Genomic DNA, 57,671 nt, shown 5'->3' with positions numbered 1-57,671 from the left:
GGCGACGTCGACCGCTCGGGTGGCCGGCGGCAGGTCGAGCGCCTGGGTGGGGACGTCCTCGGGGGCGGTGTCGGGAAGACGACCCGCGCCTCCTGACGGGGTGTCGGTCGTGTCGTCGTCGTCGTCGGCACCGTCGAACTGGGCGGCGAGCCAGTCGCTGGCGTCGTCGCGCCCGGCGTCGTCGCCGTCGTCACCCCTGGGCCGGTCCTCGGTCACGGTGTCAACCCGAGGTCTTCCAGCCCGATCGCGGCGAAGTAGGGGTAGCCGGCTGCCTCGATCACCTCGCGGGCTCCGGTGCTGCGGTCGACGACGACGGCGACGGCGGCGATCTCGGCCCCGACGGCCTCGAGGGCCTTGGCGGCGGCGAGGGGTGAACCACCGGTCGTCGAGGTGTCCTCGAGCACGATGACCCGCTTGCCCTCGAGGTCCGGGCCCTCGACCTGCTTGCCACGGCCGTGGTCCTTGGGCTCCTTGCGGACGACGAAGGCGTCGTAGTCCTTGCCGAGCGCGACGCCCTGGTGCAGCACGGCGGCGGCGATCGGGTCGGCGCCCATCGTCAGGCCACCGACCGCGAACACGTCGGGCACCTCGTCGATCAGGTCGACCATGACCCGGCCGATCAGGGGCGCGACCCGGTGGTCGAGGCTGACCTTGCGGAGGTCGATGTAGTACGTCGCCTTCTTGCCGCTGGTCAGCGTGAAGTCGCCGTGGAAGACGGCCTCGGAGCCGATGTAGTCGATGAGCTGCGTGCGTGCGTCGGTCACGGTGACCCATGGTAGAGCAGGCGGGCTCCGAACGTCGGGGCGGGCGGACACGGCTCGACGCCCCGACGGTGGACGGCGGCGGCCTCGGACCCCGCCGGTGCCGGGCCGGTACCGTGGTCGGCATGCGCGTCGCGACCTACAACGTCAACTCCGTCCGGGCTCGAGTGGGCAGGGTCGTCGACTGGCTCGTCCGTGAGGACGTCGACGTCGCGGGACTGCAAGAGATCAAGTGCAAGCCCGAACAGTTCCCCTACGACGCCTTCCGCGAGGCAGGCTACGAGGTCGAACTGCACGGGCTCAGCCAGTGGAACGGCGTCGCGTTCGTCAGCCGCCTTCCGATGGAGGACGTCGAGATCACCTTCCCGTCGCAGCCGGGCTTCGCCAAGGGCCAGGAAGGCCCCGACCAGCCCAAGGAGGCGCGGGCGATCGGCATCACGGTCGAGGGCGTCCGCCTGTGGAGCCTCTACGTGCCCAACGGCCGCGAGCTGGGCGACCCGCACTACGACTACAAACTCGACTGGCTGGCAGCGCTCGCCGCCGAGACCGAGGCCTGGCTCGCCGAGCGACCCGACCAGCCGTTGGCCCTGATGGGCGACTGGAACGTCGCACCGCTCGACACCGACGTGTGGGACATGTCGGTCTTCGAGGGCCACACCCACGTCAGCCAGCCCGAGCGCGACGCCTTCTTCCGCTTCGAGGAGGTCGGCCTGACCGACGTCGTCCGTTCGCGCCTGCCCGAGGGCTACACCTACTGGGACTACAAGCAGCTGCGCTTCCCCAAGAACGAGGGCATGCGCATCGACTTCATCCTGGGCTCGAAGGCCTTCGACGGCCTCGTGACGTCCGCGGCCATCCACCGCGACGAGCGCAAGGGCGACGCCCCGAGCGACCACGTCCCCGTGGTCGTCGACCTCGACCTCGAGACCGAGCTCGACGACGACCGCCCGATGATCTTCTGAGGCCCACGCGGCCTCACCCGGCCCCTCGACGCCAGGAGGCGCGGGTCAGGCGAGCAACGCCGCCACCAGCACCAGCACGGGAACCGAGAGGATGGTCGTCGCCAAGACCGTGTCGCGGGCGACGACGACCCCGGTCTGGTACCGCTGGGCGTAGTTGAAGACGTTCTGGGCCGACGGCAGACCGGCCAGCACGACCGCCACGAAGAGCTCGTCGCGGTCGAAGTCGAAGACGAACGCCCCGAGCAGCCAGGCCGCGACCGGCATGACGACGAGCTTGAGGACGACGGCCACGACGATGTCGGCGCGCCCTTGCCCGGCCTGGAACGGCTTCGAGCCGTACAACGACATGCCGAACGACAGCAGGACGACCGGCACCGCGGCACCGCCCACCAACTCGAACGGCTCGCGGACGGCCTGGGGGATCTCGAGGCCGGTGACCGCCACGAGCACGCCGAGGGCGGACCCGATCAGCAGGGGGTTCGTGAACGGTCGGGCGATGGTGCGCCCGAGGCTGCTGCCGCGGTTCGTCACGGTGTCCATGACGGCGAGCACGATCGGCGTGAGCACGAGCAGCTGGTAGAGCAGGACGGGGGCGACGAAGGTGGCGCTGCCCAGCACGTAGGTCGCCACGGGCAGGCCGATGTTGTTCGCGTTGACGTAGGCGCCACCCATCGTGCCGATGGCCGTCTGCGCGGCACTGCGTCGGAGGACGAACTTCAGGACGACGACCGAGAGGAGGGCTGCCAGGAGCGAGGCGAGCGCCGAGACCACCAACAGCCGCGAGAACAGCACGTGGACGTCGGCCTGCGAGATGGTGGAGAACAGCAGGCAGGGCGTGAGGACGAAGAAGACGAGGCGCGAGAGCACCCGGTGGCCGGATTCTCCGAGCAGGTCGATGCGACCGACGACGTAGCCGGTCACGATGATCACGCCGATGATCGCGAACCCGATCAGCACTCCACCCATGGGTCCATCCTGTCGCACGCCCCGGGGGCCGGCGGGACGACCGGGTCAGGCCGCGGGCACGCCGTCCCCCACCGGGGCGCCGATGCGTTCGAGCAGATGCGCCGCCTCGTCCTCGGCCTGGGCGTCGACGGCCCAGGCGACGACACCCGCCTCGCACGCGGCGACGGCGAACGCCTCGCCGGTCGGGAGCCCGCTGGCGCGGGCGAGGTCGTCGGCGAAACGCCTCGCCGCCTGAGCGACCGGGCGATCCGACGCGACGACGACGAGGGCGCCGCGACGCAGGCCGTCCGCGAGGCTGTCGACCGCACGGTCGAGCTGCACCGCGGTGGGGGTCGCGGCGTCGACGGCCACCACGGCCCAGTCGAAACCGACGACGTCGTCGATCGGGGTCGCCATCTCACACGAGAGCACGACGACCTCAGCGTCGAGTGCCGCCGCCCGATCGGCGACGGGACGGATCACCGGGTACGGACCGGCGAGGACGAGCTTCGGGGCGTGGGCGAACAGCATGACGGGGCCTCTCGGGGTGGAAGGAGCGCCCGGCGGGTCCGACCGGGCGGGACATCGAGTCGACGATGCGTCACGTACTACTCTACGTGTGACATTTACATTGCACAAGACGTCGCTGCCCGTCACCGTTCCGAACAGGCCCTGCACTCCCCCTGCGCCCCCGCGCCTCCTGACGCCCCGAGCCCCGGCCGTCGGGCAGAATCGACGGGTGACGCGCCTCCACGATCCCTCGGTCCACACGTTCGCCAGCGACAACTACGCCGGAGCCCACCCCGAGGTGCTGCAGGCGATCGTCGACGCCGCCGGCGGCCACGTCGGCTCGTACGGCGCCGACCCGTACACGCAGCGGCTGGCGGAGGTCGTCGTCGAGACGTTCGGCGAGGGGGCGACCATCGACCCCGTGCTGACCGGCACCGGTGCGAACGTCGCGGCCCTGCAGGCCCTCACCCCGCGCTGGGCGGCCGTGATCTGCGCGACGACCGCGCACGTCTACACCGACGAGGGCGGCGCTCCCGAACGCCTGGGCGGCATCAAGCTGCTGACGGTGCCGACCCCCGACGGCAAGCTCACGCCCGAGCTGATCGACCGGCAGGCCTACGGCTGGGGCGACCAGCAGCGCCCTCAGCCCCTCGCGGTCACGATCACGCAGAGCACCGAGCTCGGCACGGTCTACACGCCCGACGAGATCCGGGCCGTGACCGACCACGCGCACACGCTCGGCATGCGGGTGCACCTCGACGGCGCGCGCCTGGCGAACGCCGCCGCCTCCCTCGGCGTCCCGCTCCGCGCGATCACGCGCGACGCCGGCGTCGACTCGGTCTCGTTCGGCGGCACGAAGAACGGCCTGGTGCTGGGTGAGTCTGTCGTGACCTTCTCCGAGGAGGCACGGGCCGGCTTGGTCTACCTGCGCAAGATGGACGCACAGTTGGCCTCGAAGATGCGGTTCGTCTCGGCACAGTTCCTGGCCATGCTCGAGGGCGACCTCTGGCTGCGGTCGGCGACGAGGGCCAACGCGATGGCCGCCCGTCTCGCCGCCGGCTTGGCCACCCTGCCGGGCGTCGCTGTCACCCAGGCGGTCGACGCCAACGCCGTCTTCGTCGTCCTGCCGCCCGAGGCCGTGGAGCCCCTCCGCGCCGCGCACCACTTCTACGACTGGAACCGCGCCACGGGAGAGGTGCGACTCATGTGCTCGTTCGACACCACCGAGGCGCACGTCGACCGGTTCGTCGAGGACGCCCGCACGCTCGTCAGCTGAGGCCGGGTCCGCTCAGGCCGGGTCGGGTCAGGCCAGGTCCGCTCCGGCCGGGTTCGCTCCGGCCGGGTTCGCTCAGGCTCGGGCGGCCTCGACGAACGCACGGATCAGGTCGACGCTCTTCACGCCGCGCGACGACTCGACGCCCGAGCTGACGTCGACCCCGACGGCACCCTGGGGACGGAGTCCGGCCAGCAGCCTGGTGACGTTGTCCGAGGTGAGCCCGCCGGCCAGCAGCCACTCCCGGGCAGGCGGCGCCGACAGCAGCGGCCCGACGTCGAAGGTGGCGCCGGCACCGGGGTCGATCGCGTCGAGGAGCAGGGCGTCCTCTCGGAAGGCGACCCGCGCCTCCTCGGGTTCGGCCGCGTAGGCGGCGGCGCTGACGGCACGGATCACCCGGAAGCCCGCCGCATGGGCGGCGGCGACGTCCGCCGGGGTCTCGTCGCCGTGCAGTTGGACGGTCGACACCGAGGAGGCGCGGGCCGACTCGAGCACCGTCTCGATGCCCTGCCCGCGGAACACGCCGACGGTCTCGACACCCGCCGGCACGCGCGCCGCCAACGCGCGTGCACCCTCGGGATCGATCGTGCGCGGACTGCCGGCCGCGAAGACGAACCCCACGGCGTCGGCCCCGGCCTCGACGGCGGCGTCGACCGTCTCGGGCGTGGACAGGCCGCAGATCTTCACCCAGGTGCGCATGGTTCCAGTCTGCCGGGCTCAGGCGGGCAGGTCGTCCAGGTCGCCGGGCGTGGGCTCACCGACGTCGTGCCGCACGACCGTCAGCCCCTCGCCCCCGTCGGCCACGTCGACCCGCACGGTGTCGCCGTCGGCGATCTCGCCCCCGAGCAGCGCCATCGCGAGCTTGTCGTCGATCTGACGCTGCATGAGGCGGCGCAACGGCCGGGCGCCGTAGATCGGGTCGTAGCCGCGGTCGGCGAGCCAGGCCCGCGCGTCGGGGGTGACGGCGAGCGCGAGGCGGCGATCGGTGAGCCGACGGCCGAGGCGGTCGACGTAGAGCGACACGATCTGGCCGAGGTCGTCGGTGCTGAGGGTCGAGAACACGACGATGTCGTCGAGCCGGTTGACGAACTCGGGCTTGAACGCCTGGCGCACCAGGCCCTGCACCAGCTCTTCTTTCTCGGGGTCGCTGAGACCGGGGTCGGTGATGACCTGCGAGCCGAGGTTGGACGTCAGCACCAGGATCGTGTTGCGGAAGTCCACGGTTCGGCCCTGCCCGTCGGTCAGCCGGCCGTCGTCGAGCACCTGCAGCAGGACGTCGAAGACCTCGGGGTGGGCCTTCTCGACCTCGTCCATCAGCACGACGCTGTACGGGCGTCGACGCACGGCCTCGGTCAGCTGACCACCGGCTTCGTAGCCCACGTACCCGGGAGGCGCGCCCACGAGGCGGGACACGCTGTGCTTCTCGCCGTACTCGCTCATGTCGATGCGGACGAGCGCCTTCTCGTCGTCGAAGAGGAAGTCGGCGAGGGCTTTCGCGAGCTCGGTCTTGCCCACCCCGGTGGGGCCGAGGAAGAAGAACGAACCCGTCGGGCGGTCGGGGTCGCTGATGCCCGCGCGGGTGCGCCGCACCGCCTCGCTGACGGCCTGGACGGCGGCCTTCTGACCGATGAGGCGCCTCCCGAGTTCGCTCTCGAGGTGCAGCAGCTTCTCGGTCTCGCCGCTGAGCAGACGACCGACCGGGATGCCGGTCCAGGCGGCGACGACCTCGGCGATGTCGGCGTCGGTGACCGAGTCGCTGACCAGGCGGTCGCCCGACTTCTCGAACGACTCGGCGTCGGCGAGGCGCTTCTCGATGTCGGGGATGCGCTCGTAGCTGATGCGGGCGGCGTCTTCGTAGCGCCCTTCGCGCAGGGCACGGTCGGCGTCGATGCGGGCCTCGTTGAGGTCGCTGCGCAACGTGCCGACGCCCTGCAGGGCGGCCTTCTCGGCCTGCCAGCGGGCGTCGAGGTCGTCGTAGGCGGCCTGCTGCTGGGCGATGGTCTCGCGCAGGGTGGCGAGACGGGCCTGCGAGGCGTCGTCCGTCTCCTTCTTGAGGGCGAGCTCTTCGATCTGGAGGCGCACCAGGCCCCGGTAGAGCTGGTCCAGCTCGACGGGCGACGAGTCGATCTCCATCTTGAGGCGCGAGCCCGCCTCGTCGACGAGGTCGATCGCCTTGTCGGGCAGCTGGCGGCTGGGGATGTAGCGGTTGGACAAGGAGGCGGCGGCCACCAGGGCGCCGTCGGTGATCGTGACCCCGTGGTGCGCCTCGTACCGCTCTTTGAGCCCGCGGAGGATCGCGACGGTGTCCTCGACGCTGGGCTCGCCGACGTAGACCTGCTGGAAGCGGCGCTCGAGGGCTGCGTCCTTCTCGATGTACTGGCGGTACTCGTCGAGGGTGGTGGCGCCGATGAGGCGCAACTCGCCGCGGGCGAGCATCGGCTTGAGCATGTTCGAGGCGGCGACCGAGCCCTCGCCCCCACCGGCACCCATCAGGGTGTGCAACTCGTCGATGAAGGTGATGACCTGGCCGTCGCTCTTGGTGATCTCTTTCAGCACGTCCTTCAGGCGCTCTTCGAACTCTCCGCGGTACTTGGCCCCGGCGACGAGGGCGGCGAGGTCGAGGCTGATCAGGCGTTTGTCTTTCAGGCTGTCGGCGACGTCCCCCTCGACGATGCGTTGGGCGAGGCCCTCGACGACGGCGGTCTTGCCGACGCCGGGCTCGCCGATCAGGACGGGGTTGTTCTTGGTGCGGCGGGTGAGCACCTGGCTGATCCGCCGGATCTCGGCGTCGCGGCCGATGACGGGGTCGAGCTTGCCGCTGCGGGCGATGGCGGTGAGGTCGACGCCGTACTTCTCGAGCGCCGACTTCTGCTTCTCGTCGGAAGCCGGAGCGCCCTGCATGTTCGCCATGGGTGTGCCTTTCTCGGAACTTGAGTGGAGCTGGCTCAAGTTTACGCCGACACGCCCGGACCGCAAGCCCTTGCACCCGTCATGTTGTGCATGCCTTGTTTTGTGTCTAACATTTCACCATCTGTTCGCCTGGCGGCGCATCGCGTTGCCCAGACATGAAAGAACACCTCTCTCACATGAAGAAAACTCTCAAGCGCACCGGCGCGATCGGGCTGGCCGCAGCCACGATCGTCACCGGCCTCAGCTTCGGCCCCGCGGCCGCCACGGCATCCACATCAGCCACGAGCGCTGTCGAAGACGGGACGACGTTCCCGATCGTCGCCCAGACGTCGACCGGCGCTCACTACGGGATGACGAAGGGTGCATTCCACGTCAGGGCTTACTCGAGTAGAGAGGCTGCGATCAGTGCCTCGTCTTTCGCGGAGGTCGAAGGGACCGGCGACGAATTCAAGCTCCGCGTGAACGGTGACGGTCAATGTCTGGGCGAATCCCAGGGCCTCCTCACCGCCGCCTACTGCACGAGCGTCAGGAGCCTGTGGAAGATCGAGGGCGGCAAGCTCGTGAACGTTTCCTCGGGGAAGGGGGTCAGCAGCCCAGAGCGCGTCCCGGGCGGCTCGATGTACTTCAGGATCTCGGACGAGGACCCGATCGTCTTCGAGGGGATCGACTCGAAGGGATATGAGTCGAACTACAACGCCCAGGACGATACGGTCACCTTGGGCATCTCTGGTGGAGAGAAGAACGCGGACGTGTTCATCGAGGACATGGCCGGCGACAACGGCACCACCGGCCGTACCGATGCCGACGGCGACGCCTCGATCACCCTGTCCTCGCTGCTCAGCGCCGGTGAGACGGTGCGCCTGAAGTACGGCGAGTCGGGCACGTGGGAGACCATCTCCACGGGACGTCTGCCCGCCATCAGCGACCTGCAGGTCGTGCGTGGGGACGACGGCGAGGTAACGGTCAGCGGCAAGGCGTCCGGCATGGCCGGCGCGAACCTCTACGTGGGCCCTGACCGTCTCTCGCCCAATGCGGTACAGATCGAGAAGGCGGCCGCGGACAACACGTTCTCGTTCGTGCTCAACGACGCCGCCGCGGCTCTGAGCACCGGTTACATCTACAGCTACATCCAGGGCGTCCGGACCGAGATCGCCATCAACGGGTTCTCCGGCAAGGTCGACTCGGTCGACATCCCCAACCGGACGGCCGTCATCTCCGGCACCGCCGTCCCCGGGTCCTTCGTGCTGATCGACACTGCCGTCCCCGACCAGGTGCAGGCCGGCACCGACGGGCGCTGGTCGCACACGGTGACCGACCTCACGCTGGGGTCGAACCCGATCCCGCTCGAGCAGTACGAGAACGGCGAGAAGACCGGCGAGACCACCCTCGACGTCGTGCTCGACGTCTCCCCTGTGCGCGGCTCGGTGTCGTTCCCGGCCGACCTCGAGCAGGACGCCGTCCTGTCCGGCACCGCCCACCCCGGCTCCACCGTCGTGATCCGCGACGTCGACGGCGACGAGATCGCCCGCACCGAGGCCCGCCTCGGCTCGGGTGCCTGGTCGACCCCGATCGGCGCCCCCGACGCGGGCGGCGACTACGACGTCCGCATCCACCAAGAGATCGACGGCGAAGCCAACGGTGAGATCATCGTCACCGTCGCCTACGGCGCCGGCGTCGCGATCACCGCTCCCGTCGAGGGCATGGCCCACGACGGCGGACCCGTCACGATCCGCGGCACCGGTGAGGTCGGCGCCCAGGTCGTCGTCCGCGAAGAGGGCCGCAGCACCGTCCTCGGCACCGCCCAGGTACTCGCCAACGGCCAGTTCACCATCCGCACCACCGACGTCGACGACCGCAAGCACGTGCTCGAGGCCAGCCAGACCGGCAAGGGCAACAACACCACCACCACGACGGTGACCCTCAACCCCGAGAACGGCGAACAGCCCCCCGTGATCGTCGCCCCGACGGTCGAGACCCCCGAAGCGGGCTCCACGGTCACGACCAGCCGCCCGGTCTTCTCCGGTCACGGTCAGGACGGCGCCACCGTCACCATCGGCTACGGGCCCAACAGCATCATCGGGACCGGCACCGTCGTCGACGGCGAGTGGACCATCACCCCGAACCGCGGGCTCAGCCTCGGCACGAGCAACCTCCTCGTCACCCAGACGGCAGGGGACGACGTGCAGCAGATCACCCACACCATCAACCGCGTGGCCGCAGAACTGCCCCTGAGCGTCACGAGCCACGTGAACGACCAGTTCTACGAAGCAGGCGTGACCACCTTCCGCGGCACCGCGCCGATCGGCTCGACCGTGACCGCGAAGAACCAGTGGGGCACCCCGATGGGCGCCGCGAACGCCGCCGACGGCACCTGGGCCTTCGACCGCAACCTCGGCCCCACCACCGCCGGGTACCTCATCACCTTCACCGCCACGCCCCAGGTGGGCACCCCCCAGGTCGTGACGCTGAAGCTGAACTACGAGAACGTCGTCGCGTTCCGGGTCACCAGCCCGGCCGACAACAGCACGTACACCGAAGGCACCACCACGTTCCGCGGCACCGCGGCACCCAACGCCGCGATCGCCGCCACGAACCAGTGGGGCACCCCCATGGGCTCCGCGACAGCGAGCCTCCAGGGCGACTGGGCCTTCGACCGCTACCTCGGCCCCACCTCGGCCGGCTACGACATCACCTTCGTCGCCACCAAGGGCAGCAACGTCCAGGAACAGACGATCCACCTCGACTACCGCGAGACGAACGTCCCCGTGTCCGTCACGAGCATCGCCGACGGTGACACCTACCGCCCCGGCATGAACGTCCTCGAGGGCACCGGCACCCCCGGCGCCACCGTCCGGGCCGTCAACGCCACGAACAACTGGAACGTGCCCATGGGCCAGGCCGAGGTCGACTCCGAAGGCAACTGGGCCCTGCCCGAACGCAACTGGGGCCCGGCCAACGACTACGCCATCAAGGTCACCCAGACGAACCCCGACAAGTCGACAACCGAGACCACGGTCAACGTCAAGGCACCCCGGTTCGCCCCCCTCGTCCTGACCAGCCCCGCGGTCGGCGACACCTACGAGAACGGGGTGGCGGCCACCTTCACCGGTACCGCCACGCCGTTCGCCACCGTCACCGTCAGCTCCGCCACGAGTTCCACGATCTACCGCGAGGTCCAGGCCGACGCCCAGGGCAACTGGTCCTTCAGCCGCGCCTGGGGCCCCAGCCACAACTACACGCTGAACATCACCCAGAAGGCCCTCGACGGCCAGACCGGTGACCCGATCAGCGGCTTCGCCTGGCACCCCAGCGGCAACTAGCACCAGACCGCGACACCCGCACCACAGCGACACCGCACCACCCCGCCGGGGAGGCACCGACACGGTGCCTCCCCGGCCCCCTCAGACCATCCGCCGGCCGCATCGCAAGCCGACGCCCCGCACCGTCCCCCCACCTCCCGAAGGGAACCACCATGCGCACCTCCACCCTGCGGACAGCCGCCCTCGGCGTCGCGCTCGTCGCCGTCCTCGCCGGCTGCACCTCGAACGCCACCACGGAGGCCGAGGCCGGGACGACACCCCTCGCCGAGGTCACGCCCGAACCCGCCGTCACCGAGACCTGCGTCGACGGCAACGCCGTCGTCGTCCTCGACGAGGACACGCCCGAGGTCACCTTCACCGAGCCCTGCGACAGCGTCAACGTCGTGGGCAGCGACGGCACCGTCACCCTCGCCGACGTGAGCCACCTCGTGGTCGAGGGCCAGGGCGTCACCGTGACGGCCGGCGCCGTGGGCACGGTCGACTTCGCCGGCGACGGCAACGCCGTCAGCCACACCGGGGCCGCTCCGACCGTCAACGAGAACGGCACCACCGACAACACCGTCACCGCACGCTGATGGTCGGCCTCCTCCGCCGGCGCGGGCCGGCCTCCGCCGCCCTGGTCGCGACCACGATGATCCTCACGCTCGCAGCATGCTCTTCCGCCGAGACCGACGCGACACCGAGCCCGACCGTGAGCAGCACCGCCTCCTTGGACGCCGCCCCCGTCGGCAGCTGCGACGACGGCTTCATGCTGGTCGACCTCGGGGCCACCGACGACGACGCGCCCTCGCTCGACACGAGCAGCTGCGACCTCGTCTCGATCGTCGGCTCGACCGGGACCGTCGTGCTCGACGAAGTCGGCACGCTCGTGGTGGAGGGCTCCGACGTGACCGTCTCGGTGCAGGACGTCGGCACCGTGCAGCTCGCCGGGGACCGCAACACGGTCCACCACGCCGGCGAGGCCCCGGCCGTCGACGACCAGGGCCAGGCCAACACCGTCACCGCCGCGGCCGAACCCGCCGCGGAGTGACCGGGAGGCGGGTCCAGTCCCTGGCTGGACCCGCCCTGTCGTGCTCTGACGCCCCCGAACCGCACCACCCACCCTCCTTCCCCGCCCCGGAGCACCCCATGACGACGACCTCGACCCTGATCAGCCTCGTGACAGCTGTCGCCCTCGGCGCGGGCCTCGCCGGCTGCACGAGCGCCTCCTCGACGAGCGACCCGGGCCCCTCCGCGACCACCACCGCACCGCCACCAGGCGGCCCCTCCACCGCGGGCGGCGACTCGACGGCGACGGATCCCGCCGACGACACCTGCGTCGACGGCTTCGCCTGGATGCAGTTCGGCGACGACGAACCCCGCACGAAGACCCTGCCCGGCGGCTGCGACACCGTCATCGTCAACGGCAGCGACGCCGAGCTGGCCCTCGGTCCGACCCGGGTCGTGGTCGTCATGGGCGACCGCAACACCGTCGACGTGCCCCGCGTCGACCAGGTCGACGCGATGGGCGACGACAACACCATCCGGCTCGACCACGACCTCCAGCCCCTGCTCAACACCGACGGTACGGGCAACGTCGTCATCACTCGCTGACGCGCCGGAACGGACCGCCCCTCCCCCGCACACGCGCATCCGAGCCCGAGCCCGAGCCCGAGCAAGCGGGCGCGAACCCGTGCGGGTCGGCACCCCGGCGCTCCCTCCCACTTCGACGGTGCATCATGGGCCGATGCTCGACCACGCCCTCGCCCGCCGCCTGCGCGACGCCGGACTGCGCTGGCGGCCCCGCGCCGGAGACCGCTTCGTCATCGAGACCCCGGGATTCGACGGCGACGTCTTCACGCTCAGCGACATGACCATCGAGGTCCACGAGTACCCCACGGGCACGGAGCTCGGCTTCAACGGCACCACCGAGTGGGCCCTGGACTCGGTCGCCGCCGACGACAGCCTCTGGCTGCCCCGCGAGGACCAGCTGCGCGAGCTGCTCGGCCCCGTGTTCCGCGGGCTCGCGCGACACGTCGACACCGGCTCCCGCCCCGGCAGCGACAGCGACAGCGACAGCACCGCGAACCCAGGCGGCGACCCCGACATCAGCGGTGACCGAGACGGTGGCGAAACCGTCTACGAGGTGACCACCCGCCCGACGGGGGGCGACACGGACCTCCGGCACCGCGCCTCCGTCGCCGAGGACGCCTACGCGCACGCCCTGCTCGCCTACATCGACGCATCGCTGCGCCTCGACGAGGTCGAGGTCGACGACGAGGTCGAGGCCAAGGCCGAGGCCGAGGCCGAGGCCCGCTGACAGGACCCGACCCGGGCCCCGCCCCGCCCCGGGTCAGCCCCGGCGGACCGACCGCGTCACCGTGAAGCGCCGGTCGCGGGCGACCTGGGTGGTCGGTCCCACGACGCGTTCGAGCACCGGCCGGTGGCCGAGGGGCGAGTTCCACACGCACCAGAGCTCGCCGCCCGGGCGCAGCAGACGGGCGGCCGCCTCGAACAGCTTGTGGGCGATCGCCGTGTGCACCGTCGCCCCGACGTGGAACGGCGGGTTCAGCAGCACGACGTCGGCGGAGGCCTCGGGCAACGACGACCCGGCGTCGTCGCGCGACACGACGACCCGATCGGCCACGCCGGTCGCCGTCATGGTGGCCCGCGCCGACTCGACCGCCGCCCACGACTGGTCGGTGGCGACCACCCGGGCGTGCGGTCGGGCGAGGGCGAAGGAGGCGGCGAGCACTCCGGTGCCGCACCCCAGGTCGACGACGTCCTGGGCCTCGGGAGCCGCGCGGTCGAGGACGGCGAGCAGCGCTCGGGTGCCGACGTCGATCGAGGTGCCCGCGAACGCCGCACCGTGGGCGACGACGACCACGTCGCCGTGACGCGAGGTGCGCGGCCAGCCGAGCGCGCCTCCTGGGGTCGGGGTCGTCGCGGTCAGCACCCGGGACTTCTGGCGTGACAGGCCGGCGGTCACCTCGCCGAAGTGGCGCGCCAGGACGTCGTTCATCGCGAGGGTCATGTGCTTGACGCGTCCCCCGGCGAGGACGCGGACGTCGGGGTGCGCGTACCGGGCGATCGACCCCGCGATCTCGTCGAGCGCGTCGAGCCCTCGGGGCAGCTGCACCAGCACCGTCCGCGCGCCCTCGAGGAGGGCCTCGTCGAGACCGTGGTGCGTCCACGTCGCGGTGACACCGAGACGGCCGGCGTTGGCGTCGAGCGCGCGTTCGCCCGAGAGGGCGTCCTGGTGCACGCGGACGGGGGTGCCGGGCGACAGGGCCGCGACCCCGAGGGTCAACGCGCCGTAGCGGTCGCCGATGACGGTCACGACCTCGGGGTGGGCGGTGAGCGCCTCGTCGGCGGAGTCCAGCAGCAGCCGGTCGGTGGCGTCGTGCGCGACGAGTTCGGGGGCCTCGATGTCGGGCCACCGGCGCAGCTGCTCGAAGTCGATCACCCGCCAACGCTAGTCCGCGCGGCCGACCTGTCACGACCTGCCGCCCACCTCCCGGTGCGCGCTGCAGGTCGTGACCTCTCGGGGTCGCGCGTCAGCGCAGCGGCCGCCAGACGACGACCGAGGTCTGCCGCGACGGACGGGTGCCGTGTCGCAGCGGCACGACGCCGCTCTCGCCCGCGGCGAAGACCCGGGCACCGGGTCGGTTGACCATCTCGTCGGCCAGGGCCCGTTCGAGCTCGCGCACCCGGGACTGCAACGAGGTGACCTGGTTCTCGAGTTCGAGGATGCGCTTGATGCCCTCGAGCGAGATGCCCTCGCCCCCGAGTCGGGCGATCTCGCGCAATTGGACGACGTCCCGCATCGAGTAGCGCCTCGACTTGCCCGCGGTGCGCTGCGGGACGACCAGGCCGAGCCGGTCGTACTGCCGCAGGGTCTGCGCGTGCAGGCCCGAGAGCTCGGCGGCGGTCGCGATCGCGAAGAGGGGCGAGTGCTCGTCCATCGGCCACTGGGTGGGGTCCGGTCGGTCCATCTCGTCTCCTGTCTCGTCGCTCGTGGCCTGCCGCCGAGGAGGCGCGGGTCGGGTCGGTCTCGTCAGGCCCGGGCGCGGGCGATGAGGTCGTCGCGCGGGTTCTCGGCCGGCAGCGCGGCGGCCAGGGCCTCCACGGCCTCGCGCGCCTTGTCGTTGAGGTGCGCCGGCACCGCGACCTGGACGGTGGCGAGCAGGTCGCCGACGCCGTCCTTGGCGTGCACGCCGCGACCCTTGACGCGCAGGACGCGACCCGAAGGCGTGCCCGGCGCGACGCGCAGGCGCACGGGGTCGCCGCCCAGGGTGGGCACCTCGATGGTCGCACCGAGCGTCGCCTCGGCGAAGGTGACCGGCACGTCGAGGCGCAGGTTCTTGCCGTCGAGCTCGAAGACGGGGTGCTTGCGGACGGCGACGGTCAACACCATGTCGCCGGCCTCGCCGCCGTCGGGGCTCTGCTCGCCGCGACCGCGCAGCTTGATCTTCTGGCCGTCGTGCACGCCGGCCGGGATGCGGACCTTCATCGGCTTGCCGTTCGAGGCCTGCAGCGTGATGGTCTCGCCGACGATGGCGGTCTGGAAGTCGAGGGTCGTCGTGGCCGTCATGTCGCGGCCCTTCTGCGGGCCGCCGAAGCCGCGGTAGCCGCCGCTGGTCTGGCCGAATCCACCACCGCCGAACATGCCGCCGAAGATGTCGTCGAAGCCGCCACCACCGCCGCCCTGGCGGAACTGCGTGCGCTGTCCGCCCTGGTTGAACATGCCGCCGAAGACGTCCTCGAAGCCGCCGCCCGCGCCTCCGGGGCCGCCGCTGCCTGCCGCGAAGCGGGCACCGCCGCCCATGGCGCGCACCTGGTCGTACTCGCGACGCTGCTCGGGATCGGAGAGCACCGAGTGGGCCTCGCTGATCTCTTTGAACTTCGCCTCGCTGGCCGCGTCGCCGGGGTTGGAGTCGGGGTGGTACTTGCGCGCGAGCTTGCGGTAGACCTTCTTGAGCTCGGCGGGCGTGACGTCTTTGGAGACACCGAGGACGGCGTAGAAGTCCTTGTCGAACCAGTCCTGACTCGCCATGCGGCACCTCCTTCCTTGACTGGAGGTCGCTGCCTGGCAGCGACCGGAAGAGAACGGGGGAGGCGGTGGGCACCTCGTCGAGGAGCCCACCGCCGATCGCGACTTGCGTCGCAGGGGTGGTGACGGGCAGCCCGGGGGCCGCCCGTCACCGGGGTGCTACTGGGGGGTGTGCACCGCGACCTTGGCGGCCCGGATGACCCGGTCGCCGATCGTGTAGCCCGGCTCGATCACGTCGGCCACGGTGTTGACCGTGACGTCGGCACTCGGCAGCTGGACGAGGGCGTCGTGCTTGCTGGGGTCGAAGACGTCGCCCTTCGCGCCGATCTGCGCCAGGCCGAACTTGTCGAGCCCCCCGCGGATCTTCTGCGCGATGACCGTCATGGGCCCCTCGGCCAGGTCGCCGTGCTGTTCGGCACGGGCCAGGTCGTCGAGCGCCGGCAGCAGCGAACGGACGACCTCGGCCACCACGGCCTCGCGGTTGGCCTCGCGGTCACGCTCGACGCGCCTCCGGAAGTTCACCAGCTCGGCCTGGGCCCGCAGCATGTCCTGTCGCATGTCGGCCACCAGGTCGGCACTGGCCGCGTCGAGGATGGCCTCGTCGTCGGCGCTCAGCGTCTCGGTGCCCTCGGGCGCCTCGGCCATCGACTCGGCGGCGGCCTTGGCCCCGGCCGGGGCCTCGGCGTCGGCCGGGGTCTCGACGTCGGGAGCCTCGGCGTCGACGAGCTCGTCGGGCTCGACCACGTCGGCCGTGCCACCGTCTTCGGACGGGGTCGCGGGACGCGGCTCGTCGTCGGGCGTCTTGTTGTCGTCAGTCATGCCGACCGCCTCTACTTCTTGTCGTTGTCGTCGTCGTCCACGACCTCGGCGTCGACGATGTCCTCGTCGTCGCCCTGGGCCTGGCCATCGGCGGGAGCACCCTCGGCACCGGCCGCACCGGCAGCACCGGCCTGGTCGGCCTGGCTCTGCGAGTAGATCGCCTGGCCGAGCTTCTGCTGGCTCTCGTTGAGCTTGTCGAAGGCGGGCTTGATCGCGGACTCGTCGTCGCCGGCGAGGGCGGACTTGAGCGAGTCGACGTCGGCCTGGACCTCGGACTTGACGTCCGCGGGCAGCTTCTCGTCGTTCTCCTTGATCAGCTTCTCGATCGAGTAGACGAGCTGCTCGGCCGAGTTGCGGGTCTCGTTGGCCTCGCGACGCGCCTTGTCTTCGGCGGCGTTCTCCTCGGCCTCGCGCACCATGCGCTCGATGTCGTCCTTCGACAGCGACGAGCCGCCCGAGATGACCATCGACTGCTCCTTGCCGGTGCCCTTGTCCTTCGCGGACACGTGCACGATGCCGTTGGCGTCGATGTCGAACGTGACCTCGATCTGCGGCACGCCACGGGGGGCCGGCGCGATGCCGGTCAGCTCGAAGGTGCCGAGGTTCTTGTTGTCACGCGTGAACTCGCGCTCGCCCTGGAACACCTGGATCGCGACGGACGGCTGGTTGTCGTCGGCCGTCGTGAAGGTCTCGCTGCGCTTGGTCGGGATGGCGGTGTTGCGCTCGATGAGCTTCGTCATCGCGCCACCCTTGGTCTCGATGCCGAGGCTGAGCGGGGTGACGTCGATGAGCAGGACGTCCTTGCGCTCACCCTTCAGCACGCCGGCCTGGAGGGCGGCACCGACGGCGACGACCTCGTCGGGGTTGACGCCCTTGTTGGGCTCCTGACCACCGGTGAGCTGCTTGACGACCTCGGTGACCGCGGGCATGCGGGTCGAGCCACCGACGAGCACGACGTGGGCGATGTCGCCCACCTTCACGCCCGCCTCTTTGATGACGTCGTTGAACGGCTTCTTGGTGCGGTCGAGCAGGTCGCTCGTCCACTGCTCGAACTGCGAGCGCGAGATCGTCTCGTCGAGGTTGAGCGGGCCGTCGGCGGTCAGCGTGAGGTACGGCAGCTGGATGCTGGTCGAGGTGCTCGACGACAGCTCTTTCTTGGCCTGCTCGGCGGCCTCTTTGAGGCGCTGCTTGGCGATCTTGTCGGTCGACAGGTCGACGCCGTGGGCGTCCTTGAACTTCTTGATGAGGTGCTCGACGATCCGGTTGTCCCAGTCGTCGCCGCCGAGGCGGTTGTCACCCGAGGTGCTGCGCACCTGGATGGTGGAGAAGTCCTCGTCCTTGCCGACTTCGAGCAGCGAGACGTCGAACGTTCCGCCACCGAGGTCGAAGACCAGGATGAGCTCGTCTTCCTTGCCCTTGTCGAGGCCGTAGGCGAGCGCCGCGGCGGTCGGCTCGTTGATGATGCGCAGGACGTTCAGGCCCGCGATCTCGCCGGCCTCTTTCGTGGCCTGGCGCTCGGAGTCGTTGAAGTACGCGGGGACGGTCACGACGGCGTCGGTGACCTCTTCGCCCAGGTACTGCTCGGCGTCGCGCTTGAGCTTGCCCAGGATGCGCGCGCTGATCTCTTGCGGGGTGTACTTCTTGTCGTCGATCTCGACCTTCCAGTCGGTGCCGACGTGGCGCTTGACCGACGCGATGGTGCGGTCGACGTTGGTGACGGCCTGGCGCTTCGCGGTCTCGCCGACCAGCACCTCGCCGTCCTTCGTGAAGGCGACGACCGAGGGGGTCGTGCGCAGACCCTCGGCGTTCGCGATGACGGTGGGCTCGCCACCCTCGAGGACGCTGACGACCGAGTTGGTGGTACCGAGGTCGATTCCTACTGCACGTGCCATGTGCTTTTCTCCTTCGTGGTGCGATGTTGCGGAAACCTGTGGGGGCCGGCCTTGAGTCGGCCAGGCTCAACTTTACTCGCCCTGCCGACGAGGTCAAGCGGCGAACCTGAAAGTTGAGCCAGAATGACTCAACTCTCGTGAGAGGGTCGCCGCGCCCACGCCGGACGAGGAGGCGCGACCCCCCTCGGCCACGGACGCCCACTAGGTTGACCCCCATGACCGCAGCGCAGACGCTCGCCGACGCCGACCCGATCCCCCGCCGCCGGGTGCTCTCGTGGGCCCTCTGGGACTGTGGCTCCGCCGCCTTCAACGCCGTGGTCACCTCGTTCGTCTTCAGCACCTACCTGGCGTCCGGCGCCTTCGTCGATCCGGCGATCGTGGCGGCGGCCGGCGACGACGCGCGCAACCCGGCCCTGGTGCTGGCCAAGGCCGAGAACGCGACGGTCATCTCGACCGCCCTGACGATCGCGGGGGTGCTGATCGCGCTGCTCGCGCCGGTGCTCGGCCAGCGCAGCGACGGCTCCGGGCGCCGCAAGCTCTGGCTCGCCATCAACACCGGTCTCGTGGTGCTGGCCATGGCCGCGATGGTGCTGGTCGCCCCGGCGCCCGGGTACCTCGTCTTCGGCGCGGCCCTGCTCGCCGTCGGCAACCTCTTCTTCGAGTTCGCGAGCGTCAACTACAACGCCATGCTCGTGCAGGTCTCGACGCCGGGGACGATCGGGAAGGTGTCGGGGTTCGGCTGGGGCCTCGGCTACGTCGGCGGCATCGTCCTGCTGCTGTTGCTGCTCGTCGCCTTCTTGCAGAGCTTCGGAGTCGAGGGACGCGGCGGCCTGTTCGGCGTCGCCACGGGAACGGAAGGAGGCGCGTGGGACGTCCGCCTGTCGATCGTCGTCGCCGCGGCGTGGTTCGCGGTCTTCGCGGTGCCGGTCCTGCTGTCGGTGCCCGAGCTGCCCGCCACCGCCGCACGGGCCCGGGTGGGCTTGTGGCGCTCGTACCGCCTCCTGGGGTCGACGATCGCCAAGCTCTGGCGCACCAACCGCCAGGTGCTGCTGTTCCTGCTGGCCAGCGCCGTGTTCCGTGACGGCCTCGCGGCCGTCTTCACCTTCGGCGCCATCATCGCCGCCCAGGTCTTCGGCTTCTCGCCGAGCATGGTGATCTACTTCGCCGTCGGGGCGAACCTCGTCGCCGGCATCGGCACGTTCGTCGGGGGTTGGCTCGACGACCGTCTCGGGGCCAAGACGATCATCGTCGCGTCGTTGGTGGGGCTCGTGATCGCCGCCTTCGCGGTGCTCGCGATCGGGACCGCGACGAACCTCTTCTGGGTGTTCGGCCTCGCCCTGGCGCTCTTCGTCGGTCCGATCCAGTCGGCGAGCCGGTCGTTCCTCGCCCGGGTGACGCCGCCCGGGCGCGAGGGCGAGATCTTCGGGCTCTACGCGACGACCGGGCGAGCCGTGAGCTTCCTCGCCCCCGGGCTGTTCACCCTGTTCGTGAGCGCGACGGGCGACACCCGCTTCGGGATCGTCGGGATCGCGCTCGTCCTGCTCGCCGGGCTCGTGTTGATGCTGCCGGTGAAGGCGGTGCAGCGCTCGATCGACTGAGCCGTGCTCGGAGTCGCCTGACCCGGTCGTGGAATGTAAAGTATCTCCCGGCCGCCCCGATCGGTCTTCCCTTTCCCCCATCCGGAAGAAGACATGAGCACGATCAGATCAGGCCTCGCCGCCGTCGGCCTCGCGGCCCTCGCCGTGGGCACCCTCTCCCCCACGGCGGCCCTCGCGGCCCCCGCCGCCACCACCATCCCCGACCGGTCCTCGCCCGAGGCGTCACCCGCGGCGTCCACCACGACCCCGACCGCACCCCGCATCGCGTTCGTCGAACCGAGCGACGGCGACAAGCTGTCGGTCGCGGGCATGGCTCCGGGCGCCCGGCTCGTGGGCATCGACATCGAAGGCGGAGGCAGCCACGGCGCCTCCGTCTGGAACGACCGCTTCGCCACGCTCGTCGACGTCGCCGACCGGGGCAAGAAGGCCACGCTGATCTCGTACACCCCGCAGGGTCGGGTCGAGGTCGATTTCGTCCTCGAGATCCAGTACGCCGAGGGCGAGGACGAGGCGCCCGGCACGCCCGTCATCCACGGGGTCAGCCAGTACGACGACGAACACCTCGTGATCGAGGGCACGGTGGCCCACCATCCCGATCTCTTCTCGAAGACCGAGGTGTGGGCCAACCGGTCGGGCATGTCGTGGGACTTCCCGTCCGAGAACGGGTCGTTCTCGCTCACCGTGCCCGCCTCGCGCGCCGGCGAGGTCATCGACGTGACGGCCTACTACCAGGGCCACGCCAGCGGGACGGCCCAGGTCGCGCTCGTCCCGACCGAACGCAACACCGCCTCCGACGTCCACCCGCTCGACGTCGGGTCGCCCACCGCGGGCGACGTGCTGGCGACCCCCGAAGCGACCTTCGCCGGGACCGGCATCCCGAACTCACAGATCGTCGTGACACGCGACGAGAAGACGAACCGCGCCTCCTCGACGCTCTGCAAGACCCGCGTCTCGTCGCTGGGCGACTGGAGCTGCACGTCACCGACGCTGCCCGCCGGGAGCTACGACACCGTCGTGACCGAGACGCCCGTCTGGGCCGCGGCACCGAAGCAGACCGCCGGGACGGCGTTCTCCGTCGCCGACACCATGCCCGACCCCGGGTCCGAGACGCCGGGTCGCCCCTCGACCCCCCTCCTGTCGTCGGTGACCGAGGGCCCCGACGGCCGCCTGACCGTCCGAACGATCATCCACGGGGCCGGCCAGGCCCGCATCGACGTCGGCGACCACAGCGAGACCCGTCTCCGCGGGCAGCACGGCCGGTTCTCGTTCCTGCTCGACGGGTCGCTGGCCGGGCAGACCGCGACCATCACGGGGCTGTCCCACGACGGCGACGGCGACGGCGACTCCCTCGAGATCGACCTGACGCCGCTCGAGGCCCCGGCCGGCTCACCGCTCTCGGCCCCGTTGATGCACGGCATCTCCGAGGAGTCGAGCACCTTCTACGTCCAGGGCACCACCTCGTACTTCGCCGACGAGTACCTCGTGCCGACGGTGATCGCCCAGATCGACGGCGAGTTCGTCGCCGCGACCGAGTCCACCTGGAACGGCGCGTACATCCTCCGCATCCCGACCTCGTTCGCCGGGCAGGACGTCGACCTCTACACCGTCCGGAACGGCGAGCTGTCCGAGGCCACCACGATCACGGTCGAGGCGACCGAGACGAACTCGGCTCCCGAGACGTTCCCCCTCGAGGTGACCTCGATCGCCGAGGGCGAGACCATCTCGACCGACATGACCTCGATCACCGGCGAGGGCATCCCCGGGTCCCGCATCGCGATCGCAACCGACCTGGCGCGTGCCGGCGAGGCCTGCGCCGCGTTCGTCGGGAGCGACGGGACCTGGACCTGCGAGCTGGAGGCGCCCCTGACGTCCGGCCCGCAGACCATGACGGTCACCGAGACGCCCTACTGGCGGACCCTCGCGCCGTTGACCTCGACGCGCTCGTTCACCGTGTCCGACGGCTCAGACGGCTCCGACGACGAGGACCTGACCGACCTCACCGTGACCAGCCACACCGACGGTGGCCGCTACACCACCGGCATCGCGACGTTCAGCGGCCGCGGCACGCCCGACGCCCGCCTGACCGCCGCCAACCAGTGGGGCACGCCCATGGGTTCGACCCGCGTGGACGAGGACGGCGACTGGAGCTTCAGCCGCAACCTCGGCCCGACCAGCGCCGGCTACGACATCACCTTCACGATGACGCCCACCACCGGTGCGCCCACCCTGGTGACCCTGCACCTCGACTACGAGGCTCCCTCGCGACCGCTGACCGTCACCAGTCACGTGGACGGCGACTCCTACCGCGAGGGCATCGCCCGCTTCACCGGCACGGGCACCGTCGGCGCCCAGCTCGTCTCCACCAACCAGTGGGGCACCCAGATGGGCAAGGCGACCATCGGCAGCGACGGCACCTGGGCGTTCTCGCGCAACCTCGGACCGACGAACCCCGGCTACGTCCTGACCTTCGTCGCCACCCACGGCACCGACGTGCAAGAGGAGGTCGTGACGTTGACGCACCAGAAGGACGCCCTGGTCGACGTCACGATGTCCTCGCCGGTCATCCGTGACGGCGGCATCGCCGAGGCCCACCGCACCGTGGCGTTCCGGGGCACCGCCACGCCCTTCGCCACGGTCGTCGGCAAGAACCAGTGGGGCACGCCGTTCGGCAGCACCACCGCCTCGTCCACCGGCGCGTTCGCGTTCGACCGCTACGTCGGGCCCGCCGGCACGACCTACCAGCTGACCTTCGAGCAGAAGGCCACCGACGGCACGACGAAGACCACCACAGGGATCGACTTCGTCACCGGACGCTGACACCACCACCAGTACCGGCACCATCACCACCAGGGCCGGCTCCGCACCCGCGGGGCCGGCCCTCCCCCGTCCCCGACGCCGACGTGCCCGGCGGCCGCCGCTCCTCCTCGAGACCGACGACAACGTCGGCCGTCCTCCGTAGGCTGACCGGGTGAGCACCCTCGACGACGACTACGACCTCCGCACCTTCGCGGCCGCGCTCGACCCCGAGGCGAGTGACGACTCCCCGCGGGCCGACGTGGCGACCGCCGCCTGGGTCGACGCCGAGTCGATGGGCTTCCACGAACCGGCCGGCGACGACGACTCCCTCGGCCGTGCCGCGCGTCGCCTCGTCGCCGACGGGCGACGTCTCACGGGCGTCTACCGCCGCGAGGCCACCCCCGGCTCGCTCGACGCCGAGGGTCGCCCCGTCGCCACCTTCGCGTCGTTCGACAAGACCCTGCACGTCGGCGGCGGCCGTCTGATCGACGCCGACCTGGTCGCCGGCGTCACCGTGCAACCGACCCACCGCCGCAAGGGCATCCTGCGTCGGATGATCACCGACGACCTCGCCCGCGCCAAGGCGGCCGGCACCCCGGTCGCCGCCCTCACCGCGAGCGAGGCGTCGATCTACCGGCGCTTCGGCTTCGGCGTGGGCGTCCGCGAGCGCACCATCGAGGTCGACGTCCGTCGCGCGGGCGGCCTGCTCAGCGAGCCCGAGGGCAGCACCGAGCTCGTCACCACGGCCTCGCTCGCCGAGGTCGCCCCCGACGTCTTCGCCCGGTTCCACGTCCGCAGCCCCGGTTCGATCGACCGGCACGAAGGCGCCTGGAACCACGCCCTCGGCCGCGAGCGCGCCGACGGCACGCCCGACCCCGCGGTCCGGGCCGCGGTGCACCGCGACGCGACCGGCACCGTCGACGGCTACGTCACGTACCGGGTCGAGTCGGCCGGGGGCGGCCCCGGTTCCACGGGTGTCCAGACCCTCGTCGTCGTCGACCTCGTGGCCGCGACCGACGACGCCTACCTCGGCCTCTGGCAACTGCTGCTCGCGATCGACCTGGTCCGGCTCGTCCGGTACTCGAACGCCCCGCAGCACGACCCCTTGGCGCACGCGATCGTCGACGGTCGCGCCCTGACCATCAGCCACGACGAGGACCACGTGTGGTTCCGCGTCCTCGACCCGGTCGCGGCCCTGCAGGCTCGCCCGTGGGCGGCCGACGGCGTCGTCACGATCGCGATCGGTGACGCGCTGGGCCACGCGGCCGGCACGTACCGGGTCACGAGCGAGGCAGGCGAGGCGACGGTGAAGAAGGCAGCCGTCCGCCGGGCCGACCTCGAACTCGACGTCGCCACGCTCGGCTCGCTCTGGCTCGGCGGCTCCGACCCGGTCACGCTGGCCGCGGCCGGCCTGGTCCGCGAGCGACGCAAGGGCGCCGTCCAGAAGTTCCGCGCGATGCTGCTGCCCGAGCGGCCGCTGCACGGCATCACCTACTTCTAGGCACGGCATCGGCCCCGGGGCCGAGACGCAGGAGGCGCGGGTCGGGTGACCCGCGCCTCCTGCGTTCTCGTGCGCCCCGCGCCGTCCCGGTCCGGCAGGGCCGGAGGGCGCTACGCCCGCGCCAGCCCGTTCGCGCGCGCGACCTCGCCGTACCAGCGGGCGCTCGGCTTCGGCGTCCGCTCGAAGGTGTCGCGGTCCCAGCCGATCAGGCCGAAGGTCGGGCGGAACCCGCTGGCCCACTCGTAGTTGTCGAGGGCGCTCCAGTGCTGGTAGCCGAGCACCTCGATGCCCTCGTCGATGGTGTCGTGGACGTGCTCGAGCGCGCCCTGCGTGTAGGCGATGCGACGGGTGTCGTCGGCGGTCGCGATGCCGTTCTCGGTGACCATGACGGGCACGTGGCCGGACAGCTCCCACGCGCTGCGGATGCCCTCGGCGGCGGCCGGCGGGTAGAACTCCCACCCGGTCAGCGTCGTCTCGAGCCCCTCGGCGACCGGCCGCGGCCCCTCGGGCCCGACGAAGGTCTGCGTGTAGGCCTGCACGCCGACGAAGTCGTCGCCCGCCGCCATCTCGCTGTACCAGTCGTCACGCACGTAGCCGTACTCGCGCGTCTTCTCGGCGGCACCCGGCTCGTCGACGGCCTTGAACGCCTGGGTGGCGACGGTCCAGCCCGACTTGATCCGAGGCAACTGCGACAGCACCTCACGGCTGCGCTTGTGCGAGGCGAGCAGGGCGTCGGCGACCTCGAGGTCGGGGTTCGGCAGCCCGTATGCGACGAGGTTCGAGGCGTCCTCCCCGCCGGCGAGCATCGCGGCGATGTTCGGTTCGTTGATGGTGCAGACGTACTCGACGCCCTCGGCGACGACGGGCAGGGCGAGCTCGGTGTACCGGGCGAACAGGTCGGCGGCGTCGGGTGCGCGCCAGAAGCCGTCGCGCTCGAACCAGCGCGGCACGGTGAAGTGCATCAGCGTGACGATCGGCTCGATGCCGAACTCGTGGCAGGTCTCGACCATGCGGCGGTAGTGAGCGATCTGCGCCTTGCTGACGACGCCGCGCTCGGGCTCGATGCGGGCCCACTCGATGCTGAACCGGTAGCTGTTGAGCCCCAGCTCGGCGAGCAGGCGGATGTCGTCGCGGAACCGGTTGTAGCTGTCGGCCGCGTCACCGCTCGGTTCGACGATGGTCGTGCCCGGCGCGTGCTCGTGCACCCACCAGTTGCTGTTCACGTTGTTGCCCTCGATCTGGTGCGCCGCGGTCGCGGCACCCCACAGGAAGCCGTCGGGGAAGGTGAGCACAGGGGTCCTTTCGGAGGAGGTCGAGGAGTTCAGGAGGCGCGGTGCGTGCGGCGCGGGTTCGGCACCGCGTCGAGCAGCTTCACCGTGTACGGGTCGGTCGGTCGCTGCAGCACCTCGGCCGTGTGCCCCCGCTCGACCACGGCTCCCTGGTCGAGCACCATGATGTCGTCGGTGATCAGGCGGGCACTGAGCAGGTCGTGGGTGATGTAGAGCATCGAGACGCCCCACTGCTCGCGGAGGTCCTCGAGCAGGGCGAGCACCCCGGCCCGCAGCGAGACGTCGAGCATCGAGACGGGCTCGTCGGCGATGATCACCTGCGGGTCGCTCGCGAGCGCCCGGGCGATCACGACGCGTTGCCGCTGGCCACCCGACAGCTGGTGCGGCAGCTTGGCCGCGAACTGCTCGACCGGCGTCAGACCGACCGTCTCGAGCAGCTCGAGCACCCGGCGCCGCGCCTCCTGACCGGTCAGGCCGGTGTAGTTCACGACGGGACGCGTGAGCGTGTACTCGACCGTGTGCAGCGGGTTCAGCGCCGCGTACGGGTCCTGGAAGACCATCTGCACGTCGCTGCGGAAGCTGCGCAGTGCGCGGCCGCGAAGCGCCGTGACGTCGGTGTCGCCGAACGTGACGCTGCCGCTCGTCGGCTTCTCGACGCCCGTGACGAGCTTGGCGATCGTGCTCTTGCCCGAGCCGCTCTGCCCGACGAGGGCGAGCGACTGGCCCGGTTCGAGCGTGAACGACACGTCGCGGACGGCCCGCACGGGGTCGTCGCCCCGACGAGGAGGCGCATAGGTCTTGGTCACGCCGCTCACGGTGATCGCGTGCTGCGCCGTGCGCTGGCCGCGCGTGGCGACGGTCGGCACCGAGGTCGTCGTGTCGACGCGGCGGTCGCCCCGGGCCCGGCGGACCGAGCGGTCCTCGAACCCGGGCAGCGACACGACCTCGGCACGAGGGTCGGCGTAGTGCGACAGGAGCATCTTCGTGTAGTCGTCCTGCGGGTCGGCGAGCACGTCAGCCGAGCGACCGTCCTCGACGATGCGGCCCTCGTGCATCACGAGCACGCGCTGGGCCGACTCGAGCACGATCCCGAGGTCGTGGCTGATCAGGACGGCGGTGAAGCCCTCGCTCTGCTGCAGCGAGATGATCGTGTCCATCACGGCGTGCTGCACGAGCACGTCGAGCGCCGTGGTCGGCTCGTCGAAGACCATCAGCTGCGGCTCGAGCGACAGGGCGAGGGCGATCGAGACGCGCTGGCGCATGCCGCCCGACAGCTCGCCGGGGAACCGGGCGAGCACGCCCGCGTCGAGCTCGACCTTCGCGACCAGCTCGGCGGCCCGGCTGTGCCACCGGTCGCGCGGCACGTGGCCGTGGGCCTTGAACACGTCGACGAAGTGGTTGCGGATCGTGCGCACCGGGTTCAACGCGTTCATGCCCGACTGCAGCACCATCGCGAAGCCGCCCTGACGCTGCTGACGCAGGGCCTCGGTGTCGAGGTCGCGGACGTCGGCACCGTCGAACCAGATGCTGCCGCCGTTGGTGCGCGCCGGCGGCTTCTGCAGCCGGGTCAGCGCGTAGCCGAGGGTCGACTTGCCCGAGCCGGACTCGCCGACCAGGCCGACGAACTCGCCCCGCTTCAGCCGGAACGACACGTGGTCGACGGCCTGCACGGGCTCGGCGCCGGCGCTCTCGTAGACGACGCTGAGGTCGCGGACGTCGAGCAGCACGTCGTCGGACGACGAGGAGGCGCGGTCGGCGGTGGTGAGGTCCGTGGCGGTCACTTGCGCGCCTCCTTCTTCTGCTTCGCGCCTTCGCGAAGTCGAGGGTTGCCGACGGCGTCGACGCCGAAGTTGATCAGGGTCAGGCTCATCGCCAGCAGGGCGATGCAGAGGCCGGGCGCGAAGAGCAGGATCCACTGGCCGGTGAGCAGGGCGTTCGAGTTCTGGGCCCAGTAGAGGATCGTGCCCCAGCTGACGATCGACGAGTCGCCGAGCCCCAGGAACTCGAGGCCGGCCTCGGCGAGGATCGCGCTGGTCGCGGCACCGAAGAACGAGCCGGTGATCAGCGAGGTCATGTTGGGCAGGATCTCGCGGAACACGATGCGTCCCGCGCTCTCGCCCGAGAACCGTGCCGCCGTGACGAAGTCGCGCGAGCGCAGGGACTGCGTCTGGCTGCGCAGCACGCGGGCTCCCCAGGCCCAGCCCGTGATGACGATCACCGCGAGGATCACGGTGATGCCGCCGTTCTGCAGGTAGGCCGCGATGACGATCATCAGGGGCAGACCCGGGATCACGAGGAACAGGTTGACGACGAAGCCGACGACGTCGCCGCCGAAGCCCTTCATGTAGCCCCAGCTGAGCCCGATCGCCACGGCGACCAGGGTCGACAGCACGCCCGCCACGACACCGACGAAGACGCTGATGCGGGCGCCGTAGATCAGTTGGCTGAGGACGTCCTCGCCGGCCGCCGTCGTGCCCATCCAATGGGCCCAGCTGGCGTCGGCGTTGCGCTCGAAGCCGTTCTCGCTGGCGCCGTAGGGGGCGAGCAGCGGGGCGAAGATCGCGACGAGCACGAACACGCCGAAGATGACGACGCCGATCTTCGCCTTGGGGTTCGACCAGATGGTCGCGGCCATGCGGCCGATGGTGAGCCAGCGACTGGGCGCCTTCTGCTCGGCGGGCCCGGTGGGGGGCGCGCCTTCGGGCAGGTGGACGGACACGGTGGAGGTCATCGGCGGGTCCTAGGGTCGAGCACGCCGTACAAGATGTCGACGAGGAAGTTGGCGACGAGCACGCTGACCGTGATCATCAGGAAGAGGGCCTGCATCAGCGGGTAGTCCTGGCCGATGACGGCGTTGAACAGCAGGTAGCCGATGCCGGGGTAGCCGAACACCTGCTCGACGAGGATCGAGCCGCCGACCACGCCGCCCAGGGCGAGGCCGAAGCCGGTCAGGTTGGGCAGGATCGCGTTGCGGGCGGCGTAGCGCACGGCGACCGTGCGGCCCTTGAGCCCGTTGGCCTCGGCGAAGGTGACGTAGTCGTCGCCCAGCGTCGAGATCATCGCGTTGCGCATGCCGAGTATCCAGCCGCCGAGGCTCGTCAGCAGGATCGTGATCGCCGGGAGCACGGCGTGCTGCAGGGCGTCGCCGACGAAGGCCGGCGTGAACCCGGGCGTCGTCGTCGCGCCGTAGGCCCCCGTGGTGGGGAACCAGTGCAGCACGTAGCCCAGGAAGAACAGCAGCAGCAGAGCGGTCCAGAAGTACGGGAACGTGCTCATGAAGCTGCCCGACAGGGTGGGCAGCGAGTCGAGCCAGGTGCCGCGCTTCCAGGCCGCGGCGACCCCGATCAAGGTGCCGAGCACGAAGGCGATGATCGTGCAGACCCCGACGAGGATCAGCGTGAACGGCAGGGCCTGGCCGACCAGGTGGCCGACCGTCTCGGGGAAGAACGTGTAGCTCGTGCCGAAGTCCAGGCGCACGACCTGACCGAGGTAGCTGACGTACTGCTGGAGCACGTTGCCGCTCGGCACGCCGAGCTGGGCCTCGATGGCGGCGCGCGTCGCCGCGCTGACCGGGCCGTTCTGCGACAGCTTGGCGATCGCGGCGTCGGTCGGGCTGCCGGGCATCAACCGCGGCAGGATGAAGTTCAGCGTGACAGCCGCCCACAGGGTGAGCACGAACAGGCCGAGTTTCTGGGCTGCGTACTTCACTGGTCGCCCTCTTCCTGGTCGACGCGCTTGAGCTTCGTGAAGATCAGCAGCGGTGCCTGGTCGTAGTTCTGCGGTGCCATGTACGGGTTCTCGGCGGTGGGCCAGCCGGTGAACTTCGAGTCGTTGAACAGACCCCAGAGCCCGCCGTAGTAGAGGCCGATCACGGGCAGCTGGTCGTAGACGACGTTCTGCAACCGGTAGGCGTACTGCTTCTGCTGCTCGGGGTCGGTCGTGGCCTTCCAGTCGTCGAGCAGCTGGTCGACCGCCGGGTCGCTGAACCGCTCGAAGTTGGCCGCCGTGGTCTCGCCGACCGGGGTGGCGAACTGGCTGTTGAGCAGGTTGTTGTAGGCCTGGTAGACGTTGCCGTTGCCCATGCCGCCCATCGCCATGTCGAACTCGCCGTTCGCGATGGCCGACTGGTAGCCGGCCGGCTGGGGAGCCTGGATCTGCACGTCGATGCCGATCGCGCCCAACTGGCTCCGCACCTCCTGCACGGCCCGCAGCCAGTCGGTGTAGCCGTTGGCCGTCAGGATCGTGATCTCGAGCTGCTGGCCGTCGGGGCCGACCAGCTCGTCACCCTGCTGCGTGTAGCCCGACTGGGCGAACGCCGCGAGGGCGCCGTCGACGTCCTGCTCGAGGATGCCGGCGTTCGGGATCGACGGGTCGAGGTCGTCCTGCTGGTTGGGCAGGATGAGCCCGGTCTGACCGGCCGGCTCGAGGTAGCCCTCGGTGGCCGACTCGGCGATGGGGCCGCGGTCGAGCGCCAGGGCGATGCCACGACGCACGTTCACGTCGTCGAAGGGCGCCTTGGTGAGGTTCGGCACGAGCCCGATCACGCCGCCCGGCGGGAACCAGAACTGGTTGTCGGGGCTGGCGGCACCCCAGGTGCCCTCGACGTCGCTGATGAACGAGTACGACCAGTCATAACCGCGCGTGACGGTGTCGAGCTGGTTGTTCGTCGCGGGCAGGATCAGGTGACCGATCTCGATCTTGTCCGCCTGCCAGTAGGTCTCGTTCTTGTCCATCGAGTACTGCTGCGGCGAGTAGTTGCCGAGCGTGAACGGTCCGGTGCCCACCGGGTCGGGGTTGCGGAAGGTCGTGGGGTCGTCGACGTCCTTCCACAGGTGCTCGGGGACGATCGTCGTCTGACCGATGATCTCCATGGCCGGCACGTCGTCGGTCTGCAGGTGGAAGACCACGTGGTCGCCCTGCTGCTCGATCGTGTCGATGTGCTGCCACGCACCCTTGAGGTCGAGCGTGGGGTTCGCCTTGATGAGGTCGAACGTGTAGACCACGTCGGCGGGGGTCATGGGCGTGCCGTCGGACCACTCGACGCCGTCGCGGATCGTCATGTCGATCGTGCGCGCGTCGGGCAGGACGGTCTCGCTCGCGAGCCAGGGCGTGATCTCGCCGTCGAGCGGGTTGATCTCGAGCAGGGGCTCGTAGATCCAGGTCGAGGCCGTGCGCTTGTTCGTGAGGAACGGGTTGAAGTTGCGCTCGAACTGCGGGTTGCCCTTGTCGGCGTTGATCAGCATCGTGTCGGCCCCGATGCTGGGGTCGGGCTGGCTGCGGATCTGGATGCTGCAGCCGGTGGCCACGAGCACGGCGGCCGTGGCCGCTGCCAGGGCCGCGAGCGTGCGGAAGCGTCGGCGTGGGTGTCGCCGAGGGGGTGTCGCGTGCGTCATCGCCACGTTCTCTCATTCGTCGTCGAGGTGAGCTGGGCCCACTGTAAGCGCATACATCGCAGGGGCGCAAGTGGTCGGCCCCGTCGAGAGGCCACGAGGAGGCGCGAGGTCGTTCGACGCCGAGCCAACCGTCAGGGGATGCCAGGGCCCGCACGCCAGAATCGGCGTCGGGTGCCGGTCACGGCACCCCGGCCGACCGGAGGGACCCGCATGGCCAGCACGACGCAGCTGCGAGCGCTCCGCGCCTCGCTGCCCGTGGTCGCCGAGCGGGCGCACGACATCGCCGACGACTTCTACCGCCGCCTGTTCGCGACGCGACCCGATCTGCTGCGGGACCAGTTCAACCGGGGGGACCTCGCCCAGGGGCGGCAGCAGCGCGAGCTCGCCCGCACGATCGTGGCGCTCGCCCAGGCCGTCCTCGACGCGGCCCCGGGGTCGACGCGTGCCGCCGGTGGCGACCGGCACCGCGCCTCCTCGGGGGGTGGACCGTCCGGCGTCGACGGCGACGCCGACGCCGTCGGCCAGGCCGGGGCGCCGACCCTCGCACCGGCGACGCCCGGCGAGATCGTCTCGCGGTTGGCCCAGCGGCACGCGGCGCTCGGCGTCACCCGCGACGAGTACGACCTGTTCGAGCGGCACCTCGGCGACGCGTTCGCGGCCGCCCTCGGCCCCCGGCTCACGACCGAGGTCGCCGATGCGTGGTCGGCCGTCTACCGGCAGGCCCGCGACGAGATGGTGACGACGGTCGAGGCGATCTACCGGCAGGCCGACCTCGAGCCGGGCGAGGAGTGGCGCGAGGCCCTCGTCACCGAACACCGCGTCGAGGCCGAGGACGTCGTCGCACTCACCCTCGTCTCGGCCGACAGCGAGACGCTGCCGCGGTACCGTGCCGGCCAGTTCGCGTCCGTGCAGGTGCGGCTGCCCGACGGGGCCCGGCAGATCCGGCAGTACAGCCTGCGCGGCGGGCACGACGAGCAGTGGCGCATCAGCGCACGGCTGCTGGTCGGCGAACCGCCCGCCCCCGACGGCGAGGTCTCGTCGCACCTGATGCGCGAGCTGCGGGTGGGCGACGTGGTGAGCGTCTCGCCCCCGATCGGGTCGCTGACGATCGACGACCTCGACGACGCCCCGCTGCTGTTCGTCTCGGCGGGCATCGGCTGCACGCCCGTGCTCGGCATGCTCGACCACCTGGCCCGCACCGAGCCCGACCGCGTCGTGACGGTCCTGCACTTCGAGCGCACCCCCGAGCGGCACGCCCACCGCGTCGAACTCGAGGCGCTGGTCGCGTCGATGCCGAACGCGACGCTGCGGGTCAGCTACACGCAGGGGTCGCTGTCGGCGCTCAGCGCGCTGGCCGAGGCGTCCATCGACGGGCCGGGGGTCTACCTCGACCCGATCGACCTGGCCCGGGTCGACCTCACCGCTTCGCACCGGGTGTTCCTGTGCGGGCCGGTGCCGTTCATGGCGATCGCCCGGGCGGCACTGATCGGCCACGGCGTCGACGCCGACCGCGTGCACTACTTCGTCTTCGGGCCGGACGACGGCAGCGTCACGGGTGCCGACACCGGGCAGCGCGGGCTGGGGTAGGCGCGCGCGGAGGCGCTGCCGGGCTCGCCGACTGGCTCGCGGGCGGAGGCGCGGGCGAGCTCGCGGGCGGAGGCGCCGGTGCGTTCGTGGGCGGGCCACGCTCAGAGCGCGGGGCAGCTCTCGCGGAGCAGCACCTCGACCGGCAGGGTGACCCGCTGCGCGGGTGCTCCCGGGTCGGTCAGTCGCCGGACGACCGTCCGGACGGCGATGCGGCCGAGCTCGCCCATCGGCTGGCGCACCGTGGTGAGCCGGGGCCGGGAGAACCGGCCGGCGTCGATGCCGTCGAACCCCGTCACGAGCACGCGACCGGGCACGTCGACGCCCTGCTCGCCGAAGACGTCGAGGACGCCGAGGGCCGACTGGTCGTTCGCGCAGAGGACGGCTCCGGGCAGGTCGCCGGCCTCGAGCAGGGCCGCCGCCGCGCGACGACCGCCGGCACGGGAGAACTCGCCCGGCTCGACCCGGACCGTGACGCGCGCGCCGGCCGCGCGGTGCGCCTCGACGGCCCGGTCGAAACCGGCGTGACGGTCGAGCTCGTCGGGCGAGTCGGACGGTCCGGCGACGTAGGCGACGTCGCGAACCCCCCGCGACCCCAGCACGAAGTCGGTCAGGGCGTGCATGCCGGCGACGTTGTCGACGCCGACGTGGTCGAGGTCGTCGCCCGGTCGCGAGTCGGCGAGCACGACGACCGGGATGCGTCGCGCCACGTGCGCCAGCAGGTCGCCCGGCACCGTCTGGGCCAGCACCGCGAGCCCGTCGACCCGACCCGCGATGTCGTTGACCATCACCTCGCGGCTCGACCCCCGCCCGGCGGCGACCATGAGGGCGAACCCGCGTCGCCAGGCCTCGACCTCGGCGCCGCGCAGCACCTCGTCGAAGTACAGGTTCGCCGGGTTCGACGCGTGGTCGACCCGAGGAGGCGCGGTGAGGGTCGCCGCACCGCGGCCCGGGTCGACGACGGTCGGCGGGTCCGCCCGCTCGCGATCGTCGATCAGCGGGATGCGCGAGGCGTCCGACACCCGGGCCCAGTCGGGTTCGGGGCCGTCGATGCCGTCGTGGCCCGGCAGGAAGAGGCCGAGCACGCCCGTGCGCCGGCCGGCGAGGCCGCGGGCCGCGCCGCTCGGCACGTAGCCGAGGGCACGCACCGACTCGAGCACGCGGCTGCGGGTCTCGGGGCGCACGTCGTCGGGACGGCGCAGCACCCTCGACACCGTCGCGATCGACACGTCGGCGTGGGCGGCCACGTCGTAGACGGTCGGGGCCTTGGTCACGAGAGGTCCTCCAGGAGGGCGGCGGCGGGTCGCGGACCATCCTAGGTCGGTCGGTGCCCGGGGCCGACCCGCGCCTCCTGACGCCGGCCGGTGCAGGACCGCCGTCGGGTGCCGTCGACGCGGGCGCCGTCGAGGGCGCCGTCGAGTGACGTCGTCGACGGACGTCGCGGGTGCCGTTTGTCGGAGTCGACGATGCGGGGCATACTCGGTATGCACGGGGCGCCACGAGGCGACGCCGCGACTCGACCACAGGAGGCCACGTGACGCCACGACCGGACGGCGAGGCGGCCCCGTGACCGTGCGACTGGGCCTGCTGGCGATCCTCGACCAGGGCCCGGGGTACGGCTACCAGCTGCGCAGCGAGTTCGACCGACGCACCGGGTCCACCTGGCCGCTCAACGTCGGCCAGGTGTACTCCACCCTCGACCGGCTCGACCGCGACGGCCTCGTCGAGCGTGACGAGCCCTCGCCCCGCGACACGTCGCCCGAGGCCGACGGGTCGCCGGGGTCCGACGGGTCGCCCGCCGCCGAGGCCTCGGTGGCGGGCACCGGGCAGGCCGCCGGAGAACACCAACGACTCTGGCGCATCACGGCCGCCGGACGGGCCGAGGTCGCCCACTGGCTCGGGACGGCCGTCGACACCCCCGACGCCACCCGTGACGAGCTGCCGCTCAAGTTCGCCCTCGCCGCGACCCTGCCGGGGGTGGACGTGGCGACGCTCGTGCAGACGCAGCGCCGCGCCTCCTTGGCGAAGCTGCAGCGACTCACCCGGACCAAGCACGCCGGGGGCGACCCGGAGGCGCCCGGCGAGTTCGCCTGGCGCCTCGTCGTCGACTCGATGATCTTCGCGGCCGAGGCCGAGGTGCGCTGGCTCGACCACGTCGAGTCGAGCCTGCGCCGGGCGTCGCTCGCCGAACGGCAGTGGGCGGTCGAGGCCGTGGCCCCGACGACGAGCGGGCCCGGGTCCCCTGCCCGGACGCCGGGGCCGGCGCGGGCCGCACGAGGTCGGTCGTGACCGAGCGCGCCGAGGTGCTGACCCTGCTCGCGGTGGGGCACGAACACGGAACCGGCGACCTCGCCCGCACCGCCCTCGACGGCGTGAGCCTGACCGTCCTCGAGGGCGAGCTGGTCGCCGTCATGGGCGCGTCCGGCTCGGGCAAGTCGACCTTGCTGGCGATCGCGGGCGGCCTGACGACGCCGACCGCAGGGCACGTGCAGGTCGACGGCACCTGGCTCGCCGACCTGAGCGCGGCCGAGGTCGCGCGGGTGCGACGACGGTCGGTCGGCTTCGTGTTCCAGCAGTTCAACCTCGTCTCGACGTTGACCGCGGCCGAGAACGTCGCCCTGCCGCTCGAACTCGACGGCATCGGCACCCGTGCCGCCCGGCGTGCCGCCGACGACGCGCTGGCCACCCTGGGCCTGGCCGCTCGAGGACGGGCCTTCCCTGCCGAGCTCTCGGGCGGCGAGCAGCAGCGCGTCGCGATCGCCCGCGCCCTGGTCGGCAGCCGTCGCCTGGTGCTCGCCGACGAGCCGACCGGCGCGCTCGACAGCAGCACGGGCGACGAGGTCATGGGCCTGTTGCGCGAACGGGTCGACGCGGGTGCCGCGGGCCTGCTCGTCACGCACGACGCCCGCCACGCCGCCTGGGCCGACCGGATCGTGTTCCTCCGCGACGGCCGCCTCGTCGACGAGTCCGCGCCGCGGGGGCCCGAGTCGCTGCTGACCCCGGAGGCGCGGTGACGGCCGGCGGCCTCGTCGCGCGTCGACAGGTGCTCAGGCGCCTGCGCGAGTACGTGATGGTCGTGCTGCTGATCGCGCTGCCCGTGGCCGGCGCCTCGGGGGCGGCGGTGCTCGTCGCGAGTGCGATGCCCACGACCCGTCAGGAGATCACCTCGACGCTGGGCCAGACGGCCGCCCGGGTGCACTGGACCGGCTACGACACCCGGCAGTCCGTCCGGGGGCTGAACCAGTGGTCGGGCGACGAGGTGACCTACCGCGCGCCGGCCGACGTCGTGCCCGGGGTCGAGCGGACGCTCACCCTGCGCACCCTCTGGACCCGGGTCGGCACGTCCCCTGCCGGCGTCGTGATCGGACCGGTGACCGACCCGGCCTTCGAGGGCCGCTACGTGCTCGAGCGGGGGCGCGCCGCCGAGCGGGGCGACGAGGTGCTCGTCACGCCCGCCCTCGCCCGCGACGACGGGCTCGGGACGGGATCGACCACGACCGTGCACCGCGTCCCCGGCGCCGACGGCCCGCGCGACCTCGAGGTCACGGTCGTCGGCATCATGTCCGAGGTCGGCGGCGGCACGGACGACCGGCAGGTGTTCGCCCGCGACGACCTGGCGGCGGGCCTGCCCGATCCGTCGTCGACGGCCTCGGCGTCGTCGACGTCGTCCGAGCAGTACCTCGTGGGGGACGCCGTCGACTGGGGCGAGGTGCGCGAGTTGGGACGCGCGGGATTCGTCGTCTGGTCGGCGGCGGTCGTCGCCGACCCCCCGCCCGAGGGCACCCCCGGGCTCGAGAGCGAGGCGGGTTACGGCAGCACGGGCACCTACGCCGCCCTCGGCGTGGTCTTCGCCGTCTTCGCCGGCGCCGAGGTCGCCCTGCTCGCGGGGGCGGCCTTCGGGGTCGGGGCCCGTCGGCAACGCCGCACGCTGGCCGTGCTGGCCGCGGTCGGGGCCGACCAGCGCACGCTGACCCGGATCGTGACGCGGCAGGGGGTGTGGGTCGGCGTCGTCGCCGCGGTCACCGGTCTCGCCGTGGGAGTCGACCTCGGCATCGGCGTCGTGGCCCTCGCCCGTCGAGCCGGCGTCGACGTGGGCCCGTTCGCCTTCTGGGGCGTCCACGTCCCCGGCGTCGTGGTCGCGGGCATCGGACTCTTCGCCGTCGCCGTGTCGTGGATCGCGGCCGTGGTGCCCGCGCGCCGTGCCGCCCGGGTCGACGTGATGGACTCGCTGCGCGGCGGGACGGCCTCGGGGGCGGTGGACGCCGCGTCGGACCGCGGCCGCGGCCGACGATCCGCCGTGCTCGCCGGCGTCCTCGTCGTCGGCGGCGTCCTCGCCTGCTTCGGGGCGGGATGGACCTCGTACGCCACCTCGGTCCCGGTCGGCTCACGCTGGTGGTGGGCGGCGTTCGTCGGCCTCGCGGTCTCCGCCGTGGCCGCCCTCGTCGGCGTCCTGCTGCTCGTGCCGGCGCTCGTCCGTCGGCTCGGGCGCGCGTCCACGCTCGCACCCGTGCCGTTGCGGCTCGCCCTGCGCGACGCCTCCCACGGCGTCGCCCGCACGGCTCCCGCCGTGGCGGCCGTCACCACGGCGGTGTTCGTCGCGGTGTTCGGCGTCTCGATGTCGACCGCGGCCGCACGACAGTCCGAGGACTCCTTCTACCGCCCCTACCCGGCGGGCACCGTGGCGATCTCGTACGACCAGGCGTCCGACCTCCGCGTGCCGGGCGGCTCCCCCGAGGCGGCCTCGCTCGACTCCGCGGCCGTCGCCGCCGTCGCGCGCGGCCTCCCGGTGAGCGACCGTGCCGTGTGGCAGACCCCGGTCCCCAGCGGTTACGACTCGAACGGCGCCCCGGTCGCCGTCGACGCGGTCACGCCGTGGGCCGTGCTGACCGTCCCCGACCGTTGCGACTCGTCGACGGGGCGCCTCGAGGGCCTGTCGTCCCGTGAGGCGCAGCGGATCACCGATGCCGACCCGGCCTGCGACTACCCGCTCGGCTCGTTCACGTCACAGGACAACATCATCGTGACCGACGAGGACGGCCTCGCCGTGACCCTGGGGGCCGCTCCGTCCACGGCCGCCCGAGCCGCGTTCGAGTCGGGCGGCGTCATCGCCTTCGACCCGTCGCTCGTCGTCGAGGGCGAGGCCACCATCGGTCTCGCCACCCCGGCCGAGGTCGAGGACGGCTTCGACGCCTCGGCCACCCCCTCGACGTCCGTGTCGCTCCCGGCCGTCGTCCAGCGTCCGACGACGCTCAGCACCGGGGCCGTCCTGATGAGCCCCGGGACCGCCGAGCGGCTGGGCTTCGAGCTGACCCAGCGTGCCGTGGTGATGGCCACCGACCGGCAACCGACCGAGGACGAGGCCGCCGGCCTCCGGGCCGAGGTGACCACCGCCACCGACGGCCGGGCGACGGTCGAGACGAGTCCCGTCGATCGGGGCCTCGACCTGGCCCTCGTCCTGGCACTCCTCGCGACGACCCTCGTCTGCGCCGCGGCGGCAGCGGTCGCCCTGGGGCTCGCCCGCGCCGAGGGGCTGAGCGACCAGGTGACCATGCAGGCCGTCGGAGGCACGGACGCCCAGCGACGCGCCATGTCGTTCTGGCAGGGCGTGGTGGTCGTCGGCACGGGTGCCGTGCTGGGCACGATCCTGGGGCTGGTGCCGACGGGGGCCATGGTCTGGGCCTCGGACCTGCCGTTCGCCCCACCGTGGTGGGTGCTCGCCGTCGTGGCCGTCGGGCTTCCCCTCGTCGTCGCCGCCGGCAGTGCACTCACGAGCCGTCGACCGGCCTCCCTCGTGCGACGACCCGTGCTGGACTGACGAGCGGGCGGGCGGCCGCTACCGGGGCTCGTCGCCGGGACGACGCCGCCCGACGCCGACGCCGACCACGCCGAACGCGACGATCAACAGGGCGGCGAGGGCCACCGGCCCCGGCTCCGAACCGGTCCATGCGAGAGCGGCCGAGGAGGCGCGGGCCCGGTCGGCGGCGAACGGGCGCCCCGAGGCACCGGTGGGGACGACGCCCTCGCCCGGCGAGGAGCCCGGCGTGGGCGACGCCGACCCCGGACCGGCCGGTGCGGCCCCGGGCTCGGCCGGGACGCCGGCCTCGTCACCCGGCACGGGAGCCGGGACCGGGTCGACGGCGAAGAGGACGGCGGGACCGGTCGCCGAGACGACGTCGTCCACGGTCCAGGTGACGGCCGAGACCCGCCAGTCACCGGCGGCGAGGCCGGCGAACGTCGCGCGGAACGTGCCGTCCTGCTCGGCACGGACCGTCGAGGACTCGGCAGCGTCGGGAGCTGCCGCGGAGGCCCGGGCCGTCGCGGGCAGGTCCCCGGCGGGCAGGTCTCCGGCGGGCGCATCCCCGGCGGGCAGGTCTCCGCTGGGGGGGCTCCCGGCCGGCTCGACGGTGACGGTGACGCGTGCGGAGTCGATCGAGGTGCCCTCGACGACCACGGCCTGCCCCGAGGGCAGACGGTCGCCGTCGGCCGGTGAGGTGACGACCGGGCCGGCCAGCACCTCCTGCACCTCGACGTCGACGACCGCGCTCGAGCCCGACGACCCGGCCACGGAGAACGACAGGGGACCCGTCGGGGTGCCGGGCGAGAGCCGGACGGGCAGCTGGACCCGGCCGCGCTGGTCGGCGACGCTCGACGTCGACTCGTCGAACGCGTCGCCCTCGGCCCGGACCGTCTCACCGGGCACGAAGCCGGCGCCCCGCAGGGTGGCCGCCGCGCCCGCCTGCAGCACGCCGTCGGAGGCGACGGCGACCGCCCCGCGTCCCAGGTCTTCGGTCACGGCCGCGAAGGCGTCGACCATGCCGGCCCCGAAGTATTCGGAGGGAGTCTCACCGCCGGCCTGCCGGGCGAGCAGGTCCCGCAGTTCGGCCGGGGTCGCGCCCGGGTGCACGCTCGCCAGCAGGGCCGCGACCCCGGCGACGTGCGGAGCCGCCATCGAGGTCCCGCTGAGGGTGGCGAACCCGCCACCGGGGACCGTGCTGAGCACGGCGGCCCCGGGGGCCGTCAGATCCACGACGCCCGCACCGTAGTTCGAGAACCGGGACTTCTCGATCGAGCCGCCGCCGCCCTGCTGGGCCGACGAGACGGTGACGACGCCGTCGACCTCGGCGGGCAGCTGCGAGCACCCCTGCGAGACGTCGCGCCCCGGCTGCGGGGTCGAGTCGTTCGGGCTGAGCGAGTCGGCGGTCTTGTGGGCGAGGTCGACGGCGACGGCGCCGACCGTGGCGTTGCCGGCGGCCGCCACGTCGAGGACGCCTTCGTGCTGGGACCAGGCGACCGCCCGCGCGACCGCGTCGAGGGCCGGGGCCTGGTCGGGGTCGGCCGAGCACCAGGCGGCCCACGGGTCGACGAAGAAGCTCGCGTTCGTCACGTCCATCTGCTGCTGCGCCGCCCACATGTAGCCGCAGATCGCGTACTCGGGGTAGATGAAGCCGTCCGCGTCGACGACCTTGACGCTGGCCAACCGCACGCCCGGGGCGACCCCGACGACACCCCGGCCGTCGTCGGCCGCGGCGATGATGCCCGCCACGTGCGTGCCGTGCTCGCGGGTGCTCGTCGCGGCGTCGGACGACGGCGCCCAGGCGGCGGGGTCGGGGTCGGCGACGCCGTCCACGCTGCAACCCACGGAGGCGGCCGGGTCGACCTGCGAGACGAGGTCGGGGTGCGTCGCGTCGATGCCGCTGTCGAGCACGCCGACCAGCACGGCGGGGGTCCCGGGCTGCACCGCACGCGCCTCGGCGGCGTGGACGGCCTGGTCGTTCCACCGCCGCTCCTCGCCGGGATCGGCGACGTCGGCGACCCGCTCGGCCAGACCGGTCGCCTGCACTCCCGTCGACGGGACGGCAGAGGACTCGGCGTCGCCCCCCGCGTCGGCGTCGGGCGTCGCACGGACGGCGGCCGTCCGGGTCGGGCCGGCCGACTCGACGGACGAGGAGGCGCGGACCCGGTCGACGAAACCGGCGGCGGTCGACCGAGCGGTCACCACCCCGATCTCGTCCCACCGGGCGAGGACGGTACCGCCCGCGGCGACCACCGCGGCCGAGGCCGCCTCGGTCGTGACGGCGCCCGGCACCGCGTTGACGACGTAGTTCATGGCATCGACGGCAGCCGCGGCGGGGGCTGCGGCAGGGGCTGCGGCAGGCGTCGCGCTCGAGGCGGGCGCGGACAGCTCGGGCACGTCGGCCGCAGGGGCCGGTGACGCGGAGGCGATCGGGGCCGGTGACGAGGCGGCGGTCGCCGGGGCGTCCGCGGCGACGGCCGTGACCGGTGCGAACACGAGGACCGCGGCGAGCGCTGCCCCACCCACGCCACGGGTCGATCGACGAGCGGGACGGCGTCGAGGGCTGTGGGTCACCTGGCAACGATAGGCGGCGACCGGTCACGACGGGGTCACGATCCCGCCTCCCGTTCGAGGGACTCGCCGACCCGGCCGCACGTCGGCACGTCGGCTTGTCGGCCCGTTGGCCCGCCGGCCCAGCGGCCCGGCGGCCCGGCGGCCCGGCGGCCCGGCGGCCCGGCGGCCCGTGCTCGTCCGGGCGTCAGGCGGCCGGGCCGCCCTCGGCCTCGGCCTCGAAGACGAGTTCGCGCAGCACGGGGGCGAGCTTGGCGTCGAACGCCCCCGTGTAGTGGGTGAAGTCCCGCTTGACGGGCACGTCGTCGACGAAGGCGGGGCAGAGCCCGTCGACGCAGAGGAACCGCGACGTGTCGACGAGGGAACCGCCCAGGGCGCTCATCGTCTTCTGCGTCTCGGCGAGGTTGGCGGCGTGATCCGCCGACACGGACGAGATGCAGTCGACGGGCGAGCCGCCCGGGCGGTAGCAGTCGTCGAGCGACCGGTGTGCCGGCGGGGGCGTGACGAACACGGTGCGCGTCGCCGCGCCACCCACCGACTCGAGCTGGCGCTGCAGTGCCTCGGCGTACTCGCGCGGCGTGACGGGTGCGCCGGTGTCGGCGTGTTCGAACGGGACGAAGGAGTTCGTGACGACGAGCAGGTCGGGTGCCGTCTCGACGATCGTCCGGACGGCGTCGGCCTGGTGGGTGGTGCAGCTCTCGGGGTCGGAATTCTGGGCGACCGCGAGATCGACGAACGGGCAACCGAACAGGGGAAGCGCGACCAGACGCCACCCGCTGTCGTCCGATTCGACGATCTCGACCACGGCGTCCAGCTCGGCGGCGGCCGTCGAGTCCCCCACGAGGACGACCGTCTTGTCGCCGGTGCCGAAGGTGCACTCGGCGCGCGGCAGGGGCAGATCGACGCGACCGCAGTCGTTGTTCGCCCCGAACGGCATGGTGTCGCCCGGGTCGGGGGTCAGCGTCGGCCACGAGGTCGCCGCCAGCGCGGCCCGGACCGACTCGGCCATCGCCCCCTCGGCCGGACCGACCGGACCGGAGCCGTCGACGCCGTCGCCGTCGGCACCGCCGTCGGACGCCCCGGCCTCGACGGAGGCCCCGAGGCCGGTGCCCCCTGCGACGGGCGGGAGCACGGGCGGCGCCGACACGGGCCGGACCGAGACCACCGCGGCCACCACCATCACGACGGCCAGCATGCCGAGGCCCCCGAGGGCGGCCCGACCGGCGGACGGCGCCTGGTCGTCGGCCCAGCGACGCCACAGCCGACGACGGCCCTCGCCCCGTCGCGGGGCGAGCAGGGGCGACGAGATGAAGGGCTTCTCGACGAGGTGATGACCCACCACGGCGAAGCCGAGCGACAGGGGGTAGGCCAGCAGCTCGCCCTCGGGCACGACCGCGCGGATCATGACGACGATCGGGAAGTGCCAGAGGTAGAGCGAGTAGCTGATCGCACCCAGATAGTCGGTGACCCGGTTCGCCAGGGGCGCCGGTGCGACGGCCCCGGGCACGCCGCCGCCCACGACGACCGCCAGGGTCGCGACCACGGGAAGCGCTGCCCACGGGCCCGGGAACGCGGTCTGCCCGTCGACGACCACGACGCTCGCCAGGATGCCGACGAGACCGAGCCAGCCGAGCGTCGTGCCGATCGCCCGCGGCAACCGCCGGGTCAGCGGAACGGCCAGCGCCGCCAGGGCACCGAGCCCGAGTTCCCAGACCCGGGTCAGCGTCGAGAAGTAGGCGCCCGTCGGGTCGCCCGCCGTGTCGACCACGGCCCAGACGAACGACGCCGCGCAGAGGGCGGTGATCACGGCCGCGAGCACGAGCCGTCGGCCCGACCCCGACCCCGTGCCCGCCTCGCGGGAGACGGCCGCGGGGCGCCCCGGACGCCGCAGGCCGAAGCCGAGGACGACGATCACGAGGAGCGGCCAGAACGCGTAGAACTGCTCTTCGACCGAGAGCGACCAAAGGTGCTGGAAGGCCGAGACGGGTCCGTCGGCGGTGAAGTAGTCGGTGCCCACGGCGGCGAAGTGCCAGTTGGCCACGAAGGCGAGGGAGTAGAGGGCGTCGATCCCGAGCCCGACCACGCGGCGGTCGGGCAGGAGGACCGTCGCGGCGAGCAGGGTCGCGGCGACGACGACGAGCGCCGCCGGCAGGAGGCGTCGGACCCGGCGACGGTAGAAGTCGGCCAGCGAGATGCGGCCCGTCCGGGCGTGCTCACGGAGCAACAACCCGGTGATCAGGAAGCCCGAGATCACGAAGAAGACGTCGACGCCCACGAAGCCGCCGTGCGGCCAGCCCGAGACGTGCTCGAGCACGACCGCGACGACGGCGACGGCGCGCAACCCCTGGACGTCGCGACGGAATCCTGCCGACCCGCCGCCCGTCGAGGAAGCACCGCCCCGACGCGACGACGAGGGAGCGGACGGAGGACGGTGGGGGGTCGAGTCGGACATGCTTCTCTCTCGGGTCGGAATCACGTGACATACCAATATCTCACGTCGCATCCTGAACGACAAGAGCCGACGGTCTCGCCCGTCGCCGCCACGGTCCCCGCGCGTTACGCAGCGTTGCCCCGCGACGCCCGCCACCGGCGTGCCGCCCGTAGCGTGGGACGCATGGCCACCAGCGACACCATCTCGAACCTGCTCGACGAGCGACGGACCTTCGCCGCGCCTCCTGGGCTCGTCGAGGCGGCCAACGTCACCTCGGCCGAGCACGCCCGCGCGGCCGCCGACCCGGTCGCGTTCTGGGCCGAGGCGTCGCAGCGGCTCGACTGGCACACGCCGTGGACGGTCGCGCACACCTGGAAGCCCGTGACCGAGGGGCCCGACGGGACGCTCACCGTGCCCGAGGCGACCTGGTTCGCCGACGGAACGCTCAACGTCGCCGTCAACTGCGTCGACCGGCACGTCGACGCCGGCCTCGGCGACAAGGTCGCCCTGCACGTCGAGGGCGAGCCCGGCGACCGTCGCGACATCACCTACGCACAATTGCAGCGCGAGGTCGTGAAGGCCGCCAACGGCCTGCGATCGCTCGGCGTGGAGAAGGGCGACCGGGTGGTCGTCTACCTGCCGGTCATCGCCGAGACGATCGTCGTGACGCTCGCCATCGCCCGACTCGGCGCGATCCACTCGCTGGTCTTCGGCGGCTTCTCGGGCGAGGCGCTGAAGTTCCGCGTCGAGGACACCCGCGCCAAGCTGCTGGTCACGACCGACGGGCAGTTCCGTCGAGGGGCCGCGGTGCCGGTGAAGGCCAACGCCGACCACGCCGTCAGCGGCGACAACGAGATCGAGCACGTCCTCGTCGTGCGGCGCACCGGCGAGCAGACGCCCGACGTCCCGTGGACCGAGGGGCGCGACCTCTGGTGGCACGACGTCGTCGATGCGCAACCCGACACCGACGAACCTGAGTTCTTCGGCGCCGAGACGCCGCTGTTCATCATGTACACGAGCGGCACCACCGGGAAGCCCAAGGGACTCGTGCACACGAGCGGCGGCTACCTGACGCAGGCCAACTGGACGCACTGGGCCGTCTTCGACGCCAAGCCCGACGACGTGCACTGGTGCACCGCCGACCTCGCCTGGGTGACGGCGCACACCTACGAGATCTACGGCCCGCTGTCGAACGGCCTGACCCAGGTGATCTACGAGGGAACGCCCGACACCCCGCATCCGGCCCGCCACCTCGAGATCATCGAGCGCTACGGCGTCACCACCTACTACACGGCGCCGACGTTGGTGCGGACACTGTCGTCGTGGTTCCCCGAGGGACTGCCCGACACCTACGACTTGTCGCCGCTGCGCCTGCTCGGCACGGTCGGCGAGGCCATCAACCCCGAGGCGTGGGTCTGGTTCCACGAGCAGTTCGGCCGGGGCGGGTGCCCGATCGTCGACACGTGGTGGCAGTCCGAGACGGGGGCCGCCGTCATGGCCCCGCTGCCCGGCGCCGACACCCTCAAGCCCGGCTCGTCGCTGCGGGCGCTGCCCGGGCTCTCGACCGCCGTGGTCGACGACGCCGGCGAGCGCGTGCCGAACGGCAGCGGCGGCTACCTCGTGGTGCAGCAGACCGGACCGGCCCTCGCCCGCACGGTCTGGGGCGACCCCGAGCGGTACCGCGACAGCTACTGGGCGACCTACTGGCGGCAGGGCTGGTTCTTCTCGGGCGACGGTGCGAAGTACGACGCGGACGGCGACATCTGGGTGCTCGGCCGGGTCGACGACGTGATCAACGTGTCGGGGCACCGCCTGTCGACCATCGAGATCGAGTCGTCGCTCGTGTCGCACCCGGCCGTCGCCGAGGCCGCCGTCGTCGGCGTGGCCGACGACCGCACCGGCCAGGCGATCGCGGCGTTCGTGGTGCCGTCGACACGGCCGGAAGGAGGCGCGGTGCAGGACGCCGGCGACGTCGCCGAGCCGTCGGTGTGGGCTCCGCTCGCGGGGTCGCTGTCCCCCGTGCTGCGCGCCCACGTGGCCGACCAGATCGGGCCGATCGCCAAGCCCGCGACCGTGTTCGTCGTGCCGGACCTGCCCAAGACGCGCTCGGGCAAGATCATGCGGCGGCTGCTGGCCGACATCGTCGACGGCCGACCCCTGGGTGACACGACGAGCCTGCAGGACGAGACCGTGCCCGGCCGGGTGGCGGCGATCCTCGCGGAGGCGACCCGCGCCTCCTGAGGTCGGGAATCACCGGCCCACACCGAGGGTTACCGTGGTCGGGGCCCGATGACGCGCCTCGCCTCCCCCGTCCCGTTCCGAGAAGAAAGCGTCGTCATGTCGATCTCCGAGACCACCGCCGCCCCGTCCACCCTCCGCACCGCCGAGACGAGCGTGCCGCTCGTGCCGCTGCTCGACGAGCGCTGGAGCCCCCGCTCGTTCGACCCGACCGCCGAGATCTCGGACCGTCAGCTGGACGCCCTGCTCGAGGCCGCCCGCTGGGCACCGTCGGCCGCGAACACGCAGCCGCGTCGCTTCGTCGTCGGCCGTCGCGGCACGGCCACGTTCGACACGATCGTGAAGGCGCTCATGGGCTTCAACGCCGCCTGGGCGGGCAACGCGTCCGCACTCGTCGTCGCCGTCGCCGAGACCTCGACCGTCGAGGGCGAGGTGCGCCAGTGGGCCGAGTACGACCTCGGCCAGGCCGTCGCCCACCTCACGGTGCAGGCACACGCCGAGGGCTTCCACACGCACCAGATGGCCGGCGTCGAGTGGGACGAGATCGTCGCCGCGTTCGGCCTGACCGACAACCTCAAGCCCGTGACGGTCACGGCCGTCGGCGTCGTCGACGAGGCCGACAAGCTGATCGAGGCCCTCGCCGAGCGCGAGACCGCCCCTCGCGAGCGCCTGCCGCTCAGCGAGCTCGTCCTGCGGCGCGACTAGCAGCTCGGCGAGGCGAGCCCGGGCTGGTGCCTGCCAGCCCGGGCTGGTTGGCTGGGAGCATGTCGATCTCCAGCACGGCCGAGAAGGCCGAACTCCTCCGCTCCCTCCACGTCCCCGGCGACCCGCTGATCGTGACGAACGTCTGGGACAGCATCACCGCGCGCATCGTCGCGGGCGCACCGGGCGTGAAGGCCCTGGCCACCGCCTCCCACTCGATCAGCGAGGCGCACGGCGTCGAGGACGGCGAGGGCCTCGACGTCGACGACATGCTGGCCGCCGCCCGCATCGTGATCCGCTCGGTCGACCTGCCCGTCTCCGTCGACTTCGAGAAGGCGTACGCGACCGACGCCGCCGGCACGCTCGACAACGTCTTCCGCCTGATCGAGGAGGGCGCCGCCGGCCTCAACATCGAGGACAGCATCGGCCAGGCCAAGGCGCCCCTCTACGACATCGACACCCAGGTCTCGAAGATCGCCGCCGCCCGCCGTGCCGGCGACCGCGCCGGGGTGCCGATCGTGATCAACGCCCGGGTCGACGCCCTGGCCGGCGACCCCGACTCGTTCGACGACGCCGTCACCCGCGCCAACGCCTACCTCGACGCCGGCGCCGACTGCGCCTTCGTCCTCGGCCTGGGCACCGAAGACCTCGTGAAGGCCGCCCTCGACCGGATCGACGGCAAGGTCAGCGTCATCTCGAACCCGTCGTCCGTGCCGCTCGCCCGCCTGGCCGAGCTCGGCGTCTCGCGCGTCAGCTTCGGGCCCACCACGATGGGCCTGACGCTCTCGCATCTGCGCGACGCCGCCACCACCCTCACCGCGCGGGGCGACTACCCCGCCCAGCTCGGCTTCTCGTTCTGACCGACGGCCGGTGCGGGCGGGGCTCGCCCACCGGCTGACGAACGACGCGACCCGCGCCTCCCGAGCTCGTGAGAGCCGAGGAGGCGCGGGTCGCGTCGTCAGGGGACGTCACCTAGTCGTCGCGGTCGCCCTTCGAGTGCCCGTCCCCGGCGCGCTCGTCCTTCTTCCGGTCGGACTCGGACGCCTCGGAGCCGCCCTCGCCGTCCGGCTCGGGCACCTCGTCGCCGTTCCGCTCGATCGTCGCGGCGGCGGCCTGACGCAGTCGCATGCCGGCGAGTTCGTCCTTGGCGAGGGCCGCGGCCTTCTTCTCGCTCTGGGCCGTGTCACGGGGTGGCAGCAGGATGTCGCGCTCGGCCCGGAGGCCGGCCTGCAGCTCGCGACCACGTTCGAGCTCGGCGTCGAACTCGGCCCCGAAGAGCAGGGCGTTGTTCGTGATCCAGAGCCACAGCAGGAACACGATGACCGCACCGAGCGAACCGTACGTCTTGTTGTAGTTCGAGAAGTTCGCGATGTAGAACGCGAACCCCACGGACGCGACCAACCAGATGACCAGGGCCACGAGCGACCCGAGGCTCATCCACTTGAACTTGGGCTGCTTGACGTTCGGGGCCCAGTAGTAGAGCACCGCCACGATCACGACGGCGATGATGGCGAGGATCGGCAGCTTCGCGATGTCCCAGACGAACACCGCGGTGCTGCCCAGTCCCACGAGGTCGCCGACCGTCTCGGCCACGGGGCCGCTGATCACCAGGATGAGGGCGGCGACCACGATGAGCACCACCGTGAACGCCGTGACGCCGAGCATGGTCGGGCGGAGCTTCCAGATCGGACGCCCCTCGTCGATGCCGTAGACGCGGTTCATGGCCCGCCCGAAGGCGCCCACGTAGCCGGAGGCCGACCAGAGGGCACCCAGCACACCGACGATCAGGGCGACACCGGCAGCCGGCGAGCCGGTGAGCTGCATGATCGGGTCACGCAGCAGGTCGGCGACCTGCGGCGAGCCGAACTGCGAGACCAGGTCGAGCAGCGTCGTGGCCGTCGAGTCCGCCTGCCCCACGACGCCGAGCAGCGACACGATCGCCAGCAGCGCCGGGAAGATCGCCAGCACCGCGTAGTACGTGAGTGCGGCGGCGAGGTCGGTGCACTGGTCACGGGTGAACTCGCGCAGGGTCTTGCCCAGCACGTACCCCCAGGAGGGCTTGGAGACGTCCGACAGGTCTTGCGGCTTGCGCGAGTCGTCCGCGTCGGGCGACTGCTGCTCGCGCTCGGTGCTCTTCTGTGCCATCGGTCAGCGCCTGATCGTCTTGACGATGCCGGCGACGAGCGCGACGACGCCGATGGTGCCGGCCGCAGCGGCCGCCACCACGGGCTTCGGGTCGCGGTCGAGGCGCCGTGAGACGCTCGCCTTCAGCCGACGGGCGTGGGCAGGGACGCTCAGCTTGTCCTCGATGGCGTCGAGCGTCGCCGCGAACTCTTCACGGGTACGGGCGAGGTCGAGCTCGATCTCGGGGATGCTCGCGCCGGGGCGTGGCCCGGCCGCGTTCTCGGCGTCCTTGTCGGGAGACGTGCTGCCGTGGGCGTCGTCGCGCTCTTCGGCCGCACGCGCCTCGGCGAGCTCGGCACGGGGGTCGGGCTGGTCGCCCTTCCCGTGCTTCGACCCGCCGTGCTTCTCGTGGTCTCCTGCGTCAGTGCTTCTCGGAGTCATAGCTGCCCTGCCCCTTCAACGCGCTGACGTCGGCCTTCACGCTGGCGACGGCCTTCTCGGGGGTCGGCGGCACGCCCTTCTTGAGGGCCTTGATGCCGAGCAGGGCCAGGACGGCCGTGATCACGAGCAGGACGGCGGCGACGATGAGCGCCGCGAGCCAGGGGGCGACGACCGTCGCCAGCCCCAGGACGCCGGCCGTGATGAGCACGGCGAGCAGGAAGAAGCCGAACAGTGCGGCTCCGACCAACAAGCCGACACCCACCCCGGCCTCTTTGGCCTTCGTGGCGAGCTCGGTCTTGGCCAGCGCGATCTCGCCGCGGATGAGGCGCGAGATCAACTCGGGCAGGCTGCCGATCAGCGAGCCGAGCGAACGTTTGGTGCTCTGTTCGGGTGCCTTCAGGTCACTCACCGACCGTCACCCCCGGCAGCTTGTCGTCGTCGGGGCTGGTGCCCGAGGCCTGCTTCTTGACGTCGTCGGCCTTCTCGTCCACCTTGTCGGCGGCCTTGTGGGCTGCCTCGGTGGCCTTGGCGGCGACCTTGTCGGTGGCGCCCGAGCCCTTGCCCGAGACGGACTTGGCCTTGGAGCCGACCGCGTGGGCGGCGTCGTTCGCGACGTCCTGCGCCTTCTTGGCGACGACCGGAGCGTTCTCCTTCACGAAGCCCTCGGCCTGCTGGACGCCCTTCTGGACGGTCGGGTTCTCCCACAGGCTCTCGGCCTGGTCCTTGATCTTGACGTAGGCGCCGCGACCCGCGCGGGCTCCGAGGACGTATCCGACTGCCGCTCCTGCGACGAAGAGGATCTTGCCTTTCATGAGTGCTCCTTGGCTCGTGGTGGCAGGTAGGCCTTCCACGCTGGCACGACCCGGCGTGGACGGCTCAGATTGACCGGGCGACCGGGGACGACGCCGCCCGGCGCCGGCCTGGGGACGAGCCGCCCCCGACACCGCGGTCAGGAGGCGCGGGCCGCCACGAGCGGGACGCCCACCTCGAGCGCGTCGCTGCGCACCGTGGCGACCGCCAGTCGCACGAGGCGCACCGCGCACCAGCAGAACAGCACCACGAGCAGGCCGTTGCGGGCGCCCAGGACGAGCACGGCGACCGGGTTGAGCTCGATCAGCGGCCGGTAGAGGATCGGGAACACGAGCGTCGTGAGCCCCGAGGCCCAGGCGGTCAACACGGCGGGCGTCCGGAACGCCTCGGGACGCGAGGCGTAGCCCACGGCCACGATCGGCACGATCCAGAGCAGGTACTGCGGCGACCCCACCTTGTTGAAGACCACGAACGCGAGCGTGAGGGTGAGGGCGCCGAGCAGCACGGTGCCGAACTCGTCGCCGCGATCACGAGCGGGGACGACGGCCGCGGTGCGCCCGGAGCCCGCCGACCCGCGCCTCCCGGGCTCGGCCCACCGGGGCAGTCCGAAGGTCGCCACGGCCAGCACGCCGGCCAGCAGCACGAGGACGGCGAGCATGACCTGCGTGCTGTCGTTGATCATCCAGGTGTCGCCCGGTCCCATGACCTCGCGCGTGGCGAGGGCGACGTTCTGGTAGACCGAGGCGCCGGGGACGCGCAGCATGGCCATCCAGAGCCAGGGCGTCGAGAGGGTCGCCTCGAGCTGCATCGCCCGTCCCGACTGCATCGTCACGAAGCTCGTGATGTCGTCGGCCCCGCGGCCGAGCAACACGCACGACACGACGACCATGGTGACGAGCACGCCCCCGCGCAGCACGACCGCCCGGTGACGCGACCCGACGACGACCGCCGCGATGACGGCGGCGGGCCAGACCTTGATCCAGGTCGCCGCGGCGAGCAGCAGTCCGGCCACCCGCGGACGCGTGGACAGCAGCATCAGGGCGGCGACGACCAGCGGCGCGCTGAACCCCTCGAGCCGGAGGAAGGCCACGGGGCTGAGCACGAGCGTCACGAGCAGCCACCACCAGGCTGCCCGGTTGTCGACCGTGCGACGACCGCGGTCGGTCAGCAGCCAGAGCGCGACGGCGTTGAGGGCGGTCAGCAGGGCCAGCCAGACGAACTGGTAGTGCTGTTCGCCGAAGACGTTCGGCAACACGATCGGGACGATCGCCCCGGCCGGGTAGACCCACGAGAAGTCGAGGACCGGCCAGACGCCCTCGCTCAGGGCCCCCGTCGCCCACAGGCGGTAGAGCGGCAGGTCGCCGCTCACCCCGCCGCCGATCATCAGCGGCGTCAGCGCCAGGAACACGGCGGCGTGCACGGCGACGAAGCCGTAGAGCAGCCCGCGCGGATGCGCCTGCACGCGCGACCAGGTCCGGCGGAGGCGCGTGGGGAGGGGCGCAGGCGCGACGGCGCTCGAGGTGGTCACGCCTCGAATGTACGGCCGCGTCCTTGCCGTTGTCTTTCCGGCAGGTGAATCCATCGGAAGATCACTCTCGAGACGGAGGTCCGACCGGTGTACGGTGCCGACCATGGACCGACGACGTTCCGCAGACGCAGGCGAGGTCACCCCGCCGACCGACGACACGCACGCACCCGACGAGCTCGGCAGCGTCGACGACGACCTGGCCGTCGACCGGGGGCGCCCGATCGGCTTCTGGTTGAGGCTCGTCGACGGGCTGATCGACCGGCGCTTCGAGGAGGTCCTCGACGAACACGGGGTCACCCGCCGGCAGTGGCAGCTGCTCAACCTGCTGGAGCGCGGCCCGGCGACCCGCGCAGCACTCGACGGAGCCGTCGCGCCCTTCCTCGACCCGGCCACGGGCGAGTCCAGCTCGGACCACCTCGCCGAGCTGGTCGAGAGCGGCTGGGTGAGCCTCGCGACCGACGGGGTCGGCGACGATCGCTACGCCCTCACCGAGCGGGGGAGCCTCGCGCACCGCAAGCTCGTCGACGTGGTCGAGGGCATCCGCGACGAGACGGTCCGGGGGGCCGAGCCGGGAGCCCACGCGACCACGGTGCGCTTCCTGCGCAGGGCGGCACTCAACCTCGGCTGGCGCCCCTGAGCGCCCGGCCTGCCCGCGGGCCGCGGGCCGAGGGCCGAGGGGCTAGGGGTCGAGGGCCGACGACCGCAGGAGGCGCGGCGTCAGCCCCGCAGGAACACCCACCAGATCATGAGCATCGTCACGACGAACCCGCTGACGAAGTTGAGCGCCAGGAAGCGTCGCCAGCCGCGGTTGACCTCTTCGGCCCGGTCGTCGGTCACGTTCCACCAGGGGGCGCAGCTGATCGCGTAGGGCAGGGTGAGCAGGGCCGCCAGCGGGCCGGGCCACTCGGTGAAGGTCAGCAGCACGCCGGCCAGCAGGTAGGCCACCACCGAGAGGCGGACGGTCGCCCGGGCGCCGATCTCGGTCGCGATCGACGAGATGCCGCCCTCGCGGTCGGCGAGAACGTCCTGCACGGCTCCGAACGCGTGGCTCGCGACGCCCCAGAGGAAGAACGCGCCGAGCAACGCCCACAGCTGGGGCGTGAACGTCGCCCCGGCCAGCACGAGACCGTAGACGGCCGGGCTGACGAAGTGCGTGCTCGAGGTGACCGAGTCGACGAAGGGGCGCTCCTTGAAGCGCAGGCCGGGAGCCGAGTAGGCGATCACGGCGAAGACGCTGACGGCGAGCACGAGCCAGCTGAGCGGGTCGCCGACCGCCACGAGGAACACCAGGAAGGGCACGTTCGTGATCACTGCGGCGCGCAACGTCGTGCGGTGCAGGCTGCGGTCGAGCAGCGCACCCTCGACGCCGCCCTTGCGCGGGTTGTGCAGGTCGCTCTCGTAGTCGAAGACGTCGTTGATGCCGTACATCGCGAGGTTGTAGGGGATCAGGAAGTACAGGGCGCCGACGATCAGCACGAGCCAGTTCACCGGGCCGAGGGCGTTCTCGGCCGCGGAGAAGAGGACGGCCTCCGTGCCGGTCGGCGTCACGTCGACCTGGGACAACGGCTGGTACGACCCCAGGTAGCCGGTCGTCACCGGTGCGAGCAACGAGGTCAGCACGTAGGCCGCCGCGAACGGGAACGCCGTGTTGATCCAGCTCAGGGGCCGGGACGAGACGAACAGGGCCTTGATCGTGTTCACGAGCGCGCCTCCTCGACGGTCGTCGACCCGCCGGCCGCCGGCGCCGCGGGGGCGCGGGGCGTCTTCGGGCCGCCGAGCAGCACCCACACCGACGGCAGCAGGACGAGTGCCGCGACCGCGTAGGCGAAGTCCTCGAGCGGGGCGATGCCGACGAAGACCCCGCTGATCCGGGCGGCGTCGTAGCCGACCAGCCCGATCCCGATCATGACGTTGTCGAACACGGCGGTCATCACGAGCAGCACGCCGGTCGCCAGGCCCGCCCCCAGCAGTTGCTCGCGTCGCCGCCGCGACCTCTCGGCCGGGGACGAGGAGGCGCGCGCGGCCCGGCCACGCACGCCTGCGGTCACCAGCGCCAGCACCCCCAGCACCGCGACGATCGACAGGAACACCGCGTTGACGGCCCAGTAGGTCACGACGCCACGCCGTCCACCGATCGACCGGCCTGCGTGGAGCTCGCGTCACGTCGGTCGAGCACGACCGCCGCAGCCATCCGGGCCGCGGCCAGCAGGTTCATCGTCAGGTAGCAGAGCAGCGTCAGGAAGAAGACCTCTTCGAGCGGCAGCTCGGTCGCCACCAGCACGCCGGTCATGAACGAGGTCTCGCCGCGGAAGAAGATGCCGAGGTCGATGCCGACGACGTCCCAGACCAGGAAGAACACGACGCCGACCAGCAGCGTCACCGCCGCCCGGGGCACGTCGCGCCAGAAGAACAGGCGGAACCTGCGGTCGAGCATCACCATGCCGAACAACGAGACGAGCAACGCCGCGAGGTAGACGAACCCCATCAGCCGACGGCGGGCTCGGGGAGCGGCTCGGTGCTGGTGTCGCCGCGCAGGTTCTTGAGCAGCACCTCGGCGCTGATCAGGCACATCGGCAGGCCGATGCCCGGACGGACCGACCCGCCGGCGTAGAACAGCGAGTCGACGTGCGTCGAGACGTTGCCGGTGCGGAACAGGGCGCTCTGGGCGAGCGTGTGCGCGGGGCCGAGCATGCTGCCGCTCCAGGCGTTGACGTCGTCGACGAAGTCGCGCGGGCCACGGGTGCGCCGCACCACGATCCGCTCGGCGAGGTCGGGCACGTGCGCCCACTCGGCGATCTGGGCGATGACGCCGTCCGCGAGACGCTCGATCATCGGGTCGCCGTCACCGTCGACGTCGCCCGAACCGAGGGCCGGGTCGGCGGGCAGCGGCACCAGGACGAAGAGGTTCGTGTGCCCGGCGGGCGCGGTCGAGGGGTCGACGGTGCTCGGCTTGCAGACGTACAGCGACGGCGGGTCGGGGATGCGCTTGTCGGCGCCGAAGATGCGCTCGAAGTTCTCGTGCCAGTCGCGGGCGAAGAGCAGCGTGTGGTGCTCGAGCTCGGGGATCTCGCCCTCGACGCCCAGGTAGAGCAGCAGGGCGCTCGGCCCGGGGTTCTTCTTCGCCCAGTACGACGAGTCGTAGGTGCGCAGCTCGTGGGGCAGGAGCTGCGTCTCGGTGTGGTGCAGATCGGCCGCGCTCACGACGAGGTCGGCGTCGACGCGGTGCGTCGCTCCCGCGGCGTCGGTCCAGTCGACCCCGGTCGCCTCGGCGGTCGCCTTCGAACCGCGCGGCAGGGCTGCGCCCTCGACCCCGAGCGGCTGCGTCACGATCCGGGTCACGGCCGCGCCGGTCACGACGGTCACCCCGGCCTCGACGGCCACGTCGCGGATGGCCTCGATCACCGAGATGAGGCCGCCCTGCGGGTACAGCACGCCGTCGTCGAGGTCGAGCGTGCTCATGAGGTGGTACATGCTCGGCGTGTCGAACGGCGACGAGCCGAGGAAGACCGCGGGGTACCCCAGGATCTGACGGAGGCGCGGGTCGGTCACCGTGCGGGACGCGTACGAGTCGAGGCTCGTCAGCAGCAGCCGGGCCAGCTTCGGCAGGCGGACCAGCACGTCTCCGCGCAGCAGGGGCGTGAGGCTGCCGAAGCTCGTGTAGAGGAACCGCCGTTTGGCGATCTCGTAGGTGTCGCGGGCGGACCGGAGGTACCGGCGCATGCGCTCACCGCTGCCCGGTTCGACGCGCTCGAACAGCTCGACGTTCTCTTCCAGGCCGCGCGGGACGTCGATCGGCGCACTCGCCGCGGGGTCGTCGGGCGTGGGCTCGAACAGCACGCGGTAGCCCGGGTCGAGTTCGACGAGGTCGAGGCGCTCGGCGGCCGACGTGCCCATCAGGCGGAAGAAGTGGTCGAAGACCTCGGGCATGAGGTACCAGCTCGGGCCGAGGTCGAAGCGGAAGCCCTCGTGGCTCCACGACCCGGCACGGCCACCGACCTCGTCGTTCTTCTCGAGCAGGGTGACCTCGTGGCCCTCGCGGGCGAGCAGCGCAGCCGAGGCCAGGCCGCTGATGCCGCCGCCGATCACGACGACGCGGCGGCCGTGGCGGGTGACGCTCAGGCCGTGCGACTCGTCGGACGCCCCGGTGCCCGCACCCGTCGCCCCGCGGTCGACCGTGTCGCGGCTCATGCGCGGGCCTCGGGCAGCCGGGTGACGCGACCGGCGGCGGCGCCTGCGGCGATGCGCACCTTGACCGGGTTCGGAACGCGCACGCGCGCCCGGACCAGCGAGGAGGCGGGGGTCGCCTCGAGACGCCGGTTCAGCTCGGCGAACAGGCCGTGGGCCAGTGCCACCGCCCGACGCGAGGACGTCGGCAGCACGGGGATGATCTCGCCGCTCACGCGGAGGTCGTCGTCGATGTCTCGCACCAGTCTCGTCTTGGTCTGCTCGTCGAACGTGGTCACGTCGACTCCGGGGAAGTAGCTGCGGCCGAGCTGCTCGAAGTCGGCCGCGAGGTCACGCAGGAAGTTGACCTTCTGGAAGGCCGCACCGAGGCGCCGGGCGCCCTCTTCGAGTTCGGCGACCGTGCTCGGGGGGAAGGGGTGCCCGTGGAGGAACGCCTTGAGGCACATCAGGCCGACGACCTCGGCCGACCCGTACACGTAGGCGTCGAACGACGCCTGGTCGTGCTCGCGGGCACTTAGGTCGGCCCGCATCGACGCGAAGAACGGTGCGGTGAGCTCGGCACCGAACCCGGTGGCGCGGGCGGTGCGGGCGAAGGCGTGCACGACCAGGTTGGGGCTGAAGCCCTCGACCAGGGCCCGCTCGGTCTCGGCCTCGAAGCCGTCGAGCAACCGGCCCGCTGCGTCGGCGCCCAGACCGGCCTCGGTCGCGGGGCCGTCGACGATCTCGTCCGCCACGCGCACGAGCGCGTACACGTTCTCGACGTGCTGCCGCACCTCGCCGCCCAGCAGGCGCGAGGCCAGTCCGAACGACGTCGAGTAACGGCGGATCACGCCTCCCGCGGTCGCGTCGGCCACGGAGTCGTACAACGACAAGCCCGTCATCGCACCCTCTCGAGGACGTCCTGGACGACCGGCGTCAACGCCTCGCGCAACGACTCGGGCACCTCGGCCCGGTCGAGCACGTCGAGCGCACGGCGGGCGTGCTGCTCGACGAGTCCCTCGGCGAAGGAGCGGGCGCCGCAGACCTCGAGGCGACCACGGACGTGTTCGGCCTCGGCCTCGCTGAGGTCGGCCTTGCCGATGAACGGCTGGATCGTGAACCACTCGTCAGTGGTCGCGGCGTGGGCGACGAGCACCGTGCGCTTGCCCTCGCGGAGGTCGCCGCGTGTGGTCTTGCCGGTGGCCTCTTCGGTGCCGAAGACCCCGAGCAGATCGTCGACCACCTGGTACGCGACCCCGACCTCGCGGCCGAAGTCGCCGACCGCCGTGACGACGGCCTCGCCCGCGCCCGCCAGGACGGCACCCGCCTGCAGCGGTGCCTCGAACGAGTAGACGGCCGTCTTGGCGCGCTCCATGTCGAGGATCTCGTCGACGGTCGGCAGCTCGGCGGACAGGGAGAACTCGACGTCGACCATCTCTCCGCCCGCGCTGACGAAGATCGCCTCGTCGAGCAGGTCGAGCAAGCGCGTGCGGACGTGGTCCTGGCAGCCGATGCCGAGCAGCATGCGGCTGGCCCCGGTCAGCGCGAGGTCGCCGGCGATGACGGCGGCCGACATGCCCCGGTGCTCGGCCGCGGGGGTCGGGATGCCCGCCGTCGTGGCGGTGTCGCGGTAGCTGCCCGAGACGTTGGGGATGCCGCGTCGCGAGAAGTCGCGGTCGATGACGTCGTCGTGGACGATCAGGGCCGTGTGCAGCAGCTCGAAGGCCGCGCCGACCCGGGCCACGGCCTCGTCGTCGGTGCCCCCGAGGGCGTCGTAGGCCGTGAAGACCATGCGGGGCCGGAAGCGCTTGCCCCCGGCGCTGTTGCGCTCGAGCACCGACCAGAGATCGACGTACCGCCAGCCCACGGACTCGGCGCGGCGCTTGGCCAACGCGAAGAAGTCGTCGAGGACGGCGTCGACACGATCGTGTCTCGCCCGCGTGCCTGCGTGCAGGTGATCACCGTCCACCAGGGCAGACTACCTCTCATGACCCGTGAGATCTCGACGCATCCCCAGCCGACGTCCGGTGACCGCCCGGGCGCGCACGACGAGCTCGTGGTGCTCCTCGACGACGAGGGCACGCCCATCGGCACGACCGCGAAGGCGACCGTGCACACCGCCACGACGCCGTTGCACCTGGCGTTCAGCTGTCACGTCACCGACGAACTCGGCCGCGTCCTGGTCACCCGACGAGCCCTGTCGAAGAAGACCTGGCCCGGCGTCTGGACCAACTCGTTCTGCGGCCACCCCGCCCCCGGCGAGACGCCGGCCGAGGCGTTGAT

General features: G+C 72.0%; 49 protein-coding genes (2 of these 49 only partly in view). 19 read left to right on the top strand and 30 right to left on the bottom strand.

Annotation, left to right across the window (positions count from 1 at the left end):
* Together ACIOSR_RS14320 and pyrE are read right to left on the bottom strand one after the other, a co-directional pair.
* On the bottom strand, positions 1-216 hold the beginning of the coding sequence (locus ACIOSR_RS14320) for a septum formation family protein (RefSeq protein ID WP_402752955.1). It extends 2,070 nt beyond the left edge of the window; 216 of the gene's 2,286 nt are visible here — the first part of the coding sequence; the start codon lies at positions 214-216; its stop codon lies off the left edge, out of view.
* The gene (gene pyrE / locus ACIOSR_RS14315) at positions 213-764 is read right to left on the bottom strand and encodes an orotate phosphoribosyltransferase (protein ID WP_055978230.1); all 552 of its coding nucleotides are present in this window, start codon (positions 762-764) and stop codon (positions 213-215) included. Before pyrE ends, ACIOSR_RS14320 begins: the two co-directional genes overlap by 4 nt.
* Positions 765-886: 122 nt before the next feature.
* Between pyrE and ACIOSR_RS14310 the strand changes: the two genes are divergently transcribed.
* A complete protein-coding gene (locus tag ACIOSR_RS14310; RefSeq protein ID WP_402752954.1) occupies positions 887-1,723 on the top strand; it encodes an exodeoxyribonuclease III in 837 nt (278 codons plus the stop codon).
* A gap of 45 nt (positions 1,724-1,768) precedes the next feature.
* Here the strand turns inward: ACIOSR_RS14310 and ACIOSR_RS14305 are convergent, their stop codons facing one another.
* On the bottom strand, positions 1,769-2,689 hold the full coding sequence (locus tag ACIOSR_RS14305; RefSeq protein ID WP_402752953.1) for an AEC family transporter: 921 nt from the start codon (positions 2,687-2,689) through the stop codon (positions 1,769-1,771).
* Positions 2,690-2,734: 45 nt separating this feature from the next.
* A complete protein-coding gene (locus ACIOSR_RS14300) occupies positions 2,735-3,199 on the bottom strand; it encodes a hypothetical protein (RefSeq protein ID WP_402752952.1) in 465 nt (154 codons plus the stop codon).
* Between the two features lie 208 nt (positions 3,200-3,407).
* Here ACIOSR_RS14300 and ACIOSR_RS14295 point away from each other — a divergent pair, with 208 nt between their 5' ends.
* Positions 3,408-4,454: a threonine aldolase family protein gene (locus ACIOSR_RS14295; RefSeq protein ID WP_402752951.1), complete on the top strand. Its 1,047-nt coding sequence runs from the start codon at positions 3,408-3,410 to the stop codon at positions 4,452-4,454.
* A gap of 72 nt (positions 4,455-4,526) precedes the next feature.
* Here ACIOSR_RS14295 and ACIOSR_RS14290 read toward each other — a convergent pair whose 3' ends face one another.
* Both ACIOSR_RS14290 and ACIOSR_RS14285 read right to left on the bottom strand, forming a co-directional pair.
* Entirely contained in the window at positions 4,527-5,150 is a 624-nt protein-coding gene (locus ACIOSR_RS14290; RefSeq protein WP_402752950.1) for a phosphoribosylanthranilate isomerase, read from the bottom strand.
* Positions 5,151-5,168: 18 nt separating this feature from the next.
* Positions 5,169-7,361 carry an ATP-dependent Clp protease ATP-binding subunit gene (locus ACIOSR_RS14285; RefSeq protein WP_402752949.1) on the bottom strand — a complete coding sequence of 731 codons (2,193 nt, stop codon included), beginning with the start codon at positions 7,359-7,361 and terminating at the stop codon, positions 5,169-5,171.
* Between the two features lie 176 nt (positions 7,362-7,537).
* Between ACIOSR_RS14285 and ACIOSR_RS14280 the strand changes: the two genes are divergently transcribed.
* The 5 genes from ACIOSR_RS14280 (at position 7,538) to ACIOSR_RS14260 (ending at position 12,980) form a co-directional block, all read left to right on the top strand.
* Positions 7,538-10,681 carry an Ig-like domain-containing protein gene (locus ACIOSR_RS14280; protein WP_402752948.1) on the top strand — a complete coding sequence of 1,048 codons (3,144 nt, stop codon included), beginning with the start codon at positions 7,538-7,540 and terminating at the stop codon, positions 10,679-10,681.
* A gap of 152 nt (positions 10,682-10,833) precedes the next feature.
* Positions 10,834-11,256: a hypothetical protein gene (locus ACIOSR_RS14275; protein ID WP_402752947.1), complete on the top strand. Its 423-nt coding sequence runs from the start codon at positions 10,834-10,836 to the stop codon at positions 11,254-11,256.
* Positions 11,256-11,711, top strand: coding sequence for a DUF3060 domain-containing protein (locus ACIOSR_RS14270; protein WP_402752946.1), 456 nt, complete (start codon positions 11,256-11,258; stop codon positions 11,709-11,711). Before ACIOSR_RS14275 ends, ACIOSR_RS14270 begins: the two co-directional genes overlap by 1 nt.
* A gap of 98 nt (positions 11,712-11,809) precedes the next feature.
* Positions 11,810-12,274: a DUF3060 domain-containing protein gene (locus ACIOSR_RS14265; protein ID WP_402752945.1), complete on the top strand. Its 465-nt coding sequence runs from the start codon at positions 11,810-11,812 to the stop codon at positions 12,272-12,274.
* Positions 12,275-12,407: 133 nt separating this feature from the next.
* Positions 12,408-12,980 (top strand): pilus assembly protein CpaE, encoded by a 573-nt coding sequence (locus ACIOSR_RS14260; protein WP_402752944.1) that lies wholly within the window; start codon positions 12,408-12,410, stop codon positions 12,978-12,980.
* A 33-nt stretch (positions 12,981-13,013) separates the two neighbouring features.
* Here ACIOSR_RS14260 and ACIOSR_RS14255 read toward each other — a convergent pair whose 3' ends face one another.
* The 5 genes from ACIOSR_RS14255 to dnaK all read right to left on the bottom strand — a co-directional run bounded on the left by ACIOSR_RS14255 (position 13,014) and on the right by dnaK (position 18,424).
* Positions 13,014-14,126, bottom strand: a complete 1,113-nt coding sequence (locus ACIOSR_RS14255) for a class I SAM-dependent methyltransferase (protein WP_402752943.1) — start codon at positions 14,124-14,126, stop codon at positions 13,014-13,016.
* Between the two features lie 91 nt (positions 14,127-14,217).
* Positions 14,218-14,625, bottom strand: coding sequence for a heat shock protein transcriptional repressor HspR (locus tag ACIOSR_RS14250; RefSeq protein WP_056049862.1), 408 nt, complete (start codon positions 14,623-14,625; stop codon positions 14,218-14,220).
* 92 nt (positions 14,626-14,717) lie between these two features.
* Positions 14,718-15,716 carry a DnaJ C-terminal domain-containing protein gene (locus tag ACIOSR_RS14245; protein WP_056049686.1) on the bottom strand — a complete coding sequence of 333 codons (999 nt, stop codon included), beginning with the start codon at positions 15,714-15,716 and terminating at the stop codon, positions 14,718-14,720.
* 156 nt (positions 15,717-15,872) lie between these two features.
* A complete protein-coding gene (locus tag ACIOSR_RS14240; RefSeq protein WP_233568413.1) occupies positions 15,873-16,532 on the bottom strand; it encodes a nucleotide exchange factor GrpE in 660 nt (219 codons plus the stop codon).
* Positions 16,533-16,543: 11 nt separating this feature from the next.
* On the bottom strand, positions 16,544-18,424 hold the full coding sequence (gene dnaK / locus ACIOSR_RS14235) for a molecular chaperone DnaK (RefSeq protein WP_056049689.1): 1,881 nt from the start codon (positions 18,422-18,424) through the stop codon (positions 16,544-16,546).
* A gap of 215 nt (positions 18,425-18,639) precedes the next feature.
* On the opposite strand from dnaK, the gene ACIOSR_RS14230 reads away from it, so the two are divergent.
* The 3 genes from ACIOSR_RS14230 to ACIOSR_RS14220 all read left to right on the top strand — a co-directional run bounded on the left by ACIOSR_RS14230 (position 18,640) and on the right by ACIOSR_RS14220 (position 24,319).
* Positions 18,640-20,022: an MFS transporter gene (locus ACIOSR_RS14230; protein ID WP_402752942.1), complete on the top strand. Its 1,383-nt coding sequence runs from the start codon at positions 18,640-18,642 to the stop codon at positions 20,020-20,022.
* A gap of 93 nt (positions 20,023-20,115) precedes the next feature.
* The gene (locus ACIOSR_RS14225; RefSeq protein WP_402752941.1) at positions 20,116-22,839 is read left to right on the top strand and encodes a hypothetical protein; all 2,724 of its coding nucleotides are present in this window, start codon (positions 20,116-20,118) and stop codon (positions 22,837-22,839) included.
* Positions 22,840-22,990: 151 nt separating this feature from the next.
* A complete protein-coding gene (locus ACIOSR_RS14220) occupies positions 22,991-24,319 on the top strand; it encodes a GNAT family N-acetyltransferase (protein WP_402752940.1) in 1,329 nt (442 codons plus the stop codon).
* Positions 24,320-24,429: 110 nt separating this feature from the next.
* Here ACIOSR_RS14220 and ACIOSR_RS14215 read toward each other — a convergent pair whose 3' ends face one another.
* The 5 genes from ACIOSR_RS14215 to ACIOSR_RS14195 are packed head-to-tail and all read right to left on the bottom strand — an operon-like array spanning position 24,430 to position 31,001.
* Positions 24,430-25,611, bottom strand: a complete 1,182-nt coding sequence (locus tag ACIOSR_RS14215; protein ID WP_192124899.1) for a family 1 glycosylhydrolase — start codon at positions 25,609-25,611, stop codon at positions 24,430-24,432.
* A gap of 29 nt (positions 25,612-25,640) precedes the next feature.
* A complete protein-coding gene (locus ACIOSR_RS14210) occupies positions 25,641-27,389 on the bottom strand; it encodes an ABC transporter ATP-binding protein (protein WP_267658987.1) in 1,749 nt (582 codons plus the stop codon).
* Positions 27,386-28,339, bottom strand: coding sequence for an ABC transporter permease (locus ACIOSR_RS14205; protein ID WP_123570899.1), 954 nt, complete (start codon positions 28,337-28,339; stop codon positions 27,386-27,388). Before ACIOSR_RS14205 ends, ACIOSR_RS14210 begins: the two co-directional genes overlap by 4 nt.
* On the bottom strand, positions 28,336-29,316 hold the full coding sequence (locus tag ACIOSR_RS14200) for an ABC transporter permease (RefSeq protein ID WP_056049705.1): 981 nt from the start codon (positions 29,314-29,316) through the stop codon (positions 28,336-28,338). The genes ACIOSR_RS14205 and ACIOSR_RS14200 overlap by 4 nt, the downstream gene beginning before the upstream one ends.
* Positions 29,313-31,001: an ABC transporter substrate-binding protein gene (locus ACIOSR_RS14195; protein ID WP_402752939.1), complete on the bottom strand. Its 1,689-nt coding sequence runs from the start codon at positions 30,999-31,001 to the stop codon at positions 29,313-29,315. The genes ACIOSR_RS14200 and ACIOSR_RS14195 overlap by 4 nt, the downstream gene beginning before the upstream one ends.
* 210 nt (positions 31,002-31,211) lie before the next feature.
* On the opposite strand from ACIOSR_RS14195, the gene ACIOSR_RS14190 reads away from it, so the two are divergent.
* Positions 31,212-32,588, top strand: coding sequence for a globin domain-containing protein (locus tag ACIOSR_RS14190; protein ID WP_402752938.1), 1,377 nt, complete (start codon positions 31,212-31,214; stop codon positions 32,586-32,588).
* A gap of 101 nt (positions 32,589-32,689) precedes the next feature.
* Here ACIOSR_RS14190 and ACIOSR_RS14185 read toward each other — a convergent pair whose 3' ends face one another.
* The gene (locus ACIOSR_RS14185) at positions 32,690-33,859 is read right to left on the bottom strand and encodes a LacI family DNA-binding transcriptional regulator (protein ID WP_402752937.1); all 1,170 of its coding nucleotides are present in this window, start codon (positions 33,857-33,859) and stop codon (positions 32,690-32,692) included.
* A gap of 292 nt (positions 33,860-34,151) precedes the next feature.
* Here ACIOSR_RS14185 and ACIOSR_RS14180 point away from each other — a divergent pair, with 292 nt between their 5' ends.
* From ACIOSR_RS14180 to ACIOSR_RS14170, 3 genes are read left to right on the top strand one after another with little or no spacing between them, the layout of a single operon-like run.
* Positions 34,152-34,874 carry a PadR family transcriptional regulator gene (locus ACIOSR_RS14180; RefSeq protein WP_402752936.1) on the top strand — a complete coding sequence of 241 codons (723 nt, stop codon included), beginning with the start codon at positions 34,152-34,154 and terminating at the stop codon, positions 34,872-34,874.
* The gene (locus tag ACIOSR_RS14175; RefSeq protein WP_056049874.1) at positions 34,871-35,599 is read left to right on the top strand and encodes an ABC transporter ATP-binding protein; all 729 of its coding nucleotides are present in this window, start codon (positions 34,871-34,873) and stop codon (positions 35,597-35,599) included. The genes ACIOSR_RS14180 and ACIOSR_RS14175 overlap by 4 nt, the downstream gene beginning before the upstream one ends.
* Positions 35,596-38,400 carry an FtsX-like permease family protein gene (locus ACIOSR_RS14170; protein WP_402752935.1) on the top strand — a complete coding sequence of 935 codons (2,805 nt, stop codon included), beginning with the start codon at positions 35,596-35,598 and terminating at the stop codon, positions 38,398-38,400. Before ACIOSR_RS14175 ends, ACIOSR_RS14170 begins: the two co-directional genes overlap by 4 nt.
* A gap of 18 nt (positions 38,401-38,418) precedes the next feature.
* On the opposite strand, the gene ACIOSR_RS14165 is transcribed toward ACIOSR_RS14170, so the two are convergent.
* Entirely contained in the window at positions 38,419-40,953 is a 2,535-nt protein-coding gene (locus tag ACIOSR_RS14165; protein WP_402752934.1) for a S8 family serine peptidase, read from the bottom strand.
* Positions 40,954-41,137: 184 nt separating this feature from the next.
* On the bottom strand, positions 41,138-43,402 hold the full coding sequence (locus ACIOSR_RS14160; protein WP_402752933.1) for an acyltransferase family protein: 2,265 nt from the start codon (positions 43,400-43,402) through the stop codon (positions 41,138-41,140).
* A 162-nt stretch (positions 43,403-43,564) separates the two neighbouring features.
* On the opposite strand from ACIOSR_RS14160, the gene acs reads away from it, so the two are divergent.
* The 3 genes from acs (at position 43,565) to ACIOSR_RS14145 (ending at position 47,181) form a co-directional block, all read left to right on the top strand.
* A complete protein-coding gene (gene acs / locus ACIOSR_RS14155; protein WP_402752932.1) occupies positions 43,565-45,622 on the top strand; it encodes an acetate--CoA ligase in 2,058 nt (685 codons plus the stop codon).
* 96 nt (positions 45,623-45,718) lie between these two features.
* A complete protein-coding gene (locus ACIOSR_RS14150) occupies positions 45,719-46,324 on the top strand; it encodes a nitroreductase family protein (RefSeq protein ID WP_123571164.1) in 606 nt (201 codons plus the stop codon).
* 59 nt (positions 46,325-46,383) lie between these two features.
* Positions 46,384-47,181, top strand: a complete 798-nt coding sequence (locus ACIOSR_RS14145; RefSeq protein WP_402752931.1) for an isocitrate lyase/phosphoenolpyruvate mutase family protein — start codon at positions 46,384-46,386, stop codon at positions 47,179-47,181.
* A gap of 112 nt (positions 47,182-47,293) precedes the next feature.
* On the opposite strand, the gene ACIOSR_RS14140 is transcribed toward ACIOSR_RS14145, so the two are convergent.
* The 5 genes from ACIOSR_RS14140 to ACIOSR_RS14120 all read right to left on the bottom strand — a co-directional run bounded on the left by ACIOSR_RS14140 (position 47,294) and on the right by ACIOSR_RS14120 (position 51,224).
* Positions 47,294-48,466, bottom strand: coding sequence for a YihY/virulence factor BrkB family protein (locus ACIOSR_RS14140; protein WP_082460643.1), 1,173 nt, complete (start codon positions 48,464-48,466; stop codon positions 47,294-47,296).
* A 3-nt stretch (positions 48,467-48,469) separates the two neighbouring features.
* Positions 48,470-48,886, bottom strand: coding sequence for a DUF3618 domain-containing protein (locus tag ACIOSR_RS14135; RefSeq protein ID WP_173154574.1), 417 nt, complete (start codon positions 48,884-48,886; stop codon positions 48,470-48,472).
* Entirely contained in the window at positions 48,867-49,295 is a 429-nt protein-coding gene (locus ACIOSR_RS14130) for a phage holin family protein (RefSeq protein WP_056049738.1), read from the bottom strand. Before ACIOSR_RS14130 ends, ACIOSR_RS14135 begins: the two co-directional genes overlap by 20 nt.
* Complete coding sequence (locus ACIOSR_RS14125; RefSeq protein ID WP_402752930.1) at positions 49,288-49,698, bottom strand: YtxH domain-containing protein; 411 nt, start codon at positions 49,696-49,698, stop codon at positions 49,288-49,290. Before ACIOSR_RS14125 ends, ACIOSR_RS14130 begins: the two co-directional genes overlap by 8 nt.
* 137 nt (positions 49,699-49,835) lie before the next feature.
* Positions 49,836-51,224 carry a glycosyltransferase 87 family protein gene (locus ACIOSR_RS14120; RefSeq protein WP_056049741.1) on the bottom strand — a complete coding sequence of 463 codons (1,389 nt, stop codon included), beginning with the start codon at positions 51,222-51,224 and terminating at the stop codon, positions 49,836-49,838.
* Positions 51,225-51,327: 103 nt separating this feature from the next.
* Here ACIOSR_RS14120 and ACIOSR_RS14115 point away from each other — a divergent pair, with 103 nt between their 5' ends.
* A complete protein-coding gene (locus tag ACIOSR_RS14115; RefSeq protein ID WP_236556889.1) occupies positions 51,328-51,861 on the top strand; it encodes a MarR family winged helix-turn-helix transcriptional regulator in 534 nt (177 codons plus the stop codon).
* Between the two features lie 80 nt (positions 51,862-51,941).
* Here ACIOSR_RS14115 and ACIOSR_RS14110 read toward each other — a convergent pair whose 3' ends face one another.
* The 6 genes from ACIOSR_RS14110 to ACIOSR_RS14085 are packed head-to-tail and all read right to left on the bottom strand — an operon-like array spanning position 51,942 to position 57,357.
* Positions 51,942-52,925 carry a prenyltransferase gene (locus ACIOSR_RS14110; protein WP_277958868.1) on the bottom strand — a complete coding sequence of 328 codons (984 nt, stop codon included), beginning with the start codon at positions 52,923-52,925 and terminating at the stop codon, positions 51,942-51,944.
* Positions 52,922-53,338 carry a lycopene cyclase domain-containing protein gene (locus ACIOSR_RS14105; RefSeq protein ID WP_082460645.1) on the bottom strand — a complete coding sequence of 139 codons (417 nt, stop codon included), beginning with the start codon at positions 53,336-53,338 and terminating at the stop codon, positions 52,922-52,924. The genes ACIOSR_RS14110 and ACIOSR_RS14105 overlap by 4 nt, the downstream gene beginning before the upstream one ends.
* Positions 53,335-53,709 carry a lycopene cyclase domain-containing protein gene (locus tag ACIOSR_RS14100; RefSeq protein ID WP_200412632.1) on the bottom strand — a complete coding sequence of 125 codons (375 nt, stop codon included), beginning with the start codon at positions 53,707-53,709 and terminating at the stop codon, positions 53,335-53,337. The genes ACIOSR_RS14105 and ACIOSR_RS14100 overlap by 4 nt, the downstream gene beginning before the upstream one ends.
* The gene (gene crtI, locus ACIOSR_RS14095; RefSeq protein WP_402752929.1) at positions 53,709-55,412 is read right to left on the bottom strand and encodes a phytoene desaturase family protein; all 1,704 of its coding nucleotides are present in this window, start codon (positions 55,410-55,412) and stop codon (positions 53,709-53,711) included. Before crtI ends, ACIOSR_RS14100 begins: the two co-directional genes overlap by 1 nt.
* A complete protein-coding gene (locus ACIOSR_RS14090) occupies positions 55,409-56,290 on the bottom strand; it encodes a phytoene/squalene synthase family protein (RefSeq protein WP_056049749.1) in 882 nt (293 codons plus the stop codon). The genes crtI and ACIOSR_RS14090 overlap by 4 nt, the downstream gene beginning before the upstream one ends.
* The gene (locus ACIOSR_RS14085) at positions 56,287-57,357 is read right to left on the bottom strand and encodes a polyprenyl synthetase family protein (protein WP_082460646.1); all 1,071 of its coding nucleotides are present in this window, start codon (positions 57,355-57,357) and stop codon (positions 56,287-56,289) included. The genes ACIOSR_RS14090 and ACIOSR_RS14085 overlap by 4 nt, the downstream gene beginning before the upstream one ends.
* A gap of 18 nt (positions 57,358-57,375) precedes the next feature.
* Here ACIOSR_RS14085 and idi point away from each other — a divergent pair, with 18 nt between their 5' ends.
* Positions 57,376-57,671: the 5' portion of an isopentenyl-diphosphate Delta-isomerase gene (gene idi / locus ACIOSR_RS14080; protein ID WP_200412634.1), read on the top strand. Its footprint extends 274 nt past the window's final position; 296 of the gene's 570 nt are visible here — the first part of the coding sequence; it begins with the start codon at positions 57,376-57,378; its stop codon lies off the right edge, out of view.

The organism is Frigoribacterium sp. NPDC087798, from assembly GCF_044742985.1.
GTDB lineage: Bacteria > Actinomycetota > Actinomycetes > Actinomycetales > Microbacteriaceae > Frigoribacterium.
The sequence above is the reverse complement of the archived record's forward strand: the minus strand, read 5'-3'. Positions and strand labels throughout refer to the sequence as shown.

Bases quoted from the DNA above. Each gene is read 5' to 3' on its own strand.
- ACIOSR_RS14190 (WP_402752938.1), top strand. From the start codon at position 31,212: ATGGCCAGCACGACGCAGCTGCGAGCGCTCCGCGCCTCGCTGCCCGTG.
- acs (WP_402752932.1), top strand. From the start codon at position 43,565: ATGGCCACCAGCGACACCATCTCGAACCTGCTCGACGAGCGACGGACC.
- ACIOSR_RS14195 (WP_402752939.1), bottom strand. From the start codon at position 31,001: ATGACGCACGCGACACCCCCTCGGCGACACCCACGCCGACGCTTCCGC.
- ACIOSR_RS14125 (WP_402752930.1), bottom strand. From the start codon at position 49,698: ATGAAAGGCAAGATCCTCTTCGTCGCAGGAGCGGCAGTCGGATACGTC.
- ACIOSR_RS14205 (WP_123570899.1), bottom strand. From the start codon at position 28,339: ATGACCTCCACCGTGTCCGTCCACCTGCCCGAAGGCGCGCCCCCCACC.
- ACIOSR_RS14260 (WP_402752944.1), top strand. From the start codon at position 12,408: ATGCTCGACCACGCCCTCGCCCGCCGCCTGCGCGACGCCGGACTGCGC.
- ACIOSR_RS14300 (WP_402752952.1), bottom strand. From the start codon at position 3,199: ATGCTGTTCGCCCACGCCCCGAAGCTCGTCCTCGCCGGTCCGTACCCG.
- ACIOSR_RS14230 (WP_402752942.1), top strand. From the start codon at position 18,640: ATGACCGCAGCGCAGACGCTCGCCGACGCCGACCCGATCCCCCGCCGC.
- ACIOSR_RS14115 (WP_236556889.1), top strand. From the start codon at position 51,328: ATGGACCGACGACGTTCCGCAGACGCAGGCGAGGTCACCCCGCCGACC.
- ACIOSR_RS14285 (WP_402752949.1), bottom strand. From the start codon at position 7,361: ATGGCGAACATGCAGGGCGCTCCGGCTTCCGACGAGAAGCAGAAGTCG.
- ACIOSR_RS14310 (WP_402752954.1), top strand. From the start codon at position 887: ATGCGCGTCGCGACCTACAACGTCAACTCCGTCCGGGCTCGAGTGGGC.
- ACIOSR_RS14245 (WP_056049686.1), bottom strand. From the start codon at position 15,716: ATGGCGAGTCAGGACTGGTTCGACAAGGACTTCTACGCCGTCCTCGGT.
- ACIOSR_RS14140 (WP_082460643.1), bottom strand. From the start codon at position 48,466: ATGGCACAGAAGAGCACCGAGCGCGAGCAGCAGTCGCCCGACGCGGAC.
- ACIOSR_RS14240 (WP_233568413.1), bottom strand. From the start codon at position 16,532: ATGACTGACGACAACAAGACGCCCGACGACGAGCCGCGTCCCGCGACC.
- ACIOSR_RS14270 (WP_402752946.1), top strand. From the start codon at position 11,256: ATGGTCGGCCTCCTCCGCCGGCGCGGGCCGGCCTCCGCCGCCCTGGTC.
- ACIOSR_RS14150 (WP_123571164.1), top strand. From the start codon at position 45,719: ATGTCGATCTCCGAGACCACCGCCGCCCCGTCCACCCTCCGCACCGCC.
- crtI (WP_402752929.1), bottom strand. From the start codon at position 55,412: ATGAGCCGCGACACGGTCGACCGCGGGGCGACGGGTGCGGGCACCGGG.
- ACIOSR_RS14265 (WP_402752945.1), top strand. From the start codon at position 11,810: ATGACGACGACCTCGACCCTGATCAGCCTCGTGACAGCTGTCGCCCTC.
- ACIOSR_RS14275 (WP_402752947.1), top strand. From the start codon at position 10,834: ATGCGCACCTCCACCCTGCGGACAGCCGCCCTCGGCGTCGCGCTCGTC.
- ACIOSR_RS14250 (WP_056049862.1), bottom strand. From the start codon at position 14,625: ATGGACGAGCACTCGCCCCTCTTCGCGATCGCGACCGCCGCCGAGCTC.
- ACIOSR_RS14145 (WP_402752931.1), top strand. From the start codon at position 46,384: ATGTCGATCTCCAGCACGGCCGAGAAGGCCGAACTCCTCCGCTCCCTC.
- ACIOSR_RS14225 (WP_402752941.1), top strand. From the start codon at position 20,116: ATGAGCACGATCAGATCAGGCCTCGCCGCCGTCGGCCTCGCGGCCCTC.
- ACIOSR_RS14280 (WP_402752948.1), top strand. From the start codon at position 7,538: ATGAAGAAAACTCTCAAGCGCACCGGCGCGATCGGGCTGGCCGCAGCC.
- ACIOSR_RS14090 (WP_056049749.1), bottom strand. From the start codon at position 56,290: ATGACGGGCTTGTCGTTGTACGACTCCGTGGCCGACGCGACCGCGGGA.
- ACIOSR_RS14135 (WP_173154574.1), bottom strand. From the start codon at position 48,886: ATGACTCCGAGAAGCACTGACGCAGGAGACCACGAGAAGCACGGCGGG.
- ACIOSR_RS14100 (WP_200412632.1), bottom strand. From the start codon at position 53,709: ATGGGGTTCGTCTACCTCGCGGCGTTGCTCGTCTCGTTGTTCGGCATG.
- ACIOSR_RS14305 (WP_402752953.1), bottom strand. From the start codon at position 2,689: ATGGGTGGAGTGCTGATCGGGTTCGCGATCATCGGCGTGATCATCGTG.
- dnaK (WP_056049689.1), bottom strand. From the start codon at position 18,424: ATGGCACGTGCAGTAGGAATCGACCTCGGTACCACCAACTCGGTCGTC.
- ACIOSR_RS14290 (WP_402752950.1), bottom strand. From the start codon at position 5,150: ATGCGCACCTGGGTGAAGATCTGCGGCCTGTCCACGCCCGAGACGGTC.
- ACIOSR_RS14160 (WP_402752933.1), bottom strand. From the start codon at position 43,402: ATGTCCGACTCGACCCCCCACCGTCCTCCGTCCGCTCCCTCGTCGTCG.